The organism is Pseudomonas sp. GM79, from assembly GCF_000282495.1.
Taxonomy (GTDB): Bacteria; Pseudomonadota; Gammaproteobacteria; order Pseudomonadales; family Pseudomonadaceae; genus Aquipseudomonas.
Genome location: NZ_AKJE01000037.1, coordinates 1 through 56,891, shown reverse-complemented (window position 1 = coordinate 56,891; position 56,891 = coordinate 1). Strand labels below are relative to the sequence as shown.

At 59.3% G+C, this 56,891-nt stretch carries 53 protein-coding genes (1 of these 53 running past the window's edge); 38 read left to right on the top strand and 15 right to left on the bottom strand.

Annotation, left to right across the window (positions count from 1 at the left end; all coding sequences use genetic code 11):
• Positions 1–731, top strand: partial view of a formate-dependent phosphoribosylglycinamide formyltransferase gene (gene purT, locus PMI36_RS17910; protein ID WP_008071010.1) — the 3' portion only. It extends 451 nt beyond the left edge of the window; 731 of the gene's 1,182 nt are visible here — the last part of the coding sequence; the start codon falls outside the window, past its left edge; its stop codon occupies positions 729–731.
• Between the two features lie 110 nt (positions 732–841).
• Here purT and PMI36_RS17915 read toward each other — a convergent pair whose 3' ends face one another.
• The 3 genes from PMI36_RS17915 to PMI36_RS17925 form a co-directional block, all read right to left on the bottom strand.
• On the bottom strand, positions 842–2,158 hold the full coding sequence (locus PMI36_RS17915; protein WP_008071008.1) for an MFS transporter: 1,317 nt from the start codon (positions 2,156–2,158) through the stop codon (positions 842–844).
• A gap of 343 nt (positions 2,159–2,501) precedes the next feature.
• Positions 2,502–3,746 carry a transporter associated domain-containing protein gene (locus PMI36_RS17920; protein WP_008071006.1) on the bottom strand — a complete coding sequence of 415 codons (1,245 nt, stop codon included), beginning with the start codon at positions 3,744–3,746 and terminating at the stop codon, positions 2,502–2,504.
• Positions 3,747–3,758: 12 nt separating this feature from the next.
• On the bottom strand, positions 3,759–4,571 hold the full coding sequence (locus PMI36_RS17925; protein WP_032830310.1) for a cytochrome C assembly family protein: 813 nt from the start codon (positions 4,569–4,571) through the stop codon (positions 3,759–3,761).
• 210 nt (positions 4,572–4,781) lie between these two features.
• On the opposite strand from PMI36_RS17925, the gene ffh reads away from it, so the two are divergent.
• The 5 genes from ffh (at position 4,782) to rplS (ending at position 8,351) form a co-directional block, all read left to right on the top strand.
• Entirely contained in the window at positions 4,782–6,158 is a 1,377-nt protein-coding gene (gene ffh, locus PMI36_RS17930; RefSeq protein ID WP_008071004.1) for a signal recognition particle protein, read from the top strand.
• A gap of 248 nt (positions 6,159–6,406) precedes the next feature.
• Positions 6,407–6,658 carry a 30S ribosomal protein S16 gene (gene rpsP, locus PMI36_RS17935; protein WP_003198088.1) on the top strand — a complete coding sequence of 84 codons (252 nt, stop codon included), beginning with the start codon at positions 6,407–6,409 and terminating at the stop codon, positions 6,656–6,658.
• A 5-nt stretch (positions 6,659–6,663) separates the two neighbouring features.
• Positions 6,664–7,200 carry a ribosome maturation factor RimM gene (gene rimM, locus PMI36_RS17940; RefSeq protein WP_008071003.1) on the top strand — a complete coding sequence of 179 codons (537 nt, stop codon included), beginning with the start codon at positions 6,664–6,666 and terminating at the stop codon, positions 7,198–7,200.
• Positions 7,182–7,955 (top strand): tRNA (guanosine(37)-N1)-methyltransferase TrmD, encoded by a 774-nt coding sequence (gene trmD, locus PMI36_RS17945; protein ID WP_177319486.1) that lies wholly within the window; start codon positions 7,182–7,184, stop codon positions 7,953–7,955. The genes rimM and trmD overlap by 19 nt, the downstream gene beginning before the upstream one ends.
• A 45-nt stretch (positions 7,956–8,000) precedes the next feature.
• Positions 8,001–8,351, top strand: a complete 351-nt coding sequence (rplS, locus tag PMI36_RS17950; RefSeq protein ID WP_003175895.1) for a 50S ribosomal protein L19 — start codon at positions 8,001–8,003, stop codon at positions 8,349–8,351.
• Positions 8,352–8,649: 298 nt separating this feature from the next.
• Here rplS and suhB read toward each other — a convergent pair whose 3' ends face one another.
• Positions 8,650–9,468 (bottom strand): type III secretion system regulator SuhB, encoded by an 819-nt coding sequence (gene suhB / locus PMI36_RS17955; protein WP_008070994.1) that lies wholly within the window; start codon positions 9,466–9,468, stop codon positions 8,650–8,652.
• Positions 9,469–9,614: 146 nt separating this feature from the next.
• Between suhB and trmJ the strand changes: the two genes are divergently transcribed.
• The 21 genes from trmJ (at position 9,615) to PMI36_RS18060 (ending at position 28,476) form a co-directional block, all read left to right on the top strand.
• Positions 9,615–10,385, top strand: a complete 771-nt coding sequence (gene trmJ / locus PMI36_RS17960) for a tRNA (cytosine(32)/uridine(32)-2'-O)-methyltransferase TrmJ (RefSeq protein ID WP_007903572.1) — start codon at positions 9,615–9,617, stop codon at positions 10,383–10,385.
• 2 nt (positions 10,386–10,387) lie between these two features.
• Entirely contained in the window at positions 10,388–11,164 is a 777-nt protein-coding gene (gene cysE, locus PMI36_RS17965; protein WP_008070986.1) for a serine O-acetyltransferase, read from the top strand.
• A gap of 265 nt (positions 11,165–11,429) precedes the next feature.
• The gene (iscR, locus tag PMI36_RS17970) at positions 11,430–11,921 is read left to right on the top strand and encodes a Fe-S cluster assembly transcriptional regulator IscR (protein WP_003227911.1); all 492 of its coding nucleotides are present in this window, start codon (positions 11,430–11,432) and stop codon (positions 11,919–11,921) included.
• Positions 11,922–11,971: 50 nt separating this feature from the next.
• The gene (locus tag PMI36_RS17975) at positions 11,972–13,186 is read left to right on the top strand and encodes an IscS subfamily cysteine desulfurase (protein ID WP_008070984.1); all 1,215 of its coding nucleotides are present in this window, start codon (positions 11,972–11,974) and stop codon (positions 13,184–13,186) included.
• A gap of 85 nt (positions 13,187–13,271) precedes the next feature.
• Positions 13,272–13,658 (top strand): Fe-S cluster assembly scaffold IscU, encoded by a 387-nt coding sequence (gene iscU / locus PMI36_RS17980; RefSeq protein WP_003443374.1) that lies wholly within the window; start codon positions 13,272–13,274, stop codon positions 13,656–13,658.
• A 34-nt stretch (positions 13,659–13,692) separates the two neighbouring features.
• Positions 13,693–14,016 carry an iron-sulfur cluster assembly protein IscA gene (iscA, locus tag PMI36_RS17985; protein WP_007903589.1) on the top strand — a complete coding sequence of 108 codons (324 nt, stop codon included), beginning with the start codon at positions 13,693–13,695 and terminating at the stop codon, positions 14,014–14,016.
• A gap of 8 nt (positions 14,017–14,024) precedes the next feature.
• A complete protein-coding gene (gene hscB / locus PMI36_RS17990; protein WP_008070981.1) occupies positions 14,025–14,546 on the top strand; it encodes a co-chaperone HscB in 522 nt (173 codons plus the stop codon).
• A gap of 51 nt (positions 14,547–14,597) precedes the next feature.
• A complete protein-coding gene (gene hscA / locus PMI36_RS17995) occupies positions 14,598–16,463 on the top strand; it encodes a Fe-S protein assembly chaperone HscA (protein WP_008070980.1) in 1,866 nt (621 codons plus the stop codon).
• Entirely contained in the window at positions 16,463–16,804 is a 342-nt protein-coding gene (gene fdx / locus PMI36_RS18000) for an ISC system 2Fe-2S type ferredoxin (protein ID WP_008070976.1), read from the top strand. The genes hscA and fdx overlap by 1 nt, the downstream gene beginning before the upstream one ends.
• A gap of 14 nt (positions 16,805–16,818) precedes the next feature.
• On the top strand, positions 16,819–17,019 hold the full coding sequence (iscX, locus tag PMI36_RS18005) for a Fe-S cluster assembly protein IscX (RefSeq protein WP_008070969.1): 201 nt from the start codon (positions 16,819–16,821) through the stop codon (positions 17,017–17,019).
• 92 nt (positions 17,020–17,111) lie between these two features.
• On the top strand, positions 17,112–17,537 hold the full coding sequence (gene ndk, locus PMI36_RS18010; protein ID WP_007903599.1) for a nucleoside-diphosphate kinase: 426 nt from the start codon (positions 17,112–17,114) through the stop codon (positions 17,535–17,537).
• 28 nt (positions 17,538–17,565) lie between these two features.
• Complete coding sequence (gene rlmN, locus PMI36_RS18015) at positions 17,566–18,714, top strand: 23S rRNA (adenine(2503)-C(2))-methyltransferase RlmN (RefSeq protein ID WP_008070968.1); 1,149 nt, start codon at positions 17,566–17,568, stop codon at positions 18,712–18,714.
• A 12-nt stretch (positions 18,715–18,726) separates the two neighbouring features.
• Entirely contained in the window at positions 18,727–19,485 is a 759-nt protein-coding gene (gene pilW / locus PMI36_RS18020) for a type IV pilus biogenesis/stability protein PilW (RefSeq protein ID WP_007903601.1), read from the top strand.
• Positions 19,485–20,525, top strand: a complete 1,041-nt coding sequence (locus tag PMI36_RS18025; protein WP_008070967.1) for a RodZ domain-containing protein — start codon at positions 19,485–19,487, stop codon at positions 20,523–20,525. Before pilW ends, PMI36_RS18025 begins: the two co-directional genes overlap by 1 nt.
• A gap of 3 nt (positions 20,526–20,528) precedes the next feature.
• The gene (ispG, locus tag PMI36_RS18030; protein ID WP_008070966.1) at positions 20,529–21,638 is read left to right on the top strand and encodes a flavodoxin-dependent (E)-4-hydroxy-3-methylbut-2-enyl-diphosphate synthase; all 1,110 of its coding nucleotides are present in this window, start codon (positions 20,529–20,531) and stop codon (positions 21,636–21,638) included.
• Between the two features lie 37 nt (positions 21,639–21,675).
• Positions 21,676–22,965 carry a histidine--tRNA ligase gene (hisS, locus tag PMI36_RS18035; protein ID WP_008070965.1) on the top strand — a complete coding sequence of 430 codons (1,290 nt, stop codon included), beginning with the start codon at positions 21,676–21,678 and terminating at the stop codon, positions 22,963–22,965.
• A gap of 40 nt (positions 22,966–23,005) precedes the next feature.
• The gene (locus tag PMI36_RS18040; protein ID WP_007903605.1) at positions 23,006–23,647 is read left to right on the top strand and encodes a tetratricopeptide repeat protein; all 642 of its coding nucleotides are present in this window, start codon (positions 23,006–23,008) and stop codon (positions 23,645–23,647) included.
• Positions 23,640–24,791, top strand: coding sequence for an outer membrane protein assembly factor BamB (gene bamB, locus PMI36_RS18045; protein WP_032830306.1), 1,152 nt, complete (start codon positions 23,640–23,642; stop codon positions 24,789–24,791). The genes PMI36_RS18040 and bamB overlap by 8 nt, the downstream gene beginning before the upstream one ends.
• A 136-nt stretch (positions 24,792–24,927) precedes the next feature.
• Positions 24,928–26,397, top strand: a complete 1,470-nt coding sequence (gene der / locus PMI36_RS18050) for a ribosome biogenesis GTPase Der (protein ID WP_008070964.1) — start codon at positions 24,928–24,930, stop codon at positions 26,395–26,397.
• 151 nt (positions 26,398–26,548) lie between these two features.
• Positions 26,549–27,697 (top strand): pyridoxal phosphate-dependent aminotransferase, encoded by a 1,149-nt coding sequence (locus PMI36_RS18055; protein WP_008070963.1) that lies wholly within the window; start codon positions 26,549–26,551, stop codon positions 27,695–27,697.
• Positions 27,685–28,476, top strand: a complete 792-nt coding sequence (locus PMI36_RS18060) for an amidohydrolase (protein ID WP_008070956.1) — start codon at positions 27,685–27,687, stop codon at positions 28,474–28,476. Before PMI36_RS18055 ends, PMI36_RS18060 begins: the two co-directional genes overlap by 13 nt.
• A 206-nt stretch (positions 28,477–28,682) precedes the next feature.
• Here PMI36_RS18060 and leuA read toward each other — a convergent pair whose 3' ends face one another.
• The 4 genes from leuA to PMI36_RS18080 form a co-directional block, all read right to left on the bottom strand.
• Complete coding sequence (gene leuA / locus PMI36_RS18065) at positions 28,683–30,362, bottom strand: 2-isopropylmalate synthase (protein ID WP_007903610.1); 1,680 nt, start codon at positions 30,360–30,362, stop codon at positions 28,683–28,685.
• A 543-nt stretch (positions 30,363–30,905) separates the two neighbouring features.
• Positions 30,906–31,727 (bottom strand): peptidoglycan DD-metalloendopeptidase family protein, encoded by an 822-nt coding sequence (locus PMI36_RS18070; protein ID WP_008070948.1) that lies wholly within the window; start codon positions 31,725–31,727, stop codon positions 30,906–30,908.
• 3 nt (positions 31,728–31,730) lie between these two features.
• A complete protein-coding gene (xseA, locus tag PMI36_RS18075; RefSeq protein WP_032830304.1) occupies positions 31,731–33,110 on the bottom strand; it encodes an exodeoxyribonuclease VII large subunit in 1,380 nt (459 codons plus the stop codon).
• Positions 33,111–33,196: 86 nt separating this feature from the next.
• Positions 33,197–34,147: a LysR family transcriptional regulator gene (locus PMI36_RS18080; RefSeq protein WP_008070942.1), complete on the bottom strand. Its 951-nt coding sequence runs from the start codon at positions 34,145–34,147 to the stop codon at positions 33,197–33,199.
• A gap of 100 nt (positions 34,148–34,247) precedes the next feature.
• Here PMI36_RS18080 and PMI36_RS18085 point away from each other — a divergent pair, with 100 nt between their 5' ends.
• The 4 genes from PMI36_RS18085 (at position 34,248) to guaA (ending at position 39,111) form a co-directional block, all read left to right on the top strand.
• Positions 34,248–35,015: a sulfite exporter TauE/SafE family protein gene (locus PMI36_RS18085; protein WP_008070941.1), complete on the top strand. Its 768-nt coding sequence runs from the start codon at positions 34,248–34,250 to the stop codon at positions 35,013–35,015.
• A gap of 184 nt (positions 35,016–35,199) precedes the next feature.
• Positions 35,200–35,748, top strand: coding sequence for a hypothetical protein (locus PMI36_RS18090; protein ID WP_007903617.1), 549 nt, complete (start codon positions 35,200–35,202; stop codon positions 35,746–35,748).
• Between the two features lie 216 nt (positions 35,749–35,964).
• A complete protein-coding gene (guaB, locus tag PMI36_RS18095; RefSeq protein WP_008070940.1) occupies positions 35,965–37,434 on the top strand; it encodes an IMP dehydrogenase in 1,470 nt (489 codons plus the stop codon).
• Positions 37,435–37,533: 99 nt separating this feature from the next.
• Positions 37,534–39,111 (top strand): glutamine-hydrolyzing GMP synthase, encoded by a 1,578-nt coding sequence (gene guaA, locus PMI36_RS18100; RefSeq protein ID WP_007903619.1) that lies wholly within the window; start codon positions 37,534–37,536, stop codon positions 39,109–39,111.
• A 75-nt stretch (positions 39,112–39,186) separates the two neighbouring features.
• On the opposite strand, the gene treR is transcribed toward guaA, so the two are convergent.
• Positions 39,187–39,891 (bottom strand): trehalose operon repressor, encoded by a 705-nt coding sequence (treR, locus tag PMI36_RS18105; RefSeq protein WP_008014686.1) that lies wholly within the window; start codon positions 39,889–39,891, stop codon positions 39,187–39,189.
• Positions 39,892–40,128: 237 nt separating this feature from the next.
• Here treR and treP point away from each other — a divergent pair, with 237 nt between their 5' ends.
• The 5 genes from treP to PMI36_RS18130 all read left to right on the top strand — a co-directional run bounded on the left by treP (position 40,129) and on the right by PMI36_RS18130 (position 47,633).
• Positions 40,129–41,571 (top strand): PTS system trehalose-specific EIIBC component, encoded by a 1,443-nt coding sequence (treP, locus tag PMI36_RS18110; RefSeq protein ID WP_008070938.1) that lies wholly within the window; start codon positions 40,129–40,131, stop codon positions 41,569–41,571.
• A 117-nt stretch (positions 41,572–41,688) separates the two neighbouring features.
• Positions 41,689–43,338, top strand: a complete 1,650-nt coding sequence (gene treC / locus PMI36_RS18115; protein ID WP_008070937.1) for an alpha,alpha-phosphotrehalase — start codon at positions 41,689–41,691, stop codon at positions 43,336–43,338.
• 94 nt (positions 43,339–43,432) lie between these two features.
• The gene (locus PMI36_RS18120; protein ID WP_008070931.1) at positions 43,433–44,656 is read left to right on the top strand and encodes a maltoporin; all 1,224 of its coding nucleotides are present in this window, start codon (positions 43,433–43,435) and stop codon (positions 44,654–44,656) included.
• Between the two features lie 149 nt (positions 44,657–44,805).
• On the top strand, positions 44,806–47,340 hold the full coding sequence (gene ptsP / locus PMI36_RS18125) for a phosphoenolpyruvate--protein phosphotransferase (protein ID WP_008070930.1): 2,535 nt from the start codon (positions 44,806–44,808) through the stop codon (positions 47,338–47,340).
• Positions 47,341–47,342: 2 nt separating this feature from the next.
• Positions 47,343–47,633: a PTS transporter subunit EIIB gene (locus PMI36_RS18130; protein ID WP_008070928.1), complete on the top strand. Its 291-nt coding sequence runs from the start codon at positions 47,343–47,345 to the stop codon at positions 47,631–47,633.
• A 287-nt stretch (positions 47,634–47,920) separates the two neighbouring features.
• Here PMI36_RS18130 and PMI36_RS18135 read toward each other — a convergent pair whose 3' ends face one another.
• Complete coding sequence (locus tag PMI36_RS18135; protein WP_008070927.1) at positions 47,921–48,244, bottom strand: hypothetical protein; 324 nt, start codon at positions 48,242–48,244, stop codon at positions 47,921–47,923.
• An 867-nt stretch (positions 48,245–49,111) separates the two neighbouring features.
• Here PMI36_RS18135 and PMI36_RS18140 point away from each other — a divergent pair.
• Positions 49,112–50,488, top strand: a complete 1,377-nt coding sequence (locus tag PMI36_RS18140; protein WP_008070925.1) for a multicopper oxidase family protein — start codon at positions 49,112–49,114, stop codon at positions 50,486–50,488.
• Positions 50,488–50,985, top strand: a complete 498-nt coding sequence (gene tadA / locus PMI36_RS18145) for a tRNA adenosine(34) deaminase TadA (RefSeq protein WP_008070923.1) — start codon at positions 50,488–50,490, stop codon at positions 50,983–50,985. Before PMI36_RS18140 ends, tadA begins: the two co-directional genes overlap by 1 nt.
• A 134-nt stretch (positions 50,986–51,119) precedes the next feature.
• Here tadA and cmoB read toward each other — a convergent pair whose 3' ends face one another.
• From cmoB to lon, 5 genes are all read right to left on the bottom strand, one after another.
• Positions 51,120–52,076: a tRNA 5-methoxyuridine(34)/uridine 5-oxyacetic acid(34) synthase CmoB gene (gene cmoB, locus PMI36_RS18150; RefSeq protein ID WP_008070921.1), complete on the bottom strand. Its 957-nt coding sequence runs from the start codon at positions 52,074–52,076 to the stop codon at positions 51,120–51,122.
• Positions 52,073–52,852 carry a carboxy-S-adenosyl-L-methionine synthase CmoA gene (cmoA, locus tag PMI36_RS18155; RefSeq protein ID WP_177319485.1) on the bottom strand — a complete coding sequence of 260 codons (780 nt, stop codon included), beginning with the start codon at positions 52,850–52,852 and terminating at the stop codon, positions 52,073–52,075. The genes cmoB and cmoA overlap by 4 nt, the downstream gene beginning before the upstream one ends.
• Positions 52,853–52,977: 125 nt before the next feature.
• On the bottom strand, positions 52,978–53,622 hold the full coding sequence (locus PMI36_RS18160) for a lysoplasmalogenase (protein WP_008070909.1): 645 nt from the start codon (positions 53,620–53,622) through the stop codon (positions 52,978–52,980).
• Between the two features lie 2 nt (positions 53,623–53,624).
• Positions 53,625–54,017, bottom strand: coding sequence for a protease inhibitor I42 family protein (locus PMI36_RS18165; protein WP_008070907.1), 393 nt, complete (start codon positions 54,015–54,017; stop codon positions 53,625–53,627).
• A gap of 202 nt (positions 54,018–54,219) precedes the next feature.
• Positions 54,220–56,637, bottom strand: coding sequence for an endopeptidase La (gene lon / locus PMI36_RS18170; protein ID WP_008070906.1), 2,418 nt, complete (start codon positions 56,635–56,637; stop codon positions 54,220–54,222).
• Positions 56,638–56,891: the final 254 nt, after the last annotated feature.

Sequence of the window (56,891 nt, the reverse complement as noted above, 5' to 3'; positions counted from 1 at the left end):
CATGCGTGGTCAAACCGGTCATGAGTTCCTCGGGCAAAGGCCAGAGCCTGCTGCGCAGCGTTGATGATGTGCGCAAGGCATGGGATTACGCTCAAGAAGGTGGCCGCGCCGGTAAAGGTCGCGTGATCATCGAAGGCTTCATCGATTTCGACTACGAAATCACCCTGCTGACCGTGCGTCACGTTGGCGGCACCACGTTCTGTGCGCCGGTTGGTCACCGTCAGGAGAAGGGCGACTATCAGGAATCCTGGCAGCCACAAGCCATGAGCCCGGTTGCTCTGGCTGAATCCGAGCGCGTTGCCAAAGCGGTGACCGAAGCCTTGGGTGGCCGTGGTCTGTTTGGCGTCGAGTTGTTCATCAAAGGTGATCAGGTCTGGTTCAGCGAAGTCTCGCCGCGCCCGCATGACACCGGTCTGGTGACCCTGATTTCCCAGGACCTGTCGCAGTTCGCGCTGCACGCACGGGCGATCCTGGGCCTGCCGATTCCATTGATTCGTCAGTTCGGGCCTTCGGCTTCGGCGGTGATTCTGGTGGAAGGGCAGTCGACTCAAACCGCATTCGCCAATTTGGGCGCTGCGTTGAGCGAGCCGGATACCGCGTTGCGTCTGTTCGGCAAGCCTGAGGTCAATGGCCAGCGTCGGATGGGTGTGGCGTTGGCGCGTGATGAGTCGATCGAGGCTGCACGGGCTAAAGCGACCCGTGCTTCTCAAGCTGTTGTTGTAGAGCTGTAACCGAGGCGCGGCATTCGCGAGCAAGCCCGCTCCCACATTGGATTTTGTGTGCACTCAAAATCCAATGTGGGAGCGGGCTTGCTCGCGAAGCTTTTGCTTTTGCTTTTTCTTCAGGCAACCCGATTCAAATCGTTATGCCGCGTCTCCTTCAGGCACAGCACCGCGATCAAGCTCAGCACCGCCGCCCCCGACACATACCCGCCGACATAACTCAAACCGCCCATCGCCACCAGTTTCTGCGCAAAGAACGGCGCCGCTGAGGCTCCGACAATGCCGCCCAGATTGTAGGCCGCCGACGCGCCGGTATAGCGCACGCGGGTCGGAAACAGCTCCGGCAGCAGTGCACCCATCGGCGCAAACGTCACGCCCATCAGAAACAGTTCAATGCACAGGAACAGCGCCACACCCCGGGTCGAGCCTTGGGTCAGCAGCGGTTCCATGAGGAATCCGGACAGAATCGCCAGCACGCCGCCGATGATCAGCACCGGTTTGCGCCCGAAACGATCACTCGCCCAAGCCGATAGCGGTGTCGCGGCCGCCATGAACAGCACGGCGAAACACAGCAGGGCGAGGAAGGTTTCGCGGGTGTAGCCGAGCGTAGAAACACCATAGCTCAGCGAAAACACCGTCGAGATATAGAACAGCGCGTAACACACCACCATCGCCCCGGCACCCAGCAGCATCGGCGCCCAGTATTGGCTGAACAGCTCGACCAGCGGGATCTTCACCCGTTCCTGACGAGCCATGGCATTGGCGAATACCGGGGTTTCGTGGAGCTTGAGGCGCACATACAGGCCCACCATCACCAGCGCGGCACTGAGCAGGAACGGAATTCGCCAGCCCCACGAACGGAACTGCTCGTCGTTCAGGCTCATGGCCAGGGTCAGGAACAGGCCGTTGGCCGCCAGAAACCCGATCGATGGGCCGAGTTGCGGGAACATGCCGTACCAGGCGCGCTTGCCTTTGGGCGCGTTCTCAGTGGCCAGCAATGCGGCGCCGCCCCATTCACCGCCCAGCCCCAGGCCCTGGCCGAAGCGCAGCACGCAAAGCAGGATCGGCGCCCAGGCGCCAATGCTGTCGTAACCCGGCAGCACGCCGATCAACGTGGTGCACACGCCCATCAGCAGCAGGGAGGCGACCAGTGTCGATTTACGCCCGATGCGGTCACCGAAGTGGCCGAATAGCGCCGAACCCAGTGGCCGCGCAAGGAAGGCGATACCGAAGGTGAGGAACGCCGACAGCATCTGGGCGGTGCCGGAGGTCTGCGGAAAGAACACCGGCCCGATCACCAGCGCTGCCGCAGTGGCGTAGACGTAGAAGTCGTAGAACTCGATGGCCGTGCCGATGAAACTCGCGGTGGCTACTCGGGTGGCGGAGTTGGTCGGTTGGACAGGTGCGGTGTCGCTGAACGTTGTGCTGGTCGTCATGCGGTAATCCCTGACAGTCATGTGCCCCAGTGGAGCGAATTATTATGGTCGAATACCCAGGGATGTGGGTTGAGATACGGTCGCTGTTCAAGGTAGGAACAGTCGTCGCAGTGGTGCGGATATTGTCGATGATCTGGCCGGAACCTGCTGCGCGCGGGGTAAGCACGTGGTTCGGCGGGGGCTCGGGTAAGCGGCTTGATTATAGGAAGGCGGCTAACGATCTAACAAGGGCATGGATATTGAAAAAGATCGCAGCCTCGCTTCGCTCGACAGCTCCTACAAAGGAACGCATTCCAAACTGTAGGAGCTGTCGAGCGAAGCGAGGCTGCGATCTTTTAACTATCTAACGGCTAGAGGCAATCGCAGGCGTCGAACTGGTATGCCAAATCAACACGCGCGTGACGCGATTGTCTTCCGTCTCCAGAATCTCCAGCCGATAACGCCCGATCTTCAGGCAAACCGCACTGTCCGGAATCGTTTCCAGCGCCTCGGTCACCAACCCGTTGAGGGTTTTCGGACCATCACTGGGCAGATGCCAGCCAAGGCTCTTGTTCAATTCACGAATCGATGCCGCACCCTCGATGACCAGGCGCCCATCGGCCTGCGGATGGATGTGCGGATTATCCAGGCTGTGTTGGCTTTCGAACTCACCGACGATTTCTTCGAGAATGTCTTCCAGGGTCACGATGCCCAGCACTTCGCCGTACTCGTCGACCACCATGCCCAAACGCCGCTGCTGCTTGTGGAAGTTCAGCAATTGCAGCTGCAGCGGGGTGCTTTCCGGTACGAAGTACGGTTCGTGACTGGCGGCCAGCAGCGCTTCCCGGGTCAGGCTTGAATCCGGTAGTAAATGACGGATCTGTCGGGTGTTGAGCACCGCTTCGACCTGATTGATGTCGCTGTGGAATACCGGCAGGCGGGTGCGTCTGTTATGGCGCAGTTGCTCGATGATTTCTTCGAGGGAATCGTCCAGATTGATTCCGTCGACCTCACTGCGCGGTACCAGAATATCGTTGACCGTGATGTTATCCAGCGCGTGGATACCTGACAGCGAATGCGGGCGAGTGGCGGCGTGTTCGTGATCGTCGTGCCGATCTGCCGGTACCTCGTCTTCGCTTTGCTGCACCACATTGATTTTGCGGGCGAATGGTCGCATCAGCAGTTGGCTGATGGCATTGAGTAGCCAGGCAGCCGGGTAGACGATTTTCAACGGTATGCCGAGCAGTGTGTTGCCCAGGCTCAGGACAGCATCTGGATAGCGCATGGCAAGGGTGCGTGGCAGATAGTCGGCGAACACCAGCAGCACCGCGCTGGCACCGAGGCAGGCAATCCATGGACCGTTTTGTGCCCAGGTGAAAATCGCCAGCAAGGTGCTGATGACCACTACCAGCGCGCGGCACAGTGTGTTGCAGAGGATCAGGCTGTTGAGCGGGAAGCTCAGCTTCGCCACGGGTTTGTCGCTCGAACGCGAGGCCGTGCGCTGGGCCAGCAGCTGCTGTTGTGCAATTTCGATGGCGGTAAACAGCCCCGACCATAAAATCAGCAGGGCCAGCACCGCGAGCATCGGCCCTATGGGCAAGTCGTCCATTAATGCCGCCCGTCAGATATGCAGAATGTATTCGCGGACCAGCTTGCTGCCGAAGTACGCCAGCATCAGCAGGCAAAAACCGGCAAGGGTCCAGCGGATGGCTTTGTGTCCGCGCCAGCCGAGGCGGTTACGCCCCCAAAGCAGCACGCTGAACACGATCCAGGCCAGGCACGCCAACAGGGTTTTATGCACCAGGTGCTGGGCGAACAGGTTCTCGACGAACAGCCAGCCGGAGATCAGCGACAACGAAAGCAGGCTCCAGCCGGCCCAGAGGAAACCAAACAGCAGGCTTTCCATGGTTTGCAGCGGCGGGAAGTTCTTGATCAGCCCGGATGGATGCTTGTGTTTGAGCTGATGGTCCTGAACCAGCAGCAGCAAAGACTGGAACACGGCAATGGTGAACATGCCGTAAGCGAGGATCGACAAGAGGATGTGGGCGAGAATGCCTGGTGCTTCGTCAATGATCTGCACCGTACCGGCGGGGGCGAACTGTGCCAGTACCACGGTGGCGGCGCCCAGCGGGAACAGCAATAGCAGCAGGTTTTCCACCGGAATCCGCGAGCAGGCCAGCAGGGTCAGGGCGATGACCGCTGCGGCAATCAGGCTGGCGGCGCTGAAAAAGTCCAGGGCCAGGCCGATCGGTGTCAGCAGATAGGTGATCAGGCTGACGCTGTGAGCCAGCACGGCCAGCACACCGAGCGTGACCAGCAGGCGCTTGTTCGCCTTGGCGCCGGTGGCCAGACGAGTGCCTTGATAGAGGGTCGCAGCGGCATATAAGCAGGCGGCGGCGAGGGTGGTAAGCAAACTGGGTGACAAGGGGAGCATAAATCCTGTTAGGCAAGCCCGAAAGGCGCTGAGTTTGGCATAGAACCCCCATAGCACGAAAGACCATGCAACCTGACGGCGAGGTGTCCGCCAGACGCAGTCTTCGCTATAATCCGCGACCTGCCCACGCCGCAGGCTCGCCGAGCACATGTTTATTCCGGTCTGGGCCGCCATTATCCCGGTCTACACAGGGCCTGAAAGGATCGCGCAATGTTTGAAAACTTAACCGACCGTCTCTCGCAGACGCTGCGCCATGTCACCGGCAAAGCCAAACTGACCGAAGACAACATCAAAGACACCCTGCGCGAAGTGCGCATGGCGCTGCTCGAAGCCGACGTCGCCTTGCCGGTGGTCAAAGACTTCGTCAATTCGGTCAAGGAACGCGCTGTCGGCACCGAGGTGTCACGCAGCCTGACGCCGGGCCAGGCCTTCGTGAAAATCGTCCAGGCCGAACTCGAAAGCCTGATGGGCGCGGCCAACGAAGACCTGAACCTGAGCGCCGTTCCTCCTGCCGTCGTGTTGATGGCCGGTCTGCAGGGTGCGGGTAAAACCACCACCGCCGGCAAACTGGCGCGCTTCCTTAAAGAGCGCAAGAAGAAGTCGGTCATGGTTGTGTCCGCGGACGTTTACCGTCCGGCGGCGATCAAGCAGCTTGAAATGCTCGCGGGTGAAGTTGGCGTTACCTTCTTCCCGTCCGACCTGAGCCAGAAGCCGGTCGACATCGCGCAAGCTGCTATTAAAGAAGCAAAACTGAAATTCATTGACGTGGTTATCGTCGATACCGCCGGTCGTCTGCACATCGACGAAGAGATGATGGGCGAGATCAAGGCGCTGCATGCCGCGATCAACCCGGTTGAAACCCTGTTCGTGGTCGATGCCATGACTGGCCAGGACGCCGCCAACACGGCCAAGGCTTTCGGCGATGCGCTGCCGCTGACCGGTGTGATCCTGACCAAAGTCGACGGCGATGCCCGTGGCGGTGCCGCGTTGTCGGTACGAGCCATCACCGGCAAGCCGATCAAGTTCATCGGTATGGGCGAGAAGAGCGAAGCGCTCGAACCGTTCCATCCTGAGCGTATTGCGTCGCGCATCCTCGGCATGGGTGACGTGCTCAGCCTGATCGAGCAGGCCGAACAGACCCTCGACAAAGACAAGGCCGATAAACTGGCCAAGAAGCTGAAGAAGGGCAAGGGCTTCGACCTCGAAGACTTCCGCGATCAGCTGCAACAGATGAAAAACATGGGCGGCCTCGGCGGCCTCATGGACAAACTGCCGAACATGGGCGGCGTGAATCTGGCGCAAATGGGCAACGCCCAGGGCGCGGCAGAGAAACAGTTCAAGCAGATGGAAGCCATCATCAACTCCATGACCCCGGCCGAGCGCCGCGACCCTGAGCTGATCAGCGGTTCGCGCAAGCGCCGGATCGCCATGGGTTCCGGTACTCAGGTGCAGGACATCGGCCGCTTGATCAAGCAGCACAAGCAGATGCAGAAGATGATGAAGAAGTTCTCCGCGAAAGGCGGAATGGCCAAAATGATGCGCGGCATGGGCGGTATGTTGCCCGGCGGCGGCATGCCGAAAATGTAAAAGATTCGCGCCGGCAGTCATGTCGGCGCTGCCCACATGGAAGTGGGATCTCCAGCAAACCCGCACTTGGCGGGAGCTGACTGGCCGTTTTCAACGACGGCTCTATAGCAAATCTGGATGGCGACCGATAGGCCGCCGGAAAAAGACATTTGCAAAAGTCCGGATATTCCTTAGAATATGCGGCCTTTCGGGCACCTATGCCCGCTGTGCCTTTAGATTTGCAGCACCGACTACAGGAACGATCTTCAATGCTAACAATCCGTCTTGCCCTTGGCGGCTCCAAAAAGCGCCCGTTTTACCACTTGACCGTAACCGACAGCCGCAACCCGCGTGACGGTTCGCACAAGGAACAGGTTGGTTTCTTCAACCCTGTTGCTCGTGGTCAAGAAGTTCGTCTGTCCGTGAACCAAGAGCGCGTAGCCTACTGGCTGAGCGTTGGTGCACAACCTTCTGAGCGCGTTGCTCAGTTGTTGAAGGAATCTGCTAAGGCTGCGGCCTGAGCAATATGAACGCGACGCCAGCTGTTGCCGATGATTTGATCGTTATTGGCAAAATTTATTCTGTTCATGGCGTTCGCGGCGAAGTGAAGGTGTATTCCTTTACTGATCCGACTGAAAACCTGTTGCAGTACAAAACCTGGACGCTCAAGCGCGAAGGCAATGTGAAGCAGGTCGAGCTGGTCAGCGGACGTGGGAGCGACAAGTTCCTGGTCGCAAAGCTCAAGGGTCTTGATGATCGTGAAGAAGCACGTCTTCTGGCTGGTTATGAGATCTGTGTGCCGCGCAACCTGTTCCCTGAATTGACCGACGGCGAGTACTACTGGTACCAGCTGGAAGGTCTGAAGGTTATTGATCACCTCGGGCAATTGCTCGGGAAAATCGATCATCTTCTGGAAACCGGCGCCAATGATGTAATGGTGGTCAAGCCTTGCGCTGGCAGCCTGGATGATCGCGAACGCCTGTTGCCCTATACGGAGCAATGCGTGTTGGCTGTCGACCTTGCCGCAGGCGAGATGAAGGTGGAATGGGATGCGGACTTCTAAACGTGGCTAACCTGCGCGTAGAAGTGATCAGTTTGTTTCCCGAGATGTTCTCCGCCATCAGCGAGTACGGCATCACCAGTCGGGCGGTGAAACAGGGGCTGTTGCAGCTTACCTGTTGGAATCCGCGAGACTACACGACGGATCGACATCACACTGTGGATGATCGCCCATTTGGCGGTGGTCCGGGCATGGTGATGAAGATCAAGCCCCTGGAAGATGCTCTGGTTCAGGCCAAGGCAGCAGTCGGGGAGGTGGCGAAGGTAATTTACCTGTCCCCCCAAGGCCGTCAACTGACTCAGTCGGCGGTACGCGAGTTGGCGAATCTGGATGCATTGATCCTGATTGCCGGCCGCTATGAAGGCATTGACGAGCGTTTTATAGATGCTCATGTCGATGAAGAGTGGTCGATTGGCGACTATGTACTGTCTGGCGGTGAGCTGCCGGCGATGGTCCTGATCGATGCGGTTACACGACTGCTGCCTGGAGCTTTAGGGCATGCGGACTCCGCCGAGGAAGATTCCTTTACGGATGGTTTGCTGGATTGCCCGCACTACACCCGACCGGAGGTGTATGCGGATCAGCGTGTTCCCGACGTATTGCTAAGTGGCAATCACGCGCACATCCGGCGTTGGCGTTTACAGCAGTCCCTTGGTAGGACCTTTGAACGACGCGCCGATCTTCTGGAAAGCCGCTCGCTTTCTGGAGAAGAGAAGAAGCTGCTCGAGGAATACATCCGCGAGCGGGACGATAGTTAACAACGTATCGATGGTAAATCCGACGATTTACCTTAGGAGCACAGCATGACTAACAAAATCATCCTTGCACTCGAAGCAGAGCAGATGACCAAAGAGATCCCTACCTTTGCCCCGGGCGACACCATTGTCGTTCAGGTGAAAGTGAAGGAAGGCGATCGTTCGCGTCTGCAAGCGTTCGAAGGCGTAGTTATCGCCAAGCGTAACCGCGGCGTAAACAGTGCTTTCACCGTTCGTAAAATCTCCAACGGTGTTGGCGTAGAGCGTACTTTCCAGACCTACAGCCCGCAAATCGACAGCATGGCCGTTAAGCGTCGCGGTGACGTACGTAAAGCCAAGCTGTACTACCTGCGTGACCTGTCCGGTAAAGCAGCTCGCATCAAGGAAAAACTGGCTTAAGTCCAGCTTCCGATGCGCAAGAGCCAGCCTGTTCAGGCTGGCTCTTCAAGAAAATGCCTCGTATCGAAAGATACGGGGCATTTTTCGTTATGGTGCGGAACCTGTAGGAGCGAGGCTTGCCCGCGAAGAGGGTGTGTCAGTCGACATTGATGTTGTCTGGTGCGTTGTCTTCGCGAGCAAGCCCGCTCCCGCACGGGTCGTGGCGTTAAGGGGGGAAGACTTTTTCCGCGCAAAAGAAAACGCCCCGAACAAGTCGGGGCGTTTGCTTGAAGTGCTGCGGCTTTTTGAGCGTGGGCGCTTAGCGCTTCAGCGAAGCTGGCAGGTGCGGCTGGATCGCCGTCAGTACTGCCTTGAAGCACTTGGTGTTGCCGGCGACGATGTGGCCTTTCTCAAGGAAGTCGTGACCGCCGGTGAAGTCGCTCACCAAGCCGCCGGCTTCCTGGATCAGCAGGGCGCCTGCAGCCATGTCCCACTCGGACAGGCCCGACTCCCAGAACGCATCGAAACGGCCGGCGGCCACATAGGCCAGGTCCAGGCTCGCCGAGCCGGCGCGGCGGATGCCGGCGGTCTGGCCAACCAGGGCGCGGAACATGCCCAGGTAGTTGTCGAGGTTGTCCATCTGGTCGTCGCGGAACGGGAAGCCGGTACCCAGCAGGGCGCCGTCCAGGCTGGTGCGACCGCTGACGCGCAGACGGCGACCGTTCAGTTGGGCGCCGCGACCACGGCTGGCGGTGAATTCTTCCTGGCGAACCGGATCCAGAACAACAGCGTGCTCCAGGCGACCACGGTATTTGCAGGCAATGCTGACAGCGAAGTGAGGAATGCCGCGCAGGAAGTTGGTGGTGCCGTCCAGCGGATCGATGATCCACAGGTACTCTTCGCCTTCGATGCCGCTACCGGCGTGCATGCCGGTTTCTTCACCCATGATCGAGTGATTAGGGTAAGCCTTGCGCAGTGCATCGATGATTTTCTGTTCGGCGGCGCGATCCACCTCGGATACGTAATCCTTGGCGTCTTTTTCGTCGACCTTGATGGTATCCAGGCGCTCGATGGAGCGGAAAATCAATTCACTGGCGCTGCGGGCGGCGCGCAGCGCGATATTCAGCATGGGCTGCATGGATGTGTCACCTAAGGTTGTTAAAGAAAGCCGGGCATTCTATCAGAAAGTTTCTACAGGTGAAGGTCGGTGTTCGCTTTCATAGCTTAACGGTAGGTTGAGCTGTAAGATTCTGCTCCCCATTAAAGTGTTCGAGAGCGCCTCCCTTGCTGCAAAACATTCGTGTCGTCCTGGTCAATACCAGTCACCCCGGCAATATCGGCGGGGCTGCGCGTGCCATGAAGAACATGGGCCTGTCGCGGCTGGTGCTGGTCGAGCCGCGGTTGTTCCCGCACCACGAGGCCGATGCGCGTGCGTCCGGCGCCGGTGACATCCTTGAAAATGCTCAAGTCGTCGCCACCCTGGAAGATGCCTTGGTCGGCTGCAATCTGGTGCTCGGCACCAGTGCTCGTGATCGTCGCATTCCCTGGCCGTTGCTCGATCCTCGCGAATGCGGTGTGAAGGTGGTAGAGGAGGCGGGGCAGGGCGCCGAGATCGCATTGGTGTTTGGTCGTGAAGATTCCGGCCTGACCAACGAAGAGCTGCAGCGATGTCATTATCACGTGCACATCCCATCAGACCCTGAGTTCAGTTCGCTGAACCTTGGGGCGGCGGTGCAGGTGTTGAGCTATGAAGTGCGTATGTCCTGGTTGGCGGCTGCAGGTCAGCCGAGCAAGGTCGAGAAGGAAGAAGTGGCGTCCACCAAAAGTGGTGAACTGGCGACCATGGATGAGCTGGAGCGATTCTATGAGCACCTGGAGCAAACGCTGGTGGCCATCGAATTCCTCGACCCGGAAAAACCACGGCACTTGATGGCGCGTCTGCGCCGGTTGTACGGACGCAGCTCGGTCAGCCGGGCGGAAATGAATATATTGCGTGGCATCCTCACGGAAACCCAGAAAGCGGCCCGTGGCGAGCTTCTAAAGCGGAAGGATTAATGATGTTCGAGCGTTTGCGTGAAGATATCCAAAGTGTTTTCCATCGTGACCCGGCGGCGCGTAATGCTTTTGAGGTTCTAACGTGCTACCCGGGCATGCACGCCATCTGGATCCATCGCCTGTCGTCAGCGTTGTGGGGCATGGGCTGGAAATGGCTGGCGCGTCTGGTGTCGAACTTCGGTCGCTGGTTGACCGGGATCGAGATTCATCCGGGTGCCAAGGTTGGTCGTCGTTTCTTTATTGACCACGGTATGGGCATCGTTATCGGTGAGACTGCCGAGATCGGCAACGACGTCACCCTGTATCAAGGCGTGACCCTTGGCGGCACCAGCTGGAACAAGGGCAAGCGCCACCCGACCCTGGAAGACGGCGTAGTCGTCGGGGCGGGCGCCAAGGTGCTCGGCCCGTTTACGGTGGGTGCCGGGGCCAAGGTAGGTTCCAATGCCGTGGTCACCAAGGCGGTTCCGCCTGGGGCGACGGTGGTGGGGATTCCGGGGCGGATCATCGTCAAGTCCGATGAAGAGCAGGACGCCAAGCGCAAGGCCATGGCCGAGAAGATCGGTTTCGACGCCTACGGTGTCGGCGAAGACATGCCGGACCCGGTGGCTCGAGCCATTAACCAGTTGCTCGATCATCTGCAGGCTGTAGATGGTCGACTTGAAGGGATGTGTGGGGCGCTGAGGGACCTGGGTAGCAATTACTGTGCGAAAGATCTGCCTGAACTGCGCGAAGAAGACTTTGCCTGCGTAAAAGACAAGGATCAGAGTCAGGCCAGCTAAACCGCGCCGACCCCTTCGCGAGCAAGCCTGCTCCCACATCAGATTTTCAGCGGGCATGGATTTGTGTTCGACACAGATCAAGTGTGGGAGCGGGCTTGCTCGCGAAGAACGATAACGCGCATTTGCTGGTGATACACGGCCAGCCTTTGCTATGATGCGCGCGCTCTTTTGCGGGTAAACCTGAGTAAAGCACTAGGTCTTATAGTTGACTTAAATACTCGGGAATTGCATACTCGCCCCATTCCGAATTCCGTGGTAATTGTCCATGCGACTGACTACAAAAGGCCGATACGCCGTGACCGCCATGCTTGACCTGGCGTTGCACGCGCAGCACGGGCCGGTGTCCCTGGCCGATATCTCCGAGCGCCAAGGCATATCCCTGTCCTACCTCGAGCAGCTTTTTGCCAAATTGCGCCGCAGCAATCTGGTGTCCAGTGTTCGTGGTCCAGGCGGTGGTTACCAGTTGTCCCGCGACATGCAGGGCATCCAGGTCGCCCAGGTGATCGATGCGGTCAACGAATCGGTCGATGCAACCAAATGTCAGGGTCAGGGCGATTGCCATTCCGGCGACACCTGTCTGACCCACCACTTGTGGTGCGATCTGAGTCTGCAGATTCACGAATTTCTGAGCGGTATCAGCTTGGCTGACCTTGTAACTCGCCGTGAGGTGCAAGAAGTAGCCCAGCGTCAGGACCAGCGTCGTTGCAACAGCAAGGCGCCACGCCTGGACAAGATTGAAGCGTCCGCCGTCGAATGACAGCCAAAGAGCTAGCGGCACGCCAGCCAGCCTGATTTAGGAGATAGTCCATGAAATTGCCGATTTACCTTGATTACTCTGCGACGACCCCGGTTGATCCACGTGTCGCGCAAAAGATGAGTGAATGCCTGCTGGTCGACGGAAACTTCGGTAACCCGGCGTCCCGTTCCCACGTGTTCGGCTGGAAAGCTGAAGAGTCCGTCGAGAACGCTCGCCGTCAGGTCGCTGACCTGGTTAACGCCGACCCGCGTGAAATCGTCTGGACCTCCGGTGCCACCGAGTCCGACAACCTGGCAATCAAGGGTGCGGCGCATTTCTACGCCACCAAAGGCAAGCACCTGATCACCACCAAGATTGAGCACAAGGCTGTCCTCGACACCATGCGCCAACTGGAACGTGAAGGTTTCGAAGTGACCTACCTCGACCCTCGCGAAGATGGTCTGGTCACTCCAGAGATGGTCGAAGCTGCCCTGCGTGACGACACCATCCTGGTCTCGGTCATGCACGTGAACAACGAAATCGGCACCATCAACGACATCGCCGCCATCGGCGAACTGTGCCGCTCCAAGGGCATTCTGTTCCACGTCGACGCCGCTCAGTCCACCGGCAAGGTCGAGATCGACCTGTCGAAACTGAAAGTCGACATGATGTCGTTCTCTGCCCACAAAACCTACGGCCCTAAAGGCATCGGCGCGCTGTACGTCAGCCGCAAGCCGCGTGTTCGCATCGAAGCGACCATGCACGGCGGCGGTCACGAGCGCGGCATGCGTTCCGGCACCCTGGCGACCCACCAGATCGTCGGCATGGGCGAAGCTTTCCGTGTGGCCAAGGAAGACATGGCTGCCGAGAACGTACGCATCAAAGCCCTGAGCGACCGCTTCTTCAAGCAGGTCGAAGGCCTGGAAGAGCTGTACGTCAACGGCAGCATGACCGCCCGCGTACCGCACAACCTGAACCTGAGCTTCAACTACGTTGAGGGCGAGTCGCTGATCATGGCGCTCAAGGATCTGGCGGTTTCGTCCGGTTCGGCCTGCACCTCGGCATCGCTTGAGCCTTCGTACGTACTGCGCGCCCTGGGCCGCAACGACGAACTGGCACACAGCTCGATTCGCTTCACCTTCGGCCGTTTCACCACCGAAGAAGAAATCGACTACGCCGCGCAGAAAGTCTGCGAGGCCGTTACCAAGCTGCGCACTCTCTCGCCGCTGTGGGACATGTACAAAGATGGCGTCGACATTTCGAAAATCGAGTGGGCGGCGCACTGATATTCAAGTCGCCGCAACCGGGCCCTGCCAATCCACGATTTGCAGGGCTTCAAGAGCGACTCCTGATGAGTGAGGATTAAGAATCATGGCTTACAGCGAAAAGGTCATCGACCACTACGAGAACCCGCGCAACGTCGGCAAGATGGACGCGGAAGATCCTGATGTCGGCACCGGCATGGTCGGCGCTCCGGCGTGCGGCGACGTGATGCGCTTGCAGATCAAGGTCAACGAACAAGGCATCATCGAAGACGCCAAGTTCAAGACCTACGGTTGCGGTTCGGCGATCGCCTCCAGCTCCCTGGCGACCGAGTGGATGAAAGGCAAGACTCTGGATGAAGCAGAGACCATCAAGAACACTCAGCTGGCCGAAGAACTGGCGCTGCCGCCAGTGAAAATTCACTGCTCCGTACTTGCTGAAGACGCTATCAAAGCGGCCGTTCGCGACTACAAGCAGAAGAAAGGCTTGATCTGACTTTCAAGATTTGGCGACGAGTAAGGAGTCACCGATGGCTATCAGCATGACAGAAGCGGCTGCTCAACACGTGCGACGCTCCCTCAACGGGCGCGGCAAAGGTGAAGGGATTCGCCTGGGTGTTCGCACCACAGGCTGTTCCGGCCTTGCCTACGTGCTGGAGTTTGTCGACGAGGTGGTTGCAGAGGATCAGGTGTTCGAAAGTCACGGCGAGAAAGTGATCATCGACCCGAAAAGCCTGGCCTACCTGGACGGCACCGAACTCGATTTCGTCAAGGAAGGGTTGAACGAAGGCTTCAAGTTCAACAATCCCAACGTGCGCGGTGAATGTGGCTGCGGCGAAAGCTTCAACATCTGAGGCTGCGCGTGGGTACTCCTTGTCATTTCGCTTTATTTGAGCTGAAACCGAGCTTCCGTCTGGATCTCGATCAGTTGGCCACGCGCTACCGTGAGTTGGCGCGCGGTGTTCATCCGGACCGCTTTGCTGACGCTTCCGAGCGTGAGCAGCGGCTGGCGCTCGAGCAATCCGCGAGCCTCAACGAGGCCTACCAGACGCTCAAAAGTCCCCCCAAGCGCGCGCGATACCTGCTCGCCATGGGCGGTCGCGAGCTGCCGCTGGAGGTCACGGTGCATGATCCGGAGTTTCTTCTGCAGCAGATGGAGTTGCGTGAAGAACTCGAAGACCTGCAAGACAGCGCCGACCTGGCGGGTGTTGCAGTGTTCAAGCGTCGCCTGAAAACCGCGCAGGATGAACTGAACGAAAGCTTCGCAGCCTGTTGGGATGATGCAGCGCAACGTGAACAGGCCGAACGCCTGATGCGGCGCATGCAGTTCCTCGACAAGCTCACCTACGAAGTGCGCCAGTTAGAAGAGCGCCTCGACGATTAACCCAGTGCCGCTCCGGTCGCACGCCTGATATACAGATAAGTCCTGATCACGATGGCCCTACTGCAGATCGCCGAACCCGGCCAAAGTCCTCAACCGCACCAGCGTCGTCTGGCTGTGGGGATCGACTTGGGCACTACCAATTCGCTGGTCGCTGCGTTGCGCAGTGGTCTTTCCGAGCCTCTGGCCGACGCGCAAGGGCAGGTCATCCTGCCGTCTGCCGTGCGCTATCACGCCGATCGCGTCGAAGTCGGCGAGTCGGCCAAACTGGCCGCCGCGTCCGATCCTTTGAACACGGTGCTGTCGGTCAAGCGCTTGATGGGTCGTGGTCTGTCCGACGTCAAGCAATTGGGCGATCAACTGCCGTACCGGTTTGTCGACGGCGAGTCGCACATGCCGTTCATCGACACGGTGCAAGGCCCGAAAAGCCCGGTCGAAGTCTCCGCCGATATCCTTAAAGTGCTGCGTCAGCGTGCTGAAGCGACCTTGGGTGGCGAATTGGTTGGCGCGGTGATTACCGTTCCAGCCTACTTCGATGATGCTCAGCGTCAAGCCACCAAGGATGCGGCCAAGCTGGCCGGTCTGAACGTGCTGCGTTTGCTCAATGAGCCAACCGCCGCCGCCGTCGCTTATGGTCTGGATCAGCACGCCGAAGGCCTGGTCGCGATTTATGACCTGGGCGGAGGCACTTTTGATATTTCGATTCTGCGCCTGACCGGCGGTGTGTTCGAAGTGCTGGCTACCGGCGGCGACAGCGCCCTGGGTGGCGATGACTTTGACCACGCTATTGCTGGCTGGATCATCGAGAGCGCCGGTCTGTCGGCCGACCTCGATCCGGGTACGCAGCGCCATCTGCTGCAAATCGCGTGTGCAGCCAAAGAAGCCTTGACCCAGTCCTCGTCCATTGAAGTTGCTTATGGTGACTGGACGGCCGAGCTGACCCGTGACGCCTTCAATGCGCTGATCGAGCCGATGGTTGCTCGCAGCTTGAAAGCCTGCCGTCGCGCGGTGCGTGATTCCGGTGTCGAGCTGGAAGACGTACACGCTGTGGTCATGGTCGGCGGCTCGACGCGTGTGCCTCGCGTCCGCGAAGCTGTTGCGCAGGCCTTTGGTCGCGAGCCGCTGACCGAAATCGATCCGGATCAAGTCGTGGCCATCGGCGCCGCGATCCAGGCCGATACCCTGGCCGGCAACAAGCGTGACGGCGGCGAACTGCTGTTGCTCGACGTGATCCCGTTGTCTCTGGGGCTGGAAACCATGGGTGGTCTGATGGAGAAGGTGATTCCGCGCAACACCACCATCCCCGTCGCTCGGGCTCAGGACTTCACCACTTATAAAGATGGCCAGTCGGCCATGGCTATCCACGTATTGCAGGGTGAGCGCGAGTTGATCAGCGACTGCCGCTCCCTGGCACGCTTCGAATTGCGCGGTATTCCGGCGATGGTGGCTGGCGCGGCGAAGATTCGCGTGACCTTCCAGGTCGATGCCGACGGTCTGCTCAGTGTCTCGGCCCGCGAATTGGGTTCGGGCGTCGAAGCCAGCATTCAGGTCAAGCCGTCTTACGGCCTGACCGACGGCGAAATCGCCAAGATGCTCAAGGATTCGTTCCAGCACGCCAACGATGACAAGGTCGCCCGCGTATTGCGTGAGCAACAGGTCGATGCCCAGCGCTTGATCGAGGCGGTGCAGGGCGCTCTGGAGGTTGACGGCGAGCGCCTGCTCGATGCCGAAGAGCGCATGGTCATCGAATTGCAGATGCAGGAACTGACCGAATTGATGAAAGGCACCGATGGTTACGCCATCGAGCAGCAGACCAAGCGTCTGTCGCAAGTGACCGATGCCTTTGCTGCACGCCGCCTGGACTCGACGGTGAAAGCCGCTCTGGCGGGGCGCAATCTGAATGAAATCGAGGATAACTGATGCCGCAGGTCATTTTTCTGCCACACGAGAAGTTCTGCCCGGAAGGCATGGTTGTAGAGGCTGAGCCCGGTATTTCCATTCTCGAACTGGCCCATGAACACCATATCGAGATGGAAAGCGCCTGTGGCGGCGTCTGCGCCTGCACTACCTGCCACTGCATCGTTCGCGAAGGTTTCGATTCGCTGGAAGAGGCTGATGAGCTCGAGGAAGACTATCTTGATAAGGCTTGGGGGCTGGAAGCTCAGTCACGCTTGGCCTGTCAGGCAAAAGTCGGCACGGAAGACCTGACCATCGAAATTCCGAAATACTCGCTCAACCATGCAGCCGAAGCGCCGCACTGATTCAAGGAACCGACATGAGTCTGAAATGGGTTGATGTGCTTGAAATCGCGATCCAGCTGGCTGAGTCCAAGCCGGAAGTGGATCCGCGTTATGTGAACTTCGTCGATCTGCACCAATGGGTGCTGGCCTTGCCGGAGTTCAGTGATGATCCGACCCGCGGTGGCGAGAAGGTGCTTGAAGCCATTCAGGCTGCCTGGATCGAAGAAGCAGACTGATTCTGCACCGTACGCAGTTAGGCAATACCAAAGAACCCGCGTATAATTCGCGGGTTTAATTTTTCGCAAATTACCGTTTCTGGAGTTACACCATGGCTGTTCAACGTACTTTCTCCATCATCAAGCCTGACGCTGTTGCAAAAAACGTTATCGGCGAGATCACCACTCGTTTCGAAAAAGCTGGCCTGCGCGTTGTAGCTTCGAAACTGAAGCAACTGTCCAAAGCTGAAGCTGAAGGCTTCTACGCTGAGCACAGCGCTCGTGGTTTCTTCAACGACCTGGTTGCTTTCATGATCTCCGGTCCGGTTGTCGTTCAGGTTCTGGAAGGCGAAAACGCTATCGCTCTGAACCGTGAGCTGATGGGCGCTACCAACCCTAAAGAAGCTGCTGCCGGCACCATCCGCGCTGACTTCGCTGATTCCATCGACGCCAACGCTGTACACGGTTCGGACTCCGAAGCCGCTGCTGCTCGCGAAATCTCGTACTTCTTCGCAGCTACTGAAGTAACCACTCGCTAAGCATTGGCTTAAGAGTGAAGGTGAATCCATGACTACATCGACTGTAAAAACCAACCTGCTGGGTCTGACTCAACAGGAAATGGAAAAATTCTTCGACTCAATCGGGGAGAAGCGTTTCCGTGCCGGTCAGGTAATGAAATGGATTCACCACCTTGGCGTTGATGATTTCGACGCCATGACGAACGTCAGCAAGGCCTTGCGCGACAAGCTCAAGGCCATTGCTGAAGTCCGCGGCCCCGAAGTGGTCAGCGAGGACATCTCCACCGATGGCACCCGTAAGTGGGTGGTGCGCGTGGCGTCCGGTAGCTGCGTCGAGACCGTGTACATTCCCCAGGGCAAGCGCGGCACTCTGTGCGTTTCGTCCCAGGCAGGCTGTGCCCTGGACTGCAGTTTCTGCTCCACCGGCAAGCAAGGTTTCAACAGCAACCTCACCGCCGCCGAAGTGATCGGTCAGGTGTGGATTGCCAATAAATCGTTCGGCAGCATCCCGGCGACCGCCGACCGTGCCATCACCAACGTGGTAATGATGGGCATGGGTGAGCCGCTGCTGAACTTCGACAACGTCGTGGCCGCCATGCATCTGATGATGGATGACCTGGGCTACGGGATCTCCAAGCGCCGCGTGACCCTGTCCACTTCGGGCGTGGTGCCGATGATCGATGAGCTGTCCAAGCACATCGACGTGTCCCTGGCGTTGTCGCTGCACGCACCGAATGACGCATTGCGTAACCAATTGGTGCCGATCAACAAGAAATATCCGCTTAAGATGCTGCTCGAGTCGTGCCAGCGCTACATGTCGTCCCTGGGCGAAAAGCGCGTGCTGACCATCGAGTACACCTTGCTCAAGGACATCAACGACAAGGTTGAACACGCCGTTGAGATGATCGAGCTGCTCAAGAACATCCCGTGCAAGATCAACCTGATTCCGTTCAATCCGTTCCCGCATTCCGGTTACGAGCGCCCAAGCAACAACGCGATTCGCCGGTTTCAGGATCAGCTTCACCATGCAGGCTTCAATGTCACCGTACGCACTACCCGCGGTGAAGACATCGATGCCGCGTGTGGCCAATTGGTAGGGCAGGTGCTGGATCGCACCCGTCGCAGCGAACGTTATATCGCCGTGCGCGAGTTGAGCGCCGAAAACGATATGGCAACGAACGCTGCGAACAATAATTAAGAGAGGATCTCTATGTCCCTGCGCTTCGCGCTGCTTGTGCTGTTGGCCAGTCTCTGTGCTGGTTGTGTCCTGTCGGGCGATTTCAACCCGATGAAGACCAGCAAGGGCCGTGATGAGGCGCGTGCCGCCTACGTGCAGCTGGGTCTGGGTTATCTGCAGCAAGGCATGACCGAACGCGCCAAAGTCCCGTTGAAGAAGGCCTTGGACCTGGATAGCTCGGATCCTGACGCCAACGCGGCTCTGGGGCTGGTGTTCCAGGCCGAGATGGAGCCGGAACTGGCCGATCAGCATTTTCGCAAGGCGCTGTCTTCTCGTCCCGCCGATGCGCGAATCCTGAATAACTACGGCAGTTTTCTTTTCGAAGAGAAACGTTACAAAGAGGCGTACGAACGCTTCGAACAGGCCGCCGCCGATACCCTGTATCCTGAGCGTTCACGGGTTTTCGAAAACCTGGGCATGACCGCTTCAAAGCTTGGCCAGCGTGATCTGGCCCGCCAGCAACTGGAAAAAGCCCTGCGTCTGAATCGCCAACAGCCACGTGCATTGCTGGAAATGGCTGAGTTGTCTTACGAAGACAGGCATTATGTGCCCGCGCGTGACTATTACGACCGTTTTAGCCTGCTCACCGAACAAAATGCACGTAGTCTATTGCTCGGCGTTCGGCTGGCAAAAGTGTTCGAAGATCGCGACAAGGCCGCCAGTTTTGGCCTGCAATTAAAACGACTCTATCCCGGTACGCCGGAATATCAGCAATACCTGTCGGAGCAATGATGAAAGCGGCGCATCCCGAAGTTGTAGCAGCGAATCGCGTTAACCCCGGTGAGACTTTGCGCCAGGCCCGCGAAAGCAATGGCTGGTCGCTGGCCGAAGTGGCCCTCAAGCTCAACCTCACCATCAACTCCCTGAGCAATCTGGAAGCCGGCGCTTTCGACAAGCTGCCTGGGCACACCTTTGCTCGTGGCTATATTCGCGCGTATGCCAAATTGCTCGGCATGGACCAAACCGTTCTGGTCCAGCAGTTCGACCAATCCACCGGCACCGACTCCCAGGGCAGCAACGTCCACAGCCTGGGACGTATCGAAGAGCCGGTTCGGGTTTCCCACACTATTTTGCGCATTGTCAGCCTGCTGTTGCTGCTTGCGGTGATTGGCGGTGGTTTTATCTGGTGGCAGGATCAAACTTCACTGCGTACCAAAGACCTGATTGGGCTGGCGCCGGAACACGTTGAAGTCGAAGGCGCTGACGGCACCACCCAGATCCATCCACTGGACGAGCCGGAAGACCAGGCCGTTGCGCAAGGTCAGGCTGAAGGGGAAACACCTCTTGCGCTGCCTCAGGCCGAGTCTTCGACCGAGGAGCCAGTCAACGCCGAAACGAGTGCACCGGTTCCAGCGCCAGTCGTTTCAGCAGTAACGCCTGCGGCTGCGGCCCACAGCACCGCTCCGGCTGTCGCGACACCGGCGACGCCAGCGACACCTGCCCCGGCTGTTCCCGCTGTACCGGCACCGGTTATCTCTGCTCCAATTGCTCCGACCACCCCGGCTCCAGCTCCGGCAGCTCCGGTGGCCGGCCAAGGCCAGGTTCAACTGCAATTCACCGCCGATTGCTGGACGCAAGTGACCGATGGCACCGGCAAGGTGCTGTTGAGCGGTCTAAAGCGTAAAGGCGAAAATGTTTCCGTTAGCGGCAAGCCGCCCTTTTCCGTGCGTCTGGGCTTCGCCCGTGGTGCGCAGGTCAGTTACAACGGGCAGGTGGTTGATGTCGCTCCGTTCACCAGTGGCGAGACTGCTCGCCTGAAGTTGGGTCAATAAGTCATGCACGGCGAATCTCCAATCAAACGTCGCGAATCCCGCAAGATCTGGGTCGGCAACGTGCCCGTGGGCGGCGATGCGCCTATCGCTGTGCAGAGCATGACCAACAGCGATACCAATGACGTGGCCGCCACAGTGGCCCAGATCAATCGTCTGGAAGCCGCTGGCGTCGATATCGTGCGGGTTTCCGTGCCGGACATGGACGCCGCCGAAGCCTTCGGCAAGATCAAGCAATTGGTCAAAGTGCCATTGGTGGCCGACATCCACTTCGACTACAAGATCGCTTTGCGCGTAGCCGAACTGGGTGTGGATTGCCTGCGGATCAACCCGGGCAACATCGGTCGTGAAGACCGCGTGCGTGCGGTGGTCGATGCCGCCCGTGATCGCGGGATTCCGATCCGCATCGGCGTCAACGCCGGTTCCCTGGAAAAAGACCTGCAAAAGAAATATGGCGAGCCGACTCCAGCCGCGCTGGTCGAGTCCGCCTTGCGCCATGTCGAACACCTCGAGCGCCTGAATTTCCAGGACTTCAAGGTCAGCGTGAAAGCCTCCGACGTGTTCATGGCGGTCGCCGCCTACCGCTTGCTGGCCAAGGAAATCGTTCAACCGTTGCACTTGGGCATCACTGAAGCCGGTGGTTTGCGTTCAGGCACAGTGAAATCCGCCGTGGGCCTCGGTATGCTGCTCGCCGAAGGGATTGGCGATACTATTCGCATCTCGCTGGCGGCCGATCCGGTCGAGGAAGTGAAAGTCGGCTACGACATTCTCAAATCCCTGCACCTGCGTTCCCGTGGCATCAACTTCATCGCCTGCCCGAGCTGCTCGCGGCAGAACTTCGATGTGGTCAAAACCATGAACGAGCTGGAAGGACGCCTCGAAGACCTGCTGGTGCCGCTGGATGTCGCGGTGATCGGTTGCGTGGTCAACGGGCCGGGCGAAGCCAAGGAAGCCCATATCGGCTTGACCGGCGGCACGCCAAACCTGATTTACATCGACGGCAAGCCGGCGCAGAAACTGACTAATGACAATCTGGTGGATGAGCTTGAACGCTTGATCCGTCAGAAAGCGGCCGAAAAGGTCGAAGCCGACGCAGCGGTAATCGCTCGCGGCTGAGCCTGACTAAAGAGCCGAACGAATTTAAGGATTTATAGTGAGCAAGTCTCTGCAAGCCATTCGTGGCATGAACGACATCCTGCCCGAACAGACTCCCCTGTGGCGTCATTTCGAAGGCACCGTCTCGCGTCTGCTGGATAACTACGGTTACAAGCAGATCCGCATGCCGATCGTCGAGTTCACCGAGCTGTTCAAACGCTCCATCGGTGAAGTGACCGACATCGTCGAAAAAGAGATGTACACCTTCGAAGATCGCAACGGCGATTCCCTGACCCTGCGCCCTGAAGGCACAGCGGCCTGCGTGCGTGCGGTGCTCGAGCACGGCATCACCGGCGGCGGTCAGGTGCAGAAACTCTGGTACATCGGCCCGATGTTCCGTCACGAACGTCCACAGAAAGGTCGTTATCGCCAGTTCCACCAGATCGGTTGCGAAGTCTTCAACCTCGACGGTCCGGACATCGACGCCGAGCTGATCGTGCTGACCTGGCGCCTGTGGGGCGAGCTGGGTATCCGCGATGCGGTCAAGCTCGAACTCAACAGCCTGGGCACCAGCGAGTCCCGTGGTCGTTATCGTGAAGCACTGGTCGAATACCTGTCCGCTCGCCTGGATCAACTGGACGAAGACAGCCAGCGCCGTCTGAAGACCAACCCGCTGCGGGTTCTGGATACCAAGAATCCCGACACTCAAGCGGCATTGGCCGACGCGCCAAAAATGGCCGACTACCTCGACGAAGAATCCCGCGTGCACTTCGAGGGCCTCAAGGCTCGTCTGGACGCCGCTGGCATTCCTTATGTGATCAACCCGAAGCTGGTTCGCGGGCTGGACTACTACAGCAAGACCGTTTTCGAATGGGTCACCGACAAGTTGGGCGCCCAGGGCACCGTATGTGCCGGTGGTCGTTACGACGGTCTGGTGGAGCAGATGGGCGGCAAGCCGACCACGGGCGTCGGTTTCGCCATGGGCATTGAGCGCCTGGTGCTGCTGCTTGAAACCCTGGAGCAGATTCCCGAAGAAATCTCCCGTCAGGTCGATGTCTACCTCTGCGCCTTCGGTGAAGCCGCCGAGCTGGCCGGTCTGACCCTGAGCGAGCGTGTTCGTGATCAATTGCCCAACCTGCGCCTGCAAGTCAATGCCGGCGCCGGCAGCTTCAAAAGCCAGTTCAAGAAAGCCGACAAGAGCGGTGCGCTGTACGCATTGATCCTCGGTGACGACGAAATGGCCCAGCAAGTGGTAGGTTTCAAACCCCTGCGTGGCCAGGGCGAACAACAAAGCATTGCCTGGGATGCGCTTGCTGCACACCTGGCCACCTGCATCGTGCAGGGTTGAAGCTGTCAAACAGCCGATTTAGCGATTAAGGAGTATTGGGGTGTCGAGTACCGAAGACGAACATCTGGCGGAGTTGAAGGACTGGTGGACACGCAACGGCAAGCCCCTGGTCACTGGCGGCCTGTTGGCGCTGGTCATCGTATTCGGCTGGCAGGCCTTTCAGAAGTATCAGAGCAATCAGTCGCAAGGCGCCTCGATTCTCTATCAGCAATTGCTCGAAACCACGCTGACGCCTGACGGCAAGCCTGATGCTGCACGTGTTTCGGACCTGGCCGGCAAGCTCAACAGCGAGTTCGGCGGCACCGCTTACGCACAATATGGCAGCCTGTTCGTGGCGAAAGTTGCAGTCGACAGCGGTAAGCTGGACGACGCAGCCAGCGAGCTGAAAGCCATTGTCGCCAAACCGGCCAACCCGGCACTTGGCGAAATTGCCCGTCAGCGTCTGGCGCAGGTGCTGGCCGCGCAGAACAAGGTCGATGAAGCCCTGAAACTGCTCGAAGGCGATGCCGACAAAGCTTTCCTGGCCACTCGCGAAGAACTCAAAGGCGACCTGCTGGTGCAGCTGGGTCGTACCGACGAAGCGAACACGGCGTATCAAAAAGCCAAGGCGGCACTGTCGGATGAAGCGGCGGTCGGTGGCCTACAAATCAAGCTGGACGACCTGGCCAAAGGGGATGCGTGACGTGATCCGTTGGAAACATGCAGCATTGCTGGCTCTGGCCATATTGGCCGCGGGTTGCAGCAGCAACAGCAAGAAAGAATTGCCACCGGCCGAGTTGACCGACTTCAAGGAAGAAGTGGTTCTGCAAAAGCAGTGGAGTCGTTCGATCGGTGACGGTCAGGGCGAAACCTACAACATGCTGGTTCCGGCGATCGATGGCGATACCATCTATGCCGCCGACGTCACCGGTGTGGTGATGGCGATGGATCGCAGCAATGGCGACGTCAAATGGAAGAAAGATCTCGAACTGCCTGTCTCCGGCGCCGTTGGCGTGGGTTACGGTCTGGTCATGATTGGCACGCTCAAGGGCGAAATCGTTGCCCTGGACGCCAGCAGCGGTGAAGAGAAATGGCGCGCTCGCGTGACCAGTGAAGTGCTCGCGCCGCCGGCCACCAACGGTGACGTTGTTGTGGTTCAGACCCAGGATGACCGTCTGATCGGCCTGGATGCCGCTACCGGCAACCAGCGCTGGTTGTATGACAGCACGCCAGCGGTTCTGACCCTGCGCGGCACCAGCGCACCGATCGTCACCAACCGCCTCGCGGTGGCTGGCCTGTCGACTGGTAAAGTGGTTGCTCTGGATGTTTCCAACGGCGTGCCGGTGTGGGAACAGCGTGTAGCGATTCCACAAGGTCGTTCGGAACTGGAGCGTGTAGTCGATATCGACGGTGGCTTGCTGCTGTCCGGCGGTACACTGTATGTCGCCAGCTACCAGGGTCGCGTCGCAGCACTGGATCTGGAAAGCGGTCGTCAGCTCTGGCAGCGTGATGCTTCCAGCTATGCCGGCGTTGCCCAGGGTTTTGGCAGCGTCTACGTGAGCCTGTCTGCAGGCACCGTTGAAGGCGTTGACGAACGTTCTACCACTGCGTTGTGGAGCAACGATTCGCTGGCCCGCCGTCAATTGTCGGCTCCGGAAGTGTTCTCCAGCTATGTTGCAGTCGGTGATATGGAAGGCTACCTGCACCTGCTGAGCCAGGTGGACGGTCGTTTCGTCGGCCGCGAGCGCATCGACAGCGACGGCCTGCGTGCCCGTCCGCTGGTGGTGGGTGACACGATTTATCTGTATGGCAACAGCGGCAAACTGGAAGCCCTGACCATCAAGTAAGAACTATGCTTGGGGTTTAACCCCCCAGGCGGCCCCGGTTTCAAGGGGTTTGCAGTGTTTCATACACTGCCCCGAGCACCAGCCGCTGCCTCGCAGCGGCTTTTGTATTTTCTGAAATAACGAAGTGGAGAGCCGCATGGTTCCCGTAATCGCCCTGGTGGGCCGACCGAACGTCGGCAAGTCCACCTTGTTCAACCGCCTGACCAGGACTCGCGACGCCATCGTCGGCGACTTGTCCGGTCTGACCCGTGATCGCCAGTACGGTGAGGCCAAGTGGCAAGGGCGTTCCTACATTCTGGTCGACACCGGCGGTATCTCCGGTGACGAGCACGGTATGGACGAAAAAATGGCCGAGCAGTCGCTGCTGGCCATTGAAGAAGCGGATGTCGTTCTGTTCCTGGTAGATGCCAAGGCCGGTTTCACCGCGGCCGACCAGATGATCGCCGAGCACTTGCGCAAGCGTAACAAGCGTTCTTACGTGGTTGCCAACAAGGTCGACAACATCGACCCTGAAATGGCCCGCGCCGAATTCGCCCCGTTGGGCATGGGCCACGCGATCCCGATCGCCGGTGCTCATGGTCGTGGCATCACCCAGATGCTGGAAATCGCCCTGAGCGACTTCCCGAAAGACGACGAAGAGCCGGAAGAAGGCGAAGAAGAGATCGTTGCCGAAGGTGAGGAAGCCAAGCGCATTCCTGGCCCAAGCGAAAAAGACGGTATCAAGATCGCCATCATCGGTCGTCCGAACGTCGGCAAGTCGACCCTGGTCAACCGCATGCTCGGTGAAGACCGGGTTATCGTTTATGACCAGCCCGGCACCACCCGCGACAGTATCTACATCCCGTTTGAACGTAACGACGAGAAGTACACGCTGATCGACACCGCCGGTGTGCGCAAGCGCGGCAAGATCCACGAAGAAGTCGAAAAGTTCTCCGTGGTCAAAACCCTGCAAGCGATCAAAGACGCCAACGTGGTGATCTTCGTGATGGACGCCCGCGAAGGCGTGGTGGACCACGACCTCAACCTGCTGGGCTTTGCCCTTGAAGCCGGTCGTGCGCTGGTTATTGCGATCAACAAGTGGGACGGCATGACGCCGAGCGAGCGCGACTTCGTCAAGGTCGAGCTGCAACGTCGACTGTTCTTCGTCGACTTCGCCGATATCCACTTCATCTCGGCCCTGCACGGCACTGGCGTAGGCAACCTCTACGCGTCGGTACAGAACTCGTTCAAGTCCGCGGTCACCCGCTGGCCGACCAACCGCCTGACCCAGATTCTGGAAGATGCGGTCGGCGAGCACGCGCCACCGATGGTCAACAACCGCCGGATCAAGCTGCGTTACGCCCACTTGGGTGGTGCCAACCCGCCGATCATCGTGATTCACGGTAACCAGATCGAGAAGGTGCCGAAGTCTTACGTGCGTTACCTGGAAAACACCTATCGTCGTGTCTTGAAGCTGGTCGGTACGCCGATCCGCATCGAGTTCAAGGGCGGCGAGAACCCGTACGAAGGTAACAAGAACTCGCTCACCGACCGCCAGGTCAACAAGAAGCGCCGGATGATGTCGCACCACAAGAAAGCCGACAAAAAGCGCCGCGATAAGCGATAGAAGCAGCGGCGAGCCTCAAGCTGCAAGCTTCAAGTAAAAGCAGAAGGGTCCTTTTCGGGACCCTTTTTTGTGTCTGGTGGTTTGACGCTTGACCACTTGCAGCTTGTCGCTTGAAACTTGAAACTTGCAGCTCACCTGCAGGGAATCACCGATGATCACCAGTAAGCTGCCGAAAGTCGGCATCACTATCTTCACGCAGATGTCTCAGCTCGCGGCGCAAACCGGGGCGATCAATCTATCTCAGGGGTTTCCCGATTTCGACGGCCCGCAGGCCCTGCGTGATGCAGTCGGTCGGCACATCGCCAGTGGCCACAACCAGTATTCGCCGATGACTGGCTTGCCGGTGTTGCGTCAGCAGATTGCGGCGAAGATCGCTCGCAGCTACGGCGCCCATGTCGATGCCGACAGCGAAGTGACGGTCACTCCCGGCGCGACACAGGCGATCTTCTGCGCCATTCAGGCGGTGATCCACAGCGGTGATGAAGTCATCGTGTTTGATCCGGCCTACGACAGTTATGAACCCTCGGTTGAGCTGGCCGGTGGTCGCTGCGTCCATGTGCAGTTGGGCCTGAATGACTTCGCCATCGACTTCCAGAAGCTCGCTGAAGCCATTACGCCGCGCACGCGGATGATTATCCTCAATACCCCGCATAACCCCAGCGGCGCGCTGATCAGTCGTGCCGAGCTGGATCAACTGGCGGCGTTGATTCGCGACCGCGATATCTATGTGATCAGCGACGAGGTCTACGAACACCTGGTATTCGATGGCGTATCTCACGTCAGCGTATTGGCCCACGAAGAGCTCTATCAGCGCGCATTCGTGGTCAGTTCGTTCGGCAAGACCTACCACGTCACCGGCTGGAAAACCGGTTATGTCGTGGCACCTCCGGCCCTCACCGCGGAGCTGCGCAAGGTTCACCAATACGTCAGTTTCTGCGGCGTGACGCCACTGCAATACGCGTTGGCCGATTACATGGCCGAGCATCCGGAACACGTCGAAGAGTTTCCGGGCTTCTATCAGGCCAAGCGCGATCTGTTCTGCGATCTGCTGTCGCCGTCGCGCTTCAGTTTCACCCGCGTGGCCGGTACTTACTTCCAGCTGGTCGATTACTCGCAGATTCGCCCGGACCTCAATGACGTCGAGATGGCGCTGTGGATGACCCGCGAACATGGCGTCGCGAGCATCCCGATCTCGGTGTTCTACCAGACGCCACCCGAAGGCCAGCGCCTGGTGCGTCTGTGCTTTGCCAAACGCGAGGAGACCCTGCGTGAAGCAGCGGCAAAACTATGCGTGATCTGAGTGCTCTGCCCAATCTGAATGTTGCGCTGATCCAGACCACCCTGGCCTGGCATGATCGTCAGGCCAATCTGCAGCATTTCGAGTCCTTGCTGGAACAGGCTCGCGGCGCGGACCTGATCATCCTGCCGGAGATGTTCACCACCGGTTTCTCCATGGAATCGGAAACCCTCGCCGAGCCGGAAAATGGCCCCACCAGTAAATGGCTGCGGGTTCAGGCGGCGAAACTGGATGCGGTGATCACCGGCAGCATCATCGTCCAGGTGGCTGACGGCAGTCATCGCAATCGTCTGTTGTGGGCGCGGCCGGACGGGGAGGTGTGGCATTACGACAAGCGTCACCTGTTCCGTATGGCGGGCGAGCACAACCATTTCACCCCGGGCGAGCGTCAGGTGCAGTTCGAATTGAAGGGCTGGCGAGTGCGGCCGCTGATTTGCTACGACTTGCGTTTCCCGGTCTGGAGCCGCGACCCTCAAGACACCGACTTGTTGCTGTACACCGCCAATTGGCCGGGCGCCCGGCGCCAGCACTGGAACCGTTTGCTACCGGCACGGGCGATTGAAAACCTCTGCTATGTGGCGGCGGTGAACCGCATCGGTACCGATGGCAAAGGCTTTGCGTATACCGGTGACAGTCAGGTGCTGGATTTTCAGGGTGAGACATTGCTTGGCGCAGGCGATGCTGATGGTGTCTTCAAGGTCGTTCTGGATGCGGCGGAGCTGGCGGCTTATCGCGCGCGGTTTCCGGCGAATCTGGATGCGGATACCTTCGAGTTCACTTGAGACTTTCGCTGCCTGACCGTCCGTCTTCGCGAGCAAGCCCGCTCCCACACTTGATCGGTGTGAACATAGATTTTGTGTACACCAAAAATCCACTGTGGGAGCGGGCTTGCTCGCGAAGAGGCCAGAACAGGCAACAAAAAAATCCCAAGCAAACAAAAAGGCCCCGAGGTTCTCACCCCGGGGCCTTTTGCATTGCAGTGCAGGGCTTACGCCGCTTTCGCTTCCGGCTGGCTCAGGGAGCGATTCAGCGCGCTGAACAGAGCCTTGAAGCTGGCGGTGGTGATGTTTTCATCAATGCCGACGCCGTGCACCGCACGCTCACCGTTTACGCGCAGTTCAATGTAAGCCGCCGCTTTGGCATTGGTGCCCGCGCCGATGGCGTGTTCGTTGTAGTCCATGATTTCCACCGGGATCGGCAGACCGGCCACCAGTGCTTCCAGAGCGCCGTTGCCCTTGCCACGCCAGTGCAGGTTGGTTTCGCCCTGACCTTTGCTGGAGACTTCCACTTCCACGGCGCTGTGACCGTTTTCTTCCTGCAAGCGATGGCTGACCAGCGCGTACGGAGTGTTGGCCTGCAAGTACTCGCTGTGCAGCAACGCGTGGATCTGCTGGGCCGTCATCTCCAGGCCCAGGCGATCGGTTTCACGCTGCACGACCTGGCTGAACTCGATCTGCATGCGGCGCGGCAAGTTGATGCCGTATTCCTGTTCCAGCAGGTAAGCGATACCGCCCTTGCCCGACTGGCTGTTGACGCGAATCACCGCCTCGTAGCTGCGGCCGATGTCGGCCGGGTCGATCGGCAAGTACGGCACTTCCCACAGGGCGTCCGGTTGCTGCTGGGCGAAACCCTTGCGGATCGCATCCTGGTGCGAGCCGGAAAACGCGGTGTGAACCAGGTCGCCGACATACGGGTGACGTGGGTGCACAGGAATCTGGTTGCACTCTTCGACGACTTTGCGCACGCCATCGATGTCGGAGAAGTCCAGCTCAGGGTCGACGCCCTGGGTGTAGAGGTTCAATGCCACGGTCACCAGATCGACGTTACCGGTACGTTCACCGTTGCCGAACAGGCAGCCTTCGACACGGTCGGCGCCGGCCATCAGGCCCAGCTCGGTGGCGGCTACGCCAGTGCCACGGTCGTTGTGCGTGTGCAGGCTGATGATCACGCTGTCACGACGGTTGATGTGGCGGCCGAACCATTCGATCTGGTCGGCATAGATGTTCGGGGTGGCGCATTCAACGGTGGCAGGCAGGTTGAGGATCACCTTGTGCTCAGGCGTCGGGTTCCACACTTCGATGACCGCGTCGCAGACTTCCTTGGCGAACTCGAGTTCGGTAGCGCTGAAGGTTTCTGGCGAGTACTCGAAGGTCCACTCGGTGTCCGGCTGCTGGGCAGCGTATTTGACGAACAGCTTGGCGGCGTTCACGGCGATGGCCTTGATCCCGTCCTTGTCCTGGTTGAAGACAATGCGGCGGAAGGAAGGGGAGGTCGCGTTGTACAGGTGAACGATGGCTTTCTTGGCCCCGCGCAGGGATTCGAAAGTACGTGCGATCAAGTCTTCACGGCCCTGGGTCAGCACCTGAATGGTGGTGTCGTCCGGGATGTGGCCGTCTTCGATCAGGGTGCGCACGAAGTCGAAGTCGGTTTGCGAAGCGGCCGGGAACGAGGCTTCGATTTCTTTCACGCCGACTTGCACCAGGGTTTTCCAGAAACGCAGCTTCTTGACCGCGTCCATCGGCTCGATCAGCGATTGGTTACCGTCACGAAGGTCCGAGCTGCACCAGATCGGCGCGGCGGTGATGGTCTTCGACGGCCAGGTGCGGTCCGGGATGTCGATGGTCGGGAACGCGCGGTATTTCGAAGACGGGTCTTTGAGCATGCTCATCGGAAAATCCTTATTGTGTGGGCCGAAAAAAGGCGGCCTGCCGGTGGATCAAAAGTTGGGATAAAGCGTAAGACGAGGCACCGCGATTCAGCCTGGCAGTCGTGCACTGACGAGGCACAGGCTGCGGTGCTGGCGGAGCTGAATGAGGGTGTGAGAGGTTTTCATGCCTTCAACCCTAACCGCGGGGATGAAGGATGGCAAGCAGTCGAAAAAAATTGAGAGGAATACTCGAAAAGTCGTGTTTATTGAGATTTTGTTGCGGTGAATGGCAGGGATTGTATTGATGTTTGCGCGAGGTTTGAGCGATGCGCAATTGAAGGTTGGCGATTGCAGTTCGGTCGACGCAGCTATTCTTGAAGCCTCAACCAGACGATCAGGAAGCAGGAGTTGGCAATGAGGCGGAATAAGTGGGGCCAATGAGGCCGTCTTCGCGAGCAAGCCCGCTCCCACATTTGATCGGTGTGAACACATGTTCTGTGCACGCCGAAAATCTAATGTGGGAGCGGGCTTGCTCGCGAAGAGGCCGTCAGCCTCAACCACTATTTATGGCTGAAACGCACCAATAAAAATCGCCGGATCCACCCGCGCATCGTTCAGGCTGATATTCCAGTGCATATGCGGTCCGGTCGCGCGTCCTGTGGCGCCGACTTTGCCGACCACGCCACCGCGCGCCATTTGCTGACCGACCTTCACGTCGATCTTCGACATATGGCAAAACATGCTGATAAAGCCCTGGCCGTGGTCGACGAATACCGTATTGCCATTGAAGAAGTAGTTACCGATCAGGATCACCTTGCCAGCGGCCGGGGTTTTGATCGGCGTGCCGGCAGGCACAGCGAAGTCGAGGCCCGCGTGGGGATTGCGTTCTTCACCATTGAAAAAGCGGCGCACGCCGAACTTGCTCGACAGCGGCCCGTTGACCGGTTTGTCCAGCAACAGATTGCTCGGGGTGTTCGGGCTGAAGCTGCGGTAGGCCTGCATCTGCTCCGCCAGCTCACCCTCGATGCGCTTGAGATTCTCCTGGTTCGGATTGACCTGCTGGGTATTCTTCAGGGTGATGTGCTGTTCCGGGTATTTCTTGCTGGCGACGATGAAGTTCAGGTTACGACCGCCGCTGCTGATTTGTTGTGTACCCGGTTTTACAGTCAGTGGCACGCCGACGATGGCCAGCCAGTTGTTCTGTTCCTTGACCACCAATACCGGTCTCCCCTGATAGCTGGCTTTGGGTGCCTGGGCGGAGCTGCCCAAATCCACCACCGCCACACCGCCCGGCACCGGTTTGTTCAACAGGCGGGTGATGTAACTGTCGGCGTGGGCGTTAAAGGTCAGGCACAGCAACAGCAGCGGAGCTAAAAAACGCGGCATGGATCAGTCCAGTAAAGAAAGGGTGACAGGCGTCAGGTGATTGTCTTCGACCCGCACTTGCAGTTCGCCTTCACCTAGTTTGGCTTTCAGGCGCTGGCCGGTGTGGGTCTGAGCGGCGCTGCGAATCGCGTTGCCGCGCTCGTCCAGCAGAATGCTGTAGCCACGGGCGAGGGTCGCCAGCGGGCTGACCACATGCAGCGTCTGCATTTGACTTTGCAGTTGCAGGCGACGGGACTTAAGTCCTTCACGCATGGCCCGGGGCAGGCGTTCGGCGAGGCTGTCGAGACGTTGGCGAAGCATCGCCAGTTGTCGCCCGGGATGTTGCCCGGCGAGTCGGGTTTCCAGGCGGATCAAACGTTCGCGACGGGTATTGAGGCTGCGTTCGAATGCGCGGCGCATGCGCATGTCCAGATCATCCAGACGTTGTGCTTGCTGACGCAGTCGTTCACCGGGATGGCGCAGTCGGCGTGAAATACCTTCCAGACGCAGCCGATCACGCATCAGGCGGTCGCGCATGCGCATCACCAGGCGCCGGTGCAGGCTTTCGACGCGTCGCACCAGATCGCTGGAGTCCGGCGCGAGCAGTTCGGCAGCGGCGGAAGGCGTCGGGGCGCGGACGTCGGCGACGAAGTCACTGATCGACACATCGGTTTCATGGCCGACAGCACTGACAATCGGCGTCACGCAGGCATCCACGGCGCGGGCCACGGCTTCTTCGTTGAAACACCAGAGGTCTTCCAGCGAGCCGCCGCCACGGGCCAGGATCAATGCGTCGAAACCACGAGCGTCTGCCAGTTTCAGCGCACGGACAATCTGTGCGGTGGCTTCGCGGCCTTGCACGGGGGTGGGGATCAGCGTCAGTTGGATCTGCGGCGCGCGGCGGCGGAACACACTGATGATGTCGCGGATCACCGCGCCGGTGGGCGAGCTGATGATGCCGATGCGTTGCGGGTGCGCCGGCAGCGGCACTTTGCGCTCGGCGCTGAACAGGCCTTCGGCGCTGAGCTTTTCCTTCAAGGCATCGAAGGCCAGGCGCAGGGCGCCATCACCGGCCGGCTCCACGGTGTCGAGGATCAGTTGGTAATCGCCACGACCTTCAAACAGCGAAACCTTGCCGCGAACCTTGACCGCCAAGCCGTCCTTCAACGCCTGCCGAACCCGAGCGGCGTTCTGCCGGAACAGCGCGCAACGCACCTGGGCGCCGCTGTCCTTGAGGGTGAAATACACATGGCCGGACGCCGGGCGGGCGAGGTTGGATATTTCGCCTTCGACCCAGATGTTGCTGAACACGTCTTCGAGCAACACCCGCGCGCGGCCGTTGAGCTGGCTGACAGTCAGGACTTCCCGGTCCAGGCCGAGTCTTGCAAAGGGATCTTTAATCATGGGGCGCAGTTTAAAGGCATTCGGCAAACAATCTCCATGCTCCATGCAAATCCCTTTGTGGGAGCGGGCTTGCTCGCGAAAGCGGTTTAACATTCAACATTAATGTCGACTGTCACGCCGCCTTCGCGAGCAAGCCCGCTCCCACAGGGATTTGTGCAGGTATTGATAAATTGCTGGACCAGCGCCGTGGGATCTTGCCGGCAGGCGAGGGCGACGGTGCTGTGGCAATCCGGGTCGGCCAAGGGGAGGAAGTGGATATCCGGTGGCGCGATGTCTTGCATCGATTCCGGTAACAGCGCGATGCCGAACCCGGCCTGGATCAATTGCAGTTGCGTGGTTTTGCGCGACACTACTCGAGCCGCTTGGGGAAAGAACCCTTGGCGCATGCACAACTCGGCAGACAGATAGCTCAGGCCGCCACGCTGTGGATGAGGGATGGAAATAAACGCTTCATCCTTCAACTGTGCCAGATCGATGCCTTGCGCGGACTTATCCACAGCCAGCCGATGATTCGGCGGCACCGCCAGTAACAGACGCTCGCTGTACAGCGGAACAATCTGCACCCCTTCACGCTGACGCAACACCGGCAAGCGCAACAGACCCACGTCGAGGCGACCCTCGGCCAATTCTTCCAGTTGCGCCTCGGAGGACAGCTTGACGATGTCCATCGACACTCCCGCATGCCGATCCAGATAGTCGCTGATGCCTCGCAACAGCCGACCGCTCATAGGCACAGTGCTGGAATGACTCAGGCGCAACACGCCCAGTTGACCGCTGCCCACCTGAGTGGCCATCTCACTGGCCTTGGTCAGTTCGTTCAGCAGGTTTCTCGCCCGAGGCAAAAAAGCTTCACCTGCCGCCGTCAGTCGGGGTTGGCGCGCGGTGCGTTCGAACAGTGGTGTTTGCAGCCGGGTTTCCATGTCCTTGATCTGCCGGCTCAAGGCGGATTGAGCAATAAACAGTCGTTCGGCTGCAGCGCTGAAGCTGCCGCTCTCGGCGATTTCCACGAAGTAACGCAATTGGCGGGTTGAAAGCACGAGGTATGCCTTTTCGAGATGGCTAGTCGACGTTGAAGATATTAGTCGCAACGCTTGGCGCTGGCTAAAGTCATCGCAGGAATAAAAGGAAGCCGTATCGATGAATGTGCTGGAGTTATTGAACCAATGGCCGTGGGGTGCGGTGGATTGGCTGGTGATCGGGTTGGGCGTTGCCCTGGCCTACATCGTATTCGGCATCGCCGGTTTTGGTACCGCCCTGGTGGCGGGGCCGATTCTGATCCTGTTCATGCCACTGTCGAAAATCGTGCCGCTGTTGGTGCTGCTGGATTTCGTCGCGGCGTTCGGCAATCTGCTGCCCTCGCGACGGGATGTGGCGAGGCCCGAATTGTTGCGGCTGCTGCCGTGCATGGCGGTGGGCTGCACGTTGGGGGTGATTTTCCTGCTGAACCTGAAGTCCGATGTTTTGCTGCTGTTGATGGGGCTGTTTATCAGCGCCTATGCGGTTTACAGCCTGTGGATTAAAACCCGTCCGGCGCAATTGTCCGCCGGGTGGGCGGTGCCGATGGGCACGGTGGGCGGGATGTTCGGGGCGTTGTTTGGCAGTGGCGGCTTCTTATACGCGATCTATTTGAACAGTCGGTTGCCCAAGGACGCGGCCCGGGCGACCCAGAGTGCGTTGATCAGTTGCAGCACCGTGGTGCGTTTGAGCCTGTTTGCCATCGCCGGGGTGTATGCCGAGCTACCCTTGTTGGTATTGGCGCTGTGTTTGTTGCCGGCGATGGCGCTGGGGTTGTGGATCGGTCGGCGGTTGACCATGAAATTGTCCCGCGAGGCATTCGTGCGGCTGGTGACCTGGCTGGTGCTGGCCAGCGGGATTGCCTTGATCGGGCGTTATTTGAGTACTTGACCGGATTTCGTCAGGGATTAAGCTGCCGGCCGCCCTGGCGTCTTCGCGGGCAAGCCCGCTCCCACAAGGATCTCAGGTGAGCACAAATGTGTTTACGACCGAGATCGTGTGGGAGCGGGCTTGCCCGCGATGGCGTCAGGACGAACACCGCAGAAATATCCATTTGACGCAGTAGGCTTGCACCATGAACTCGCAAAGCATCATCGTCCCGAAAATCTCCACCCTGCCGGTACACGAACCCCGGGCCCGGGCGGTCGTGCGTTGGCTGGTGCGCAAGAACATCATCAAAGAAGAACTGACCACCTGTGGCCGCACCGGCAATCGCATGGCCCACGCCATCGCCGACGGTGCCCGCGCGGTAGTTTTGCACCCTGACGCGCTGCCGTTCGGCGAGCCGGTCAATGGCCTGGAGATCATCACCAAGCGCTGCATCTACACACCGGCCAAGGGGTTTCTCGAAGAAGCCGGCTGCGCCGAGTGCCGCAAGGAAGTCGGCGAAGCGCTGTTCGAAAGCCTGGAAGACTGGATGCCGGGGCGTACCGATAACTTCACGTGCCCTGAGTGCGGGCATGAAGATGACATCAACGGGTTTCTGTTCTTGCAGGAATGCGGCTTTTCCAACCTGGGTTTCATCTTCAATAACTGGCTCGAGGCCGGGTTCAAGCAGAGCTTCATCGACGAATTCGCCGATTGGCTGGATCAGCCTGTGAGTTGGGTCAAAGTCGAACTCTGAACGCGGGCGCCTTTGTAGGAGCTGCCGAAGGCTGCGATCTTTTGATCTTGTTTTTGAATATCAAAGTCAAAAGATCGCAGCCTTCGGCAGCTCCTACAAAGGCGTCGTTTTCCCGTATGTCAGTAATGCCAATAATAGACAGAGTTTTACATTGAACCCGAGGGGGTGTCTGACTATAATGGCGCGCTTCCATTTTCCCGCTCGGGAGCCCCCGCGATGCTGCGTATCAGCCAAGAAGCTCTGACCTTCGACGACATTCTTTTAGTGCCCGGTTATTCCGAGGTTCTTCCTAACGAAGTCAGTCTCAAGACCCGCCTTACCCGTGGCATCGAGCTGAATATTCCACTGGTTTCTGCTGCCATGGACACCGTTACTGAAGCCCGCTTGGCAATTGCCATGGCTCAGGAAGGTGGCATCGGCATCATCCACAAGAACATGACCATCGAGCAGCAAGCTGCCGAAGTGCGTAAGGTCAAGCGGTACGAGGCCGGAGTGGTCAAGGACCCGATCACCATCGAGGCTGATGCCACGGTTCGTGAACTGTTCGAACTCACCCGCCTGCACAACATCTCCGGCGTACCGGTGCTGCACGATGGCGACCTGGTCGGCATCGTCACTTCCCGTGACGTGCGTTTCGAAAACCGCATGGACGCCTCCGTCCGTGAAGTGATGACGCCTAAAGAGCGTCTGGTCACGGTCAAGGAAGGCGCCAACAAGAACGATGTGCGCGAACTGCTGCACAAGCACCGCATCGAACGCGTACTGATCGTCGACGACAAATTCGCCCTCAAAGGCATGATGACCGTCAACGACATCGAAAAAGCCAAGGCTTACCCGCTGGCCAGCAAGGACGATCAAGGTCGTCTGCGCGTTGGCGCTGCAGTCGGTACCGGTAAAGACACCGGTGACCGCGTAGCTGCCCTGGTTCACGCAGGCGTTGACGTGGTAGTGGTCGACACTGCTCACGGTCACTCCAAGGGCGTGATCGACCGCGTTCGCTGGGTCAAGCAGAACTTCCCTGAAGTGCAGGTCATCGGCGGCAACATCGCCACCGGCGCTGCCGCCAAGGCCCTGGCCGAAGCCGGCGCTGACGCAGTCAAGGTCGGTATCGGCCCTGGCTCGATCTGCACCACCCGTATCGTCGCCGGTGTCGGCGTCCCGCAAATCAGTGCCATCGCCAACGTTGCCGCTGCCCTCGAAGGCACTGGCGTTCCGTTGATCGCCGACGGCGGCATCCGTTTCTCCGGTGACCTGTCCAAGGCCATCGTTGCCGGTGCCTCCTGCGTGATGATGGGCTCGATGTTCGCCGGTACTGAAGAAGCGCCGGGCGAGATCGAACTGTTCCAGGGCCGTTCGTACAAGGCTTACCGTGGCATGGGTTCGCTGGGCGCCATGTCCCAGGCTCAAGGTTCCTCCGACCGTTACTTCCAGGACTCCTCGGCAGGTGCCGAGAAACTGGTTCCGGAAGGCATCGAAGGGCGTGTTCCGTACAAGGGCACCCTGAGCGCCATCATCCATCAACTGATGGGCGGCCTGCGTTCTTCCATGGGCTACACCGGCAGCGCCGACATCGAAGAAATGCGCACCAAGCCTGAGTTCGTGCGGATCACCGGCGCCGGCATGGCCGAGTCCCACGTTCACGACGTGCAAATCACCAAAGAAGCGCCAAACTACCGCGTAGGTTGAGGCTTCAAGCAAATCGTTAAGCAACCGGGGCTGTTCTATTCAGCCCCGAGTTGTTTCTGAATCACGACTGTTTCTGAATTATCTAGACGAGACTGAATCATGGCCCTCGACATTCACGCTCACCGCATCCTGATCCTCGACTTCGGTTCCCAGTACACCCAGCTGATCGCCCGCCGCGTGCGTGAAATCGGCGTGTACTGCGAACTGCATCCGTTCGACATGGACGACGAAGCGATTCGCGAATTCGCTCCAAAAGGCGTCATTCTCGCCGGCGGCCCCGAGTCCGTGCACGTAGCCGACAGCCCGCGCTGCCCGCAAGCGGTGTTTGACCTGGGCGTACCGGTCTTCGGTATCTGCTACGGCATGCAAACCATGGCTGAACAGCTGGGTGGCAAGGTCGAAGGTTCCGAGCTGCGTGAGTTCGGTTATGCCCGCGTTGACGTGGTCGGCAAGAGCCGTCTGCTCGATGGCATCGAAGACCATATCGACGCCGATGGCCTGTTCGGTCTCGACGTGTGGATGAGCCACGGTGACAAGGTCACCAAGATGCCGGAAGACTTCCACATCCTGGCCAGCACCCCGAGCTGCCCGATTGCCGGCATGTTCAACGATGCGCGCGGCTACTACGGCGTGCAGTTCCACCCGGAAGTGACCCACACCAAGCAGGGCGGTCGCATCCTCTCGCGTTTCATCCTGGACATCTGCGGCTGCGAAGCCCTGTGGACACCTTCGAAGATTGCTGAAGACGCCATCGCCCAGGTCCGCGCCCAGGTTGGCACCGACAACGTATTGCTCGGCCTGTCCGGCGGCGTTGACTCCTCGGTGGTTGCCGCGCTGCTGCACAAGGCTATCGGCGACCAGTTGACCTGCGTCTTCGTCGACAACGGCCTGCTGCGCCTGCACGAAGGCGAGCAAGTGATGGCCATGTTCGCCGAGAACATGGGCGTCAAGGTGATTCGCGCCAACGCTGAGGACCAGTTCCTCGACAATCTGGCAGGCGAAAGCGACCCAGAGAAGAAGCGCAAGATCATCGGCCGTACCTTCATCGACGTTTTCGATGCCCAGTCCAACAAACTGGATAACATCAAGTACCTCGCCCAAGGCACCATTTACCCGGACGTGATCGAGTCGGCTGGCGCCAAAAGCGGCAAGGCCCACGTGATCAAGTCGCACCACAACGTGGGCGGCCTGCCGGAAGAAATGAACCTCAAGCTGGTTGAACCCCTGCGCGAACTGTTCAAGGACGAAGTCCGTCGTCTGGGCCTGGAACTCGGCCTGCCGTACGACATGGTCTACCGTCACCCGTTCCCGGGCCCGGGCTTGGGTGTGCGAATCCTCGGTGAAGTGAAGAAGGAATATGCCGACCTGCTGCGTCGCGCCGACCACATCTTCATCGAAGAGCTGCGCAAAGCCGACTGGTACCACAAGGTCAGCCAGGCGTTCGTGGTGTTCCAGCCGGTGAAATCGGTTGGCGTGGTTGGCGATGGCCGTCGTTACGCCTGGGTCGTTGCCCTGCGTGCCGTGGAAACCATCGACTTCATGACCGCGCGTTGGGCTCACCTGCCTTACGAACTGCTGGAAACCGTCAGCGGCCGGATCATCAATGAAATCGAAGGCATCTCCCGCGTCACTTACGACGTGTCGAGCAAGCCGCCGGCGACGATTGAGTGGGAGTGATCCCGCGCAAGCCTTGATGGTTTGATCGCGAGAAAAAAGGCCCCGTGAACGCGAGTTCACGGGGCCTTTTGCGTTTCAGCGCCGCGCCACATCCGAAAAGTAGAACTTATCCAGCGTATGCCGCGACTCGGTGTACTCGAACTGCCGGCCATCCTGCAAAAACGTCTGATTACTGACCACGATCACATGGCTCTGGCCGTCGAGGTCCAGGTGTTGCTGGTCGTCCTTGCTGCGGGGCACCGCTTCGATGGTGCGCTGGGCGTAGGCGATCTGCAGTTGCAGGGTCTGCTCGATGAAGGCGTAGATCGATTGCTCGGCGATGTCGCGGGACAGACCGGGAATCACGTCGCTGACGAAATGGTTGATGTCGAGGATCACCCGTTTGCCATCAATCCGCCGCACGCGTTTGATCCGCGTGATCAGGCTGCCTTCTGCAGCCTTGATGTGTTCGAGCAGCGGGCCTTCGAGGGGGATTTGTGTGAACTCGACCACCTCGGTGCTGACGTCGTTTCCCAGCCGCGGGTAGGTTTCCTGGAAACTGACGATGCCGCCCAGTTGAAACTCGATCGGGTTGGTCGACAGCACGAAGGTGCCTTTGCCGTGGACTTTCTGGGCGAAGCCGCGCTCCTGCAATTGCTCGATGGCCTTGCGCACGGTGCCGCGGCTGGCCTGGTAGCTGTCCATCAGTTCGGTTTCGGACGGCAATCGGGCGCCGCGTTCCAGACGTTCGGTCGTGATGCTGGCAAGCAGATCGCTGTAGATCTGGTTGTATTTACTCATGGGGATGGCTCTGTGCCGCGCTGTGCTCAAGGTTTTGAACCTTAAGGGCAGGGTAGGGGTTTGTCCATGCGGGTTTAGGTTTCTTCGACTTTTGAGGTAGGAAATATCGCCGCTTGTCGGGTTCAGGATAAACAAAACCAAACTCGTCTGTACGAGTTGTTGCAATAACTCGTACAGACGAGTACTTTTCGCTTCGGCGTGCTGCCAATAACAAAAAACTACAGCGGAAGAATAAGCATGAGCCACGACTATCCGAATATCGTCACTGAGCTGCTGCACAGCCTCGGTGGCAGCGATAACCTCGAGCAGGCCGCGCATTGCGTCACACGGCTGCGCCTGGCCCTCAAGGACCCGAGCCTGGTCGACAGCGCCACGCTGAACCAGATCGATCTGGTCAAAGGTTCGTTCTATACCGGCGGCCTGTTCCAGGTAGTCATCGGCCCCGGTGAAGTGGAAAAGGTCTACGCCGAGCTGCGTCGACAAACCGGTCTTGCCGTTTCAACCATCGCCGACGTTAAACAGAAAAGCGCCGACAAGATCCACCCGATGCAGCGATTGGTGCGGGTGTTTTCCGACGTGTTCATGCCGATCCTTCCGGCGCTGATCATTGCCGGCCTGCTGATGGGCATCAACAACCTGATCGGTGCCAAGGGCATGTTCATCGAGGGCAAGACCCTGCTGGACGCCTACCCTAAGCTTGACGGGCTCTGGAGCCTGATCAACCTGATGGCCAACACCTCGTTCGTGTTCCTCCCAGCACTGGTGGGCTGGTCGGCGGCCAAGCGCTTTGGCGGCAGCGAAATCCTTGGCATCGTGCTTGGCCTGATGCTGGTGCACCCGGATCTGCTCAACGCCTGGAACTACGGCAAAGCGGTGGCGGGGTTGGAGGGGCAGAGCCTGCCGTACTTCGACATCCTGGGTATGTTTCAGATCGAGAAGGTCGGTTATCAGGGGCAAATCCTGCCGATCCTGATGGCGGCCTATGTGATGAGCGTCATCGAAAAATGGCTGCGGGCGCGGGTGCCTAACGCCGTGCAATTGCTGGTGGTGCCGATCACCACCATCGTTGTCACCGGCGTGCTGGCGCTGGCGGTGATTGGCCCGGTGACCCGCCATCTGGGGATTCTCATCACTGAAGGCGTGGTGACCCTGTTCGACCTGGCGCCCATGGTCGGAGGCGCAATTTTCGGCCTGCTCTACGCACCGCTGGTGATCACCGGCATGCACCACATGTTTCTCGCGGTCGATCTGCAATTGATCTCGACCCAGGGGGGCACCTTTATCTGGCCGATGATCGTCATGTCCAACCTCGCCCAAGGCAGCGCGGCACTGGCGGTGTTCTACATGACCCGCAGTGTGCGGGATAAAAGCATGGCCTCGACCTCGGCGATTTCCGCTTACTTCGGCATCACTGAACCGGCGATGTTCGGGGTCAACCTGCGCTACAAATTTCCGTTCTATGCGGCCCTGATCGGCTCGGCCCTGGGCTGCATCTTCCTGTCGCTGAATAAGGTCCAGGCCTCGGCGATCGGCGTCGGCGGCTTGCCCGGATTCATCTCGATCATTCCGCAGTTCATTCCGATGTTCGTGGTCGGGATGGTGATTGCCATGGTCGTGCCGTTTGTTCTGACTTGCGGGTTGAGCATGAGGATTGTTCGGCCCGGGTATCGGGTTGCCTGACAGATCGCATTCGCGAGCAAGCCCGCTCCCACAGTTGACCGCATTCCAATGTGGGAGCGGGCTTACTCGCGAAGAGGCCCCCAAGGCCAGTACAAAACTTACTGAAGGAATCCCGCCATGCAAGACTGGCAACGTTCGGTGATCTATCAGATCTACCCGAAGAGTTTTCACAGCCACGCCGGCAACCCCACGGGGGATTTGCTCGGCGTCGTGGCCAAGCTCGATTACCTGCACTGGCTGGGTGTCGATTGCCTGTGGATCACGCCGTTCCTGCGTTCGCCCCAGCGTGACAACGGTTACGACATCAGCGATTACTACGCCATCGACCCAAGCTACGGGACCATGGCCGATTGCGAATTGCTGATCGCCGAGGCCGGCAAGCGCGGGATCAAATTGATGCTCGACATCGTGGTCAATCACACCTCGATCGAACACACCTGGTTCCAGCAGGCCCGCAGCAGCCTCGACAACCCTTACCGCGATTTCTACATCTGGCGCGACCAGCCGAACAATTGGGAATCCAAGTTCGGCGGTTCGGCCTGGGAGTACGAAGCCCAGACCGGTCAGTACTACCTGCACCTGTTCGACCACACGCAGGCCGACCTGAACTGGGACAACCCCAAGGTGCGCGCCGAAGTGTTCAAGATGATGCGTTTCTGGCGCGACAAAGGCGTGGGCGGTTTCCGTCTGGACGTGATCAACCTGATTTCCAAACCGGCGGATTTCCCCGAGGACAACAGCGACGGTCGGCGCTTCTACACCGACGGCCCGAACGTCCACGAATACCTGCAGCAGATGCACCGTGAAGTGTTCGAAGGCCATGACCTGATCAACGTCGGCGAGATGTCGTCCACCAGCCTGGAACACTGCATTCGCTATTCGCGGCCGGAGTCGAAAGAGCTGTCGATGACTTTCAATTTCCATCACTTGAAAGTTGATTACCCGAACCTGCAAAAGTGGGTTCGCGCCGATTTCGATTTCCTCGCACTCAAGCGCATCCTCTCAGACTGGCAGACCGGCATGCAGGCTGGCGGCGGCTGGAACGCGTTGTTCTGGTGTAACCACGACCAGCCGCGTGTGGTCTCGCGTTTTGGTCACGACGGCGAACATCGGGTGGTATCGGCGAAGATGCTCGGCACGGCGCTGCATTTCCTGCAGGGCACGCCGTTTGTGTATCAGGGCGAAGAACTGGGCATGACCAATCCGGGGTTCGATCACATCGATCAGTACCGCGATGTCGAAACCCTGAACATCTTCCGGCTCAAGCGCGAAGCCGGTAGCAGCGACGTCGACAACATGGCGGCGATCATGCAGAAGTCCCGGGACAACGGTCGCACGCCGATGCACTGGAACACCGAGCCGAACGCTGGTTTCAGCGCGGTCGAACCCTGGATCGGCGTGCCGGCCAACGCGGCGCAGATCAACGTCGCTCACCAGCTCGACGACCCGGATTCGGTGCTGCATCACTATCGACAGTTGATTGCGTTGCGCCGCAGTGAAACGTTGATGTCCGACGGCGTGTACCGGCAGTTATTGCCTGAGCACACACGGATCTGGGCCTACGTGCGTGAAGGCCAGGGCGAGCGTTTGCTGGTGCTGAACAACTTCTACGGCACGCCGTGCGAAGTCGAACTGCCGCCAGAAGTGATCAACGAATCGATGGTGCAATCTCTGGTCATCAGCAACTACCCGGACTGCCCGCCGCGCAATCGGCAGGTGTTTCTACGGCCCTATGAGTCGTTCGTTCTGCGCCTGACTGACCACTAAAAAACACTAATTCAAAAAACACGCAGAACGCTGCGCGGGGGAGTTTTGCGCGCCGATTTTGCTGCATCACACAATAAAAATAATGAGGTGGTTCTTGAAAACAACAATAAATCGCAGCCTTGTAGCGGCGGGCGTGTGCCTGGCGTTACCGTTATCGGCCCATGCGCTGGAGTTCGCCGGCTATGTGCGTAGCGGTGTCGGCACCTCGGTCAACAGCAGTTCGCAGTCATGTTTTCAATTGCCGGGTGCGCAGTCGAAATACCGCCTCGGCAACGAATGCGAACAGTATGCGGAGCTGGAGTTGCGTCAGGATCTGTTCACACTGGACGACGGCTCGGTGCTCAGTGTCGACGGCATGGCCTCGCTGTATAACCAGTACGACCGCAGCCTGACGTTCAACGGCGACAACGGCTCGGTGCGCATGCCGCAGTTGTATGCGCAATGGTCGAACATGCCCAGCCTCAACGGCGGTTCACTGTGGGCCGGTCGGCGTTACTACAAACGGAACGATATCCACATTTCCGACTTCTACTACTGGAACCAGAGCGCCACCGGCGGCGGTATCGAAGATGTGCTGATCGGTGATCTGAAGTACAGCTACGCCTTCTCGCGCAAGGACAACCTGTACCAGAAGGACTACATCAACCGTCACGATTTCAACGTCGCCGGCTTCGATATCAACCCTGGCGGTGAACTGGAATTCGGCCTGAGTTACATCGACAAACCCGACAGCCGCGACGCTCACCACGGTTGGGCAATTACCACCCAGCATGTGCAGAAGGGCTTTCTGGGCGGCAAGAATAAACTGGCCTTTCAGTACGGCGAAGGTCCCGGTACCGGGTTGGGTTATACCGGTAACGTGAGGCTGGACGACAGTAGTAAAAGCTATCGCGTGGTGGAGTTCTTTGATTGGCAAGTGACGCCGCGTTTCGGCGGGCAGGTCGAAGCGGTCTACCAGAAAGACATTCGCCCGGACGGCGCCGACCAGAACTGGATTTCCCTTGGAATTCGCCCGGCGTATGCGATCACCGAGCAGTTCAAACTGGTGACCGAACTGGGCCACGATCAGGTTGAAGCCACGGGCGGGACGCGCAAGCTGAGCAAGTTCACCTTCGCCCCGACCTGGTCGCCCAAGGGCCCGGATTTCTGGGCGCGCCCCGAGGTGCGTCTGTATTACACCTATGCCAGCTGGAACGAGGCGGCCAAACGGGCGGCCAATGAACTGGCGGCGGGTTCGGCGTTGTCCGACACCGGCGCCTTCGGCACGGCGCGACACGGTTCGAACGTCGGATTGCAGGTCGAGTATTGGTGGAAATAAACGCCGCATGACCCCGTAGGAGCTGCCGAAGGCTGCGATCTTTTGCCTTTAAAAGATCAAGATCAAAAGATCGCAGCCTTCGGCAGCTCCTACCAGGTACCGCGAGATCGCAAGCGTCTTTTATAAAGAACAAAACAGCAGGTGACGTCATGGCCACACCCCAACAATTGCAACTGCTGGCACCCTTGTCCGGCGTGCTGATGCCGCTGGATCAGGTGCCCGATCAGGTGTTTTCCAGTCGCGTGATCGGCGACGGTCTGTGTATCGATCCGACTTCGGAAACCTTGTGCGCACCGCTGACCGGCGTGATCAGCAATGTGCAGGTCAGTGGGCATGCCGTCAGCATCACCGACGACAATGGCGTGCAGGTGCTGATGCACATCGGCCTCGATACCGTGAACCTGGCTGGAAAGGGTTTCACCCGATTGGTGGAGGAAGGTCAGCGGGTAATAGTGGGGCAGGCACTGATCGAGTTCGATGCCGATTACATTGCCTTGCACGCACGCAGTTTGTTGACCTTGATGCTGGTGGTCAGCGGTGAGCCGTTCACCTGGCTAGCGCCCGAAACGGGTGTGGTGGAAAGTGGCCAGCCGCTGCTGAGTCTGCATCCATCTGAAGTGACAGCTGATGGGCGGCTGCCGGAGGAGGGCGAAGCGCTGTTTTCCAAACCGGTGACGCTGCCCAACACCAACGGTTTGCATGCTCGCCCCGCAGCAGTGTTTGCCCAGGCAGCGAAAGGCTTTGCGGCGAGCATTTGCCTGCATAAACAGCAGGACAGCGCGAACGCCAAATCCCTGGTGGCGATCATGGCTTTGCAGACCACCCATGGTGACGTCCTGCAGGTCAGCGCGGCGGGCGCAGATGCCGAAGTGGCAATCAAGACGCTGGCCGAGTTGTTGGCCGCCGGTTGTGGAGAAGCCGTAACGGTGATGGCAGAGGTTGAGACAGTTGCCGCGCAGGCCTCATCGCTAACGGTGCTGCGCGGCGTCTGTGCATCGCCGGGGTCGGCGTATGGCCAGGTGGTGCAGATTGCCGAGCAGACCCTCGAGGTGAGCGAGTCAGGCGTCAGCCCTCAGGTTGAGCGTGAGCACCTGTCCCGAGCGCTGGCTAAGGCGGTTCTGGCCTTGCAGCAGTTGCGAGACAAGGCCACGGGTGACGCCCAGGCAGACATCTTCAAGGCTCATCAGGAACTGCTCGAAGACCCTGGCCTGCTGGATCAGGCTCTGGCCCTGATTGACGCAGGCAAAAGCGCCGGTTTCGCCTGGCGTGCGGCCACCGAGTCGACGGCCACCTTGTTCAAAAAACTGGGCAATGCCTTGCTGGCCGAACGGGCCGCGGATTTGGCTGACGTCGGTCAACGGGTACTCAAGCTGATTCTCGGCGTGGAGGATCGTGCAATGGAGTTGCCGGACGGGGCGATTCTGATTGCCGAGCAACTGACGCCCTCCCAAACGGCCGGCCTGGATACGCGCAAAGTACTCGGGTTCGCGACGGTCGGTGGTGGTGCGACCAGCCACGTGGCAATTCTCGCGCGGGCCGCTGGCCTGCCGGCGATCTGCGGCTTGCCGGTTCAGGTGCTGACACTGATCAATGGCACCCGGGTGTTGCTCGATGCCGACAAGGGTGAACTGCAGCTGGATCCCGAGCTGGCTGCCATTGAGCAGTTGCAAGCCAATCGTCAGCTGCAAAAGAAACGCCAGCAATACGAGCTGGAAAATGCAGGACTGGCCGCCTGTACCCGCGATGGGCATCACTTTGAAATCACCGCCAATATCGCGTCCTTGGCCGAAGCCGAACAGGCCATGGCGCTGGGCGGCGAGGGCGTCGGTTTGTTGCGTTCGGAGTTTCTTTATCTGGATCGCAACCACGCGCCCAGCCATCACGAACAGGCCTCCACCTACAGCGCCATTGCCCGCGCCCTTGGGCCGGCGCGCAATCTAGTGGTGCGCACCCTGGATGTCGGCGGTGACAAACCCTTGGCCTATGTGCCGATGGAGCGCGAAACCAACCCGTTCCTGGGCATGCGCGGCATTCGTTTGTGCCTGGAGCGTCCGCAACTGTTGCGCGATCAGTTCAAGGCGATCCTGAGCAGCGCCGGGATGGCTCGCCTGCACATCATGCTGCCGATGGTCACGCAATTGTCGGAACTGCGGCTGGCTCGCCAACTGCTGGAAGAAGAAGCGCTGGCATTGGGCCTGACTGAACTGCCGAAACTGGGGATCATGATCGAAGTACCGGCTGCGGCGCTGATGGCTGACCTGTTTGCGCCCGAAGTGGATTTCTTCTCCATCGGCACCAACGACCTGACCCAGTACACCCTGGCCATGGACCGCGATCACCCACGGCTGGCCAGTCAGGCCGACAGTTTTCATCCTTCGGTATTGCGCTTGATCGCCACCACCGTGAAAGCCGCCCATGCCCATGGCAAATGGGTCGGAGTATGCGGCGCCCTGGCTTCGGAAAAACTGGCGGTGCCGCTGTTGCTGGGGCTTGGCGTGGATGAGTTGTCGGTGAGCGTGCCGTTGATTCCGGCGATCAAAGCGGCGGTTCGCGAAGTGGATTTGCTGGAATGCCAAGTCATCGCCCAGCAAGTGCTGGGGCTGGAAAGTGCCGAGCAGGTACGCGAGGCATTGCGGCGGCACCACGAGGCGACGGTCGATACTTCACTGGTTCTGGAGAACTGAGCATGTTCGAGAAAATGCAGCGGGCGTTCTGGAAAGCGTTGACGCCGGATCTGGTGGTAGACGAGCCGAAAGTAGTGGCTCAGCCAGTTGGCGGTTTGGCCGCGAATATCGTCGCCGCGCTTGGCGGAGTGGATAACCTCAAGTCGCAACAGCCAGTGGCGCTGACCCGAGTGCGGGTGGAATTGCGGGATGTGGCGCGGATGGATCGACAGGCTTTGGCGGTGGCGGGGGTGCCGGGGGTGATGACGCTGGAGGATGGGGTTGTTCATCTGATCACGGGTCTCCAAGCGTAACCGACCGTGGCGAGGGGCTGCCTGTGGCGAGGGAGCTTGCTCCCGCTGGGTCGCAACGCGACCCTTCTCCCGACGCAGCCCCCGTAGGAGCTGCCGAAGGCTGCGATCTTTTGATCTTGCTTTTGTGGCGAGGGGGCTCGCCCCCGTTCGACTGCGCAGCAGTCGCCAAACCAAGCACCGCGGAATGTCTGACAAAACCGGATTGCTGGTTTTGGGGCTGCTGCTCAACCCAACGGGGGCAAGCCCCCTCGCCACAGACAACCCCCAGTCATAAATGTCGGCCGCTGCTACTCCGAAGGCCGAGCCCGCAACCGCCGCCCAATCACATCCAGCACATCACAGCCATCGCGCAACGGAATGGCGCAGAGCAAGGCGAAGTCGCTGAGTATCGTCGAATCACACTCGACTGAGCCGCGCATGGACAGGTTCTCAAGCACCTGAGTGACTGCACGAATTCGATAGCTGGCGGCGTCGGTCAAAATATCGAGCGGCGCGTGGGTATCGACGAACAGGGTGGGCATGTCGGTGCAGTTGCTGGTGAGCGCCATGAAGCGGCTTTTGGGGTGGGGCATTGGTTTTTCGTAGGGTGGGTCTGGCGTTAGCGTCGTCATTTGTAATTTCCATGAGTATGAATATGAGCTGCCAACGCACCCTCCTACAGGTTTGGGTGGCAGCCATGCGCAGGAGTAGGAGTACCGAGCACTCATGAACCTCGGCCACGCCGAAGCGTGTCCTGCGCACAGCCGCCGCGAACGATCTTACGGACACGAATTAAGCGCCGCAATCAAACGACAAAGCTGTTGCACCATGAGAGAGGGCTCCTACACCCTGCCACTGCATTCGCAGTGACAGCCAAAGACTATCGATGGAACGCATTTCACACCAGTTCATGGAATCCGCTACGACTTGAAGGAAACTTCCGATGACGTTGCCCAGAAATTTCGTAACCTGTAAGACCGCCTTCGCGGGCAAGCCTCGCTCCTACGGAATCGAGGCAGACCGCTAAATATGAGAACGACTTTAATCCTGTAGGAGCGAGGCTTGCCCGCGATTGAGCGCGAAGCGGTCATAAAATCTATCTGCCTCAGAGATAACAGGCCTTACCTGGCGCGGAAAATCAGGCGCGGGGACTTTGCGGGGGATCGATCAGGAAAGAAGTCGGGAAAGGTGGAAATGGATGTAGGGCGATTCGCTGATTGGCGGCGACTCAGTAACGATCAGCTAAACGGCCCCAAATTCTGCAATCGCATTGCATCAGACATGTCGCGCGAGGCCGAAAAGATCGCAGCCTTCGGCAGCTCCTACAGGGTGTACGCCGATCAAATGTAGGAGCTGCCGAAGGCTGCGATCTTTTAAAGGGTTCACCACCGGCTGTGACCATCCGCCGCGCTGCCCTTACTGTTTCTCAACCGCAGGTGTATCGTATTCGCCTTTTGCAGGCCCCGCGCCTGTGGCTGATACGTGAGGTAGTTGAGTTCATGTCCTTTACCCGTCGACAAATACTCGGTGGTCTGGCCGGTCTTGTGGTGGTTGGCGTGGGGGCCGGTGGCGCGTCGCGTTACTGGCTGGGCAAAATGGCCGACGCTGACGCCGGCCACGACTATGAGCTGATCGCCGCACCGCTGGACGTCGAGCTGGTGGCCGGGCACAAGACCCCGGCCTGGGCGTTCGGCCCGTCGGCGCCGGGTACCGAGTTGCGCGTGCGTCAGGGCGAATGGCTGCGGGTGCGTTTCATCAACCACTTGCCGGTGGCGACCACCATTCACTGGCACGGCATCCGTCTGCCGCTGGAGATGGACGGCGTGCCGTATGTCTCGCAATTGCCGGTGCTGCCGGGTGAGTACTTCGACTACAAATTCCGCGTACCCGACGCCGGCAGCTACTGGTATCACCCGCACGTTAACAGCAGCGAAGAGCTCGGTCGCGGATTGGTCGGCCCGCTGATTATCGAAGAGCGCGAGCCCACCGGTTTCAAATACGAAAAAACCTTGAGCCTCAAGAGTTGGCACGTCGATGAAGAGGGCGCTTTCGTAGCGTTCAGCATTCCTCGCGAAGCGGCCCGTGGCGGCACGGCGGGGGGCTTGTCGACCATCAACGGCGTCTCACAAGCGGTGATCGACTTGCCCGCCGGGCAGATCACTCGCGTACGGTTGCTCAACCTCGACAATACGCTGACGTACCGCCTCAACATTCCTGGCGTCGAAGCGCAGATCTATGCTCTGGACGGCAATCCGATTGAACCGCGCCCACTGGGCAAGGAATACTGGCTGGGTCCTGGCATGCGTATTTGCCTGGCGATCAAGGCGCCGCCGGCCGGTGAGGAACTGTCCCTGCGCAATGGCCCGGTACGCCTGGGCACCTTCCGTTCAGTGGCCAATACCGATGCGCCAACCGAGTGGCCGCCAGCGCTGCCCGCCAACCCGGTGGCCGAGCCGGATCTGGCCAATGCCGAGAAACTCAACTTCAATTTTGAATGGGTAGGCTCGGTGTCGGTCAATGTCGAAAACGGCAAGCCGCCAAGCCTGTGGCAGATCAACGGCAAGGCTTGGGACATCACCGACAAGACCTGTGCCGACCGACCGATTGCCAAGCTCGAGAAGGGCAAAAGCTATATTTTCGAATTGAAGAACATGACTCAGTATCAACATCCGATCCACCTGCATGGCATGAGCTTCAAGGTCATTGCCTCGAACCGGCACAAGGTCATCCCGTACTTCACTGACACGTACCTGTTGGGCAAGAACGAGCGTGCGCAAGTGGCGTTGGTGGCGGATAACCCCGGGGTCTGGATGTTCCACTGCCATGTGGTCGACCACATGGAAACCGGCCTGATGGCCGCCATCGAGGTGGCGTGATGCGTCAGATTCGCCCCGCAGCGATTATCGACCGCAGCCGTGATCGTGATTTCATGCGCGAAGCCCTGACCCTGGCCGCCGAAGGTGCGGCGCTGGGTGAAGTGCCGGTGGGCGCGGTGCTGGTGCAGGACGGTGAAATCATCGGGCGCGGTTTCAATTGCCCGATCAGCGGCAACGACCCCAGCGCCCACGCCGAGATGGTCGCGATTCGCGCCGCGGCCCAGGCCGCCAGCAACTATCGCCTGCCGGGCAGCACGCTCTACGTGACCCTGGAGCCGTGCAGCATGTGCGCCGGGCTGATCGTGCATTCGCGGATCGCGCGGGTGGTGTATGGCGCGCTGGAACCCAAGGCCGGGATAGTGCAGAGCCAGGGTCAGTTCTTTACCCAAGGCTTTTTGAATCACCGGGTGTTGTATGAAGGCGGGGTGTTGGCGGAGGAGTGCGGCGCGGTGTTGAGCGAGTTCTTCAAGGCCCGTAGAGCCAAGTCAGCAGACTAAAACACCAATCCAGTGTGGGAGCGGGCTTGCTCGCGAATGCGGTGGGTCAGTCAACATCTCTGTTGAATGTTAAACCGCTTTCGCGAGCAAGCCCGCTCCCACAGGGGGATCTCCATTGGTAGTGAGATCGGGTTTTACTTGCGGGCGACGATGACGGCACGCATCGGCGCCGGCAGCCCTTCGATGGTTTTGCTGTGATCCTGCGGATCAAGGAAATCGCTCAACGACTGATACTTCATCCACTCCGTCCCGCGTTGTTCCTCGACCGTGGTCACGCTCACATCCACGCAACGCACGTCTCTGAAGCCTGCGCGGCGCAGCCACAATTCCAGTGCCGGCACCGAAGGCAGGAACCACACGTTACGCATCTGCGCATAACGGTCTTCCGGCACCAGCACCTGCTGTTGATCGCCTTCGATCACCAGCGTCTCCAGTACCAGTTCACCGCCCTTGACCAGGCAATCCTTCAGCGCCAGCAAATGCTCGATCGGCGAGCGGCGGTGGTAGAACACACCCATGGAAAACACCGTGTCGAAGCCTTCCAGATTCGGCGGCAGGTCTTCGAAAGGGAATGGCAAGTGCCAGGCATTGGGCTCGGACAGGTAGCGCTGCACAGCCTGGAACTGGCAGAAGAACAGCCAGTTGGGGTCGACGCCGATCACGCTGTCGGCCCCGGCGCCGAGCATGCGCCACATGTAGTAGCCGTTGCCACAGCCGACATCGAGGATGCGTTTGCCTTTCAGGTCCAGGTGCGGAGCTACCCGGGACCACTTCCAGTCCGAACGCCATTCAGTGTCGACATGCACGCCGAACAGGTCGAACGGACCTTTGCGCCATGGCGATAAACCCATCAGCGCAGTGCGCATTTGCGCACGGGTTTGGTCGTCGCAATCAGTGTCCAGTTTCAAGCCATTCAACAAGTCGACTTCGCTTGGCTGAATCTTCGGCAACGCGTCCAGCGCGCTCTGCCAGCGTTCCAGGTCGCCGTGACCTTTTTCCATTTTCTTGTCGAGTTGCGCTTGCAGGGTGTTGGCCCATTCGGCCAGCGGAGTACCGGCCAGGCGGCGGGCGAGGGGGGACAGATCAATCATGGCAAGGCAATCAACGAGGCAAAGTTAAGACACTGGAACCACGGCACGACTTTCGAGAACCCGGCGGCCAGCAGGCGTTCGCGGTGTTCTTCGAGGCTGTCGGGCTTCATGACGTTTTCGATGGCACTACGCTTCTGGGCAATTTCCAGTTCGCTGTAGCCGTTGGCGCGTTTGAAGGCCACGTGCAGGTCGGTGAGCAGCGCATGTTCTTCGGGGTCGTTGAAGCGCAGCTTCTCCGAGAGGATCAGCGCGCCACCGGGCACCAACGATTGGTGAATGCGCGAGAGCAACGCGGTGCGCTGGTCCGGGGCAATGAATTGCAGCGTGAAGTTCAGCGCCACTACCGAGGCTGGCTGGAATTCCAGGGCAAGGATATCGCCCTCGATCACTTCCACCGGCAGCAACTCCTGGAACATCGAGTCCTGGCCGTTGAGGTACTCACGGCAACGCTCGACCATGGCTGCGGAGTTATCCACAGCGATGACGCGGCAGCCCTCGGTGCGCACGTGACGGCGCAGGGCCTGAGTCACCGCGCCGAGGGACGAGCCCAGGTCGTAGAGCACGCTGTTGGGCTGGGCGAACTGCGCGGCGAGCACGCCGAGGTTTTCCACGATGGTCGGATAACCCGGCACCGAGCGCTTGATCATGTCCGGGAACACCCGCACCACGTCCTCGTTAAAGGCGAAGTCAGGCACCTGGGTCAAAGGCTGGGCGAAAAGGCGATCGGATTCTTTGCTCACGGCGGTTCCAGCGGCATGGGTGGAAAAGGCTGGCATTTTAGCCAAATTGACGGGGGGATGCTTGGGTTGTCTGATAAAGCGCAAATCAAAAGATCGCAGCCTTCGGCAGCTCCTACAAGGGATTGCATTCCAAAGTAGGAGCTGCCGAAGGCTGCGATCTTTTAATCGGTTGAACGCGGTTTCTGGGTGAACGCCGACGCCGCAATCCCCCATTGCCCCAGCCAGTAGCTGAGGATGATCACATAAGGTGCTGCGTTGAACGGTGATACAAACCGGTTAATGCCGATCACGCTGTCAGAAAACACAAACGCCACCGCGCCCGCCGCCGCCAGCAGCGCCGAGCGTTTGGGCACGTCGGTGCCGAGTCGGGCCAGGGCGCGCCAGAGCATCGCGCTGATGGCCAGGCCATAAACGATTACCGGGACCAGTAACGGACCCAAGCCATTGGAAATCAGAATCCCCAGCAGCACAGCGCCCACGCTCAGCGCGATGATCAACGGCAACAGCGCCAGACGCCGGCAATCGCTCAAATAAGCCTTCAGATACGCCAAATGCGCGACCAGAAACGCCCCAAGGCCAAACACGAACAAATCCCCCGGCCATGCCAGCAACACGTCGCCGATCAGGGAGAAAATCAGCCCCAGGCTGATCCAGCGTCGATAGTCACTGGGCGGCGCATCATGCAACCAGCCGAGCAGGGCCAGCACCGGTAAAGGTTTGACCAGCAGGCACAGCAGCGCCGCATGGGTGCTCACCCCATAGAGAAACGTCACCGCGCCCATCAGCGCCAGAATCAGCCAGCCCATGATCAGTTAACCGCGATGGCGCAGTCGAAGGTTTTCACCGCCGGTACTTCGGGTGCCCACGGCTGTGAATACGTCAGCCGCAAGCGGCCAGTGCCGGTGGCAAAGGCCTGAAAGCGCCAGGTGGAAATACCCGCGCTGCCGACGACCCCGGCATCTTCCGGGTTGCTGTAAACCTCGGGGCTGAGCGCACGCAACACGCCACCGGCCGAATCCTGGATCGCCCAGCGGTAACCCGTGGTCGGGTTGCTGGGCAGGGTCAGGATCAGGTTTTGCCCGTTGTTCAGTTGCACCGGGCATTCGCTTTGTTTTTCCACGGTCACGTTGTGTTTCGGTTGCGTGGCGCAAGCGCTCAGCAGGGCGAGGGCGAGGGGGATAAACAGGCGGGTGGGGGACATTAGTCAGCGGCTCCGGCATTCACGACGAACGGCGAGCATAACTGAAGATGAGACAAAGTGTGACGGTCGAACCGGGGCAGGCGAAGGTTTGGAGGCGTTAGTACCGACGCCTTCGCGAGCAAGCCCGCTCCCACAGGTTCATCGCAATCCCCGTGGGAGCGGGCTTGCTCGCGAAAGCGGCCGCATGAGCACTACATCATTATCAGAAGAGAATCTTCGCCACATCCGCAAAGCGCTTGGCAAAGTGCACGGTAATCCCTTCCTTCAGATAATCCGGCAGTTCTTCAAAGCTTCCACGATTAGGCTCGGGCAGAATCAACTCGAAAATCTTCTGCCGCCGCGCTGCAATCACCTTCTCGCGCACACCGCCAATCGGCAGGACATGCCCGGTCAGGGTCAGTTCGCCGGTCATGGCCACGCCTTTTTTCGGTGGCTGGTTGCGGGCCAGGGACAGCAGGGCGCTGGCCATGGTCACGCCGGCGCTCGGGCCGTCTTTCGGCGTGGCGCCTTCCGGTACGTGGAGGTGAACGAAGGCTTCGTCGAAGAATGTCGGATCACCGCCAAATTGCTTCAGATGGGAGCTGACGTAGCTGTAGGCAATTTCTGCCGACTCTTTCATCACTTCCCCCAGTTGCCCGGTGAGTTTGAAGCCACGGTTGAGGGTGTGAATGCGCGTGGCTTCGATCGGCAGGGTCGCGCCGCCCATGCTGGTCCAGGCCAGCCCGGTGATCACGCCGATGCCGGACAGCACTTGTTCGTTGCGGAACACCGGTCGGCCGAGTGAGGCTTCCAGGTCTTTCGGCCCGAGCTTGATCACCGCTTTCGGTTCGTCGAGCAACTTCATCACGGCCTTGCGCACCAGTTTGCCGAGGTTTTTTTCCAGCTGCCGCACCCCGGCTTCACGGGCGTAGCCGTCGATCAAGGCTTTCAATGCGTTGTCGCTGATGCTCAGGCTACCCTTGGACACGCCGGCTTTCTCAAGCTGTTTCGGCCACAGGTGACGCTTGGCGATCGCGACTTTTTCTTCGGTGATGTAACCCGACAGGCGAATCACTTCCATCCGGTCCAGCAACGGGCCGGGAATCGAATCCAGGGTGTTGGCGGTGCAGACGAACAGCACTTTCGACAGGTCCAGGCGCAAATCCAGGTAATGGTCGAGGAATTCGACGTTCTGTTCCGGGTCGAGGGTTTCCAGCAGCGCCGAGGCCGGATCGCCCTGGTAGCTCTGGCCCATTTTGTCGATCTCGTCGAGCATGATCACCGGGTTCATCACTTCGACGTCTTTCAACGCGTGGACGAGTTTGCCCGGTTGCGCGCCGATGTAGGTGCGGCGATGGCCCTTGATCTCGGCTTCGTCGCGCATGCCGCCGACGCTGAAGCGATAGAACGGCCGGCCGAGGGATTCGGCGATGGATTTGCCGACGCTGGTCTTGCCCACGCCCGGCGGGCCCACCAGCAACACGATGGAGCCGCTGATCTCGCCTTTATAGGCACCGACCGCGAGAAATTCGAGGATGCGGTCTTTGATGTCATCAAGGCCGGCGTGGTGTTTGTCCAACACCTTGCGCGCGTGTTTGAGGTCGAGTTTGTCCTCGCCGTACACGCCCCACGGCACTGAGGTCGCCCAGTCGAGGTAGTTGCGGGTCACCGCGTATTCCGGTGAGCCGGTCTCGAGGATCGACAGCTTGTTCATTTCCTCTTCGATGCGTTTCTGCGCCTGAGGCGGCAACACCTTGCCCGTCAGACGTTGCTCGAACTGCTCGATGTCGGCACTGCGATCATCCTTGGTCAGGCCCAGCTCTTGCTGGATGACCTTGAGTTGTTCCTTGAGGAAGAACTCGCGCTGATGCTCGCCGATCTTGCGGTTCACTTCGGCGGAAATTTCTTTCTGCAGGCGCGCGACTTCGACTTCCTTGCGCAACATCGGCAGGACTTTTTCCATGCGCTTGAGCATCGGCACGCAGTCGAGCACTTCTTGCAGCTCGCTGCCAGTGGCCGAGGTCAGGGCGGCGGCGAAGTCGGTCAGCGGTGACGGGTCGTTGGGGCTGAAGCGGTTGAGGTAGTTCTTCAGCTCTTCGCTGTACAGGGGGTTGAGCGGCAGCAGTTCCTTGATCGCGTTGATCAGTGCCATGCCGTAGGCCTTGACCTCATCGGTCGGCTCGGTGGGCTGATGCGGGTATTCGACTTCCACCAGGTACGGCGGGCGATGGTGTTTGAGCCAGGTTTTGATGCGTACGCGGCTCAGACCCTGGGCGACGAATTGCAGTTTGCCGTTTTCGCGACTGGCGTGGTGGACTTTGACCAGGGTGCCGTATTCCGGCAGGGCTTTGGTGTCAAAGTGGCGCGGGTCTTCCTGGGGAGTGTCCATGAAGAACAGGGCCAGGGAGTGGTGGTCGGATTGACTCACCAGTTCGAGGGTTTCGGCCCACGGCTCTTCGTTGACGATCACCGGCAGTACTTGCGCCGGGAAGAAGGGCCGGTTGTGGATGGGGATGATGTAGACCTTGTCCGGCAGGTTCTGGCCAGGCAGGGCGAGGCCTTTGCCGGTGGAGTGGTGTTCGGTGTTGTCTGTTTCGGCGTATTCGCTCGTGTCTTCAGGGAATTCTTGCTGGTCGGTCATGGGGCACCTGCGCAATAGGGTATGGGTCTTAGATGGGGCAGGTGGGGGGTGGTTTCAATGGGCCAGGATATTTCAGCTTGTGTGTTCAGGGTTTTGACAGGTGCTTGGACTTGGCGGCCTTTGGGCCGACCATGCTTTGGTTGGGTTGTGTGCATATCCGTTGCTGCGGTAACGGCGACTTAGGGTTTCGCCCTTACGGCGACTCCCTTTGGCAAACGCCCCAAAGGAAGCAAAGGTCTTCGCCCCAAGCGTCC

Excerpts from the sequence above, each read along its gene's own strand:
- PMI36_RS17915 (WP_008071008.1), bottom strand. The coding sequence starts at position 2,158 with ATGACGACCAGCACAACGTTCAGCGACACCGCACCTGTCCAACCGACC.
- PMI36_RS17920 (WP_008071006.1), bottom strand. The coding sequence starts at position 3,746 with ATGGACGACTTGCCCATAGGGCCGATGCTCGCGGTGCTGGCCCTGCTG.
- PMI36_RS17925 (WP_032830310.1), bottom strand. The coding sequence starts at position 4,571 with ATGCTCCCCTTGTCACCCAGTTTGCTTACCACCCTCGCCGCCGCCTGC.
- ffh (WP_008071004.1), top strand. The coding sequence starts at position 4,782 with ATGTTTGAAAACTTAACCGACCGTCTCTCGCAGACGCTGCGCCATGTC.
- rpsP (WP_003198088.1), top strand. The coding sequence starts at position 6,407 with ATGCTAACAATCCGTCTTGCCCTTGGCGGCTCCAAAAAGCGCCCGTTT.
- rimM (WP_008071003.1), top strand. The coding sequence starts at position 6,664 with ATGAACGCGACGCCAGCTGTTGCCGATGATTTGATCGTTATTGGCAAA.
- trmD (WP_177319486.1), top strand. The coding sequence starts at position 7,182 with ATGGGATGCGGACTTCTAAACGTGGCTAACCTGCGCGTAGAAGTGATC.
- rplS (WP_003175895.1), top strand. The coding sequence starts at position 8,001 with ATGACTAACAAAATCATCCTTGCACTCGAAGCAGAGCAGATGACCAAA.
- suhB (WP_008070994.1), bottom strand. The coding sequence starts at position 9,468 with ATGCAGCCCATGCTGAATATCGCGCTGCGCGCCGCCCGCAGCGCCAGT.
- cysE (WP_008070986.1), top strand. The coding sequence starts at position 10,388 with ATGTTCGAGCGTTTGCGTGAAGATATCCAAAGTGTTTTCCATCGTGAC.
- iscR (WP_003227911.1), top strand. The coding sequence starts at position 11,430 with ATGCGACTGACTACAAAAGGCCGATACGCCGTGACCGCCATGCTTGAC.
- PMI36_RS17975 (WP_008070984.1), top strand. The coding sequence starts at position 11,972 with ATGAAATTGCCGATTTACCTTGATTACTCTGCGACGACCCCGGTTGAT.
- iscU (WP_003443374.1), top strand. The coding sequence starts at position 13,272 with ATGGCTTACAGCGAAAAGGTCATCGACCACTACGAGAACCCGCGCAAC.
- iscA (WP_007903589.1), top strand. The coding sequence starts at position 13,693 with ATGGCTATCAGCATGACAGAAGCGGCTGCTCAACACGTGCGACGCTCC.
- hscA (WP_008070980.1), top strand. The coding sequence starts at position 14,598 with ATGGCCCTACTGCAGATCGCCGAACCCGGCCAAAGTCCTCAACCGCAC.
- fdx (WP_008070976.1), top strand. The coding sequence starts at position 16,463 with ATGCCGCAGGTCATTTTTCTGCCACACGAGAAGTTCTGCCCGGAAGGC.
- iscX (WP_008070969.1), top strand. The coding sequence starts at position 16,819 with ATGAGTCTGAAATGGGTTGATGTGCTTGAAATCGCGATCCAGCTGGCT.
- ndk (WP_007903599.1), top strand. The coding sequence starts at position 17,112 with ATGGCTGTTCAACGTACTTTCTCCATCATCAAGCCTGACGCTGTTGCA.
- rlmN (WP_008070968.1), top strand. The coding sequence starts at position 17,566 with ATGACTACATCGACTGTAAAAACCAACCTGCTGGGTCTGACTCAACAG.
- pilW (WP_007903601.1), top strand. The coding sequence starts at position 18,727 with ATGTCCCTGCGCTTCGCGCTGCTTGTGCTGTTGGCCAGTCTCTGTGCT.
- PMI36_RS18025 (WP_008070967.1), top strand. The coding sequence starts at position 19,485 with ATGAAAGCGGCGCATCCCGAAGTTGTAGCAGCGAATCGCGTTAACCCC.
- ispG (WP_008070966.1), top strand. The coding sequence starts at position 20,529 with ATGCACGGCGAATCTCCAATCAAACGTCGCGAATCCCGCAAGATCTGG.
- bamB (WP_032830306.1), top strand. The coding sequence starts at position 23,640 with ATGCGTGACGTGATCCGTTGGAAACATGCAGCATTGCTGGCTCTGGCC.
- der (WP_008070964.1), top strand. The coding sequence starts at position 24,928 with ATGGTTCCCGTAATCGCCCTGGTGGGCCGACCGAACGTCGGCAAGTCC.
- PMI36_RS18055 (WP_008070963.1), top strand. The coding sequence starts at position 26,549 with ATGATCACCAGTAAGCTGCCGAAAGTCGGCATCACTATCTTCACGCAG.
- PMI36_RS18060 (WP_008070956.1), top strand. The coding sequence starts at position 27,685 with ATGCGTGATCTGAGTGCTCTGCCCAATCTGAATGTTGCGCTGATCCAG.
- leuA (WP_007903610.1), bottom strand. The coding sequence starts at position 30,362 with ATGAGCATGCTCAAAGACCCGTCTTCGAAATACCGCGCGTTCCCGACC.
- PMI36_RS18070 (WP_008070948.1), bottom strand. The coding sequence starts at position 31,727 with ATGCCGCGTTTTTTAGCTCCGCTGCTGTTGCTGTGCCTGACCTTTAAC.
- xseA (WP_032830304.1), bottom strand. The coding sequence starts at position 33,110 with ATGATTAAAGATCCCTTTGCAAGACTCGGCCTGGACCGGGAAGTCCTG.
- PMI36_RS18085 (WP_008070941.1), top strand. The coding sequence starts at position 34,248 with ATGAATGTGCTGGAGTTATTGAACCAATGGCCGTGGGGTGCGGTGGAT.
- PMI36_RS18090 (WP_007903617.1), top strand. The coding sequence starts at position 35,200 with ATGAACTCGCAAAGCATCATCGTCCCGAAAATCTCCACCCTGCCGGTA.
- guaB (WP_008070940.1), top strand. The coding sequence starts at position 35,965 with ATGCTGCGTATCAGCCAAGAAGCTCTGACCTTCGACGACATTCTTTTA.
- guaA (WP_007903619.1), top strand. The coding sequence starts at position 37,534 with ATGGCCCTCGACATTCACGCTCACCGCATCCTGATCCTCGACTTCGGT.
- treR (WP_008014686.1), bottom strand. The coding sequence starts at position 39,891 with ATGAGTAAATACAACCAGATCTACAGCGATCTGCTTGCCAGCATCACG.
- treP (WP_008070938.1), top strand. The coding sequence starts at position 40,129 with ATGAGCCACGACTATCCGAATATCGTCACTGAGCTGCTGCACAGCCTC.
- treC (WP_008070937.1), top strand. The coding sequence starts at position 41,689 with ATGCAAGACTGGCAACGTTCGGTGATCTATCAGATCTACCCGAAGAGT.
- ptsP (WP_008070930.1), top strand. The coding sequence starts at position 44,806 with ATGGCCACACCCCAACAATTGCAACTGCTGGCACCCTTGTCCGGCGTG.
- PMI36_RS18130 (WP_008070928.1), top strand. The coding sequence starts at position 47,343 with ATGTTCGAGAAAATGCAGCGGGCGTTCTGGAAAGCGTTGACGCCGGAT.
- PMI36_RS18135 (WP_008070927.1), bottom strand. The coding sequence starts at position 48,244 with ATGACGACGCTAACGCCAGACCCACCCTACGAAAAACCAATGCCCCAC.
- PMI36_RS18140 (WP_008070925.1), top strand. The coding sequence starts at position 49,112 with ATGTCCTTTACCCGTCGACAAATACTCGGTGGTCTGGCCGGTCTTGTG.
- tadA (WP_008070923.1), top strand. The coding sequence starts at position 50,488 with ATGCGTCAGATTCGCCCCGCAGCGATTATCGACCGCAGCCGTGATCGT.
- cmoB (WP_008070921.1), bottom strand. The coding sequence starts at position 52,076 with ATGATTGATCTGTCCCCCCTCGCCCGCCGCCTGGCCGGTACTCCGCTG.
- cmoA (WP_177319485.1), bottom strand. The coding sequence starts at position 52,852 with ATGCCAGCCTTTTCCACCCATGCCGCTGGAACCGCCGTGAGCAAAGAA.
- PMI36_RS18160 (WP_008070909.1), bottom strand. The coding sequence starts at position 53,622 with ATGGGCTGGCTGATTCTGGCGCTGATGGGCGCGGTGACGTTTCTCTAT.
- PMI36_RS18165 (WP_008070907.1), bottom strand. The coding sequence starts at position 54,017 with ATGTCCCCCACCCGCCTGTTTATCCCCCTCGCCCTCGCCCTGCTGAGC.
- lon (WP_008070906.1), bottom strand. The coding sequence starts at position 56,637 with ATGACCGACCAGCAAGAATTCCCTGAAGACACGAGCGAATACGCCGAA.